Annotated in this window: 52 protein-coding genes and 3 pseudogenes (2 of these 55 running past the window's edge); 40 read left to right on the forward strand and 15 right to left on the reverse strand. The window is 37.8% G+C overall.

The window, feature by feature from the left end; translation table 11 throughout:
* The 4 genes from IGK77_RS01940 to IGK77_RS01955 form a co-directional block, all read left to right on the forward strand.
* On the forward strand, window positions 1–1,480 hold the 3' end of the coding sequence (locus IGK77_RS01940) for a WxL domain-containing protein (protein ID WP_108146380.1). 1,529 nt of this gene lie to the left of the window's left edge; the window shows 1,480 of its 3,009 coding nt (coding positions 1,530–3,009); its start codon lies beyond the left edge, outside the window; the stop codon is at window positions 1,478–1,480.
* 61 nt (window positions 1,481–1,541) lie between these two features.
* Window positions 1,542–2,825, forward strand: coding sequence for a helix-turn-helix domain-containing protein (locus IGK77_RS01945; RefSeq protein WP_438712872.1), 1,284 nt, complete (start codon window positions 1,542–1,544; stop codon window positions 2,823–2,825).
* A 49-nt stretch (window positions 2,826–2,874) separates the two neighbouring features.
* Complete coding sequence (locus tag IGK77_RS01950) at window positions 2,875–4,353, forward strand: helix-turn-helix domain-containing protein (RefSeq protein WP_115357200.1); 1,479 nt, start codon at window positions 2,875–2,877, stop codon at window positions 4,351–4,353.
* 17 nt (window positions 4,354–4,370) lie between these two features.
* Window positions 4,371–4,724, forward strand: coding sequence for a DUF7006 family protein (locus tag IGK77_RS01955; protein ID WP_438712875.1), 354 nt, complete (start codon window positions 4,371–4,373; stop codon window positions 4,722–4,724).
* A 69-nt stretch (window positions 4,725–4,793) separates the two neighbouring features.
* On the opposite strand, the pseudogene IGK77_RS01960 reads toward IGK77_RS01955, so the two are convergent.
* Window positions 4,794–5,428, reverse strand: a pseudogene (locus IGK77_RS01960) (recombinase family protein).
* 459 nt (window positions 5,429–5,887) lie between these two features.
* On the opposite strand from IGK77_RS01960, the gene IGK77_RS01965 reads away from it, so the two are divergent.
* From IGK77_RS01965 to IGK77_RS01975, 3 genes are all read left to right on the forward strand, one after another.
* Entirely contained in the window at window positions 5,888–7,225 is a 1,338-nt protein-coding gene (locus IGK77_RS01965) for a hypothetical protein (protein WP_071866562.1), read from the forward strand.
* Window positions 7,226–7,877: 652 nt separating this feature from the next.
* Entirely contained in the window at window positions 7,878–8,120 is a 243-nt protein-coding gene (locus IGK77_RS01970; RefSeq protein ID WP_438712877.1) for a hypothetical protein, read from the forward strand.
* Window positions 8,121–8,490: 370 nt separating this feature from the next.
* Window positions 8,491–8,877, forward strand: a complete 387-nt coding sequence (locus tag IGK77_RS01975) for a hypothetical protein (RefSeq protein ID WP_071866564.1) — start codon at window positions 8,491–8,493, stop codon at window positions 8,875–8,877.
* A gap of 689 nt (window positions 8,878–9,566) precedes the next feature.
* Here IGK77_RS01975 and IGK77_RS01980 read toward each other — a convergent pair.
* Together IGK77_RS01980 and IGK77_RS01985 are read right to left on the reverse strand one after the other, a co-directional pair.
* Window positions 9,567–10,523: a 1-phosphofructokinase family hexose kinase gene (locus IGK77_RS01980; protein ID WP_074800533.1), complete on the reverse strand. Its 957-nt coding sequence runs from the start codon at window positions 10,521–10,523 to the stop codon at window positions 9,567–9,569.
* On the reverse strand, window positions 10,523–11,281 hold the full coding sequence (locus tag IGK77_RS01985) for a DeoR/GlpR family DNA-binding transcription regulator (RefSeq protein ID WP_071866566.1): 759 nt from the start codon (window positions 11,279–11,281) through the stop codon (window positions 10,523–10,525). Before IGK77_RS01985 ends, IGK77_RS01980 begins: the two co-directional genes overlap by 1 nt.
* Window positions 11,282–11,561: 280 nt before the next feature.
* Here IGK77_RS01985 and IGK77_RS01990 point away from each other — a divergent pair, with 280 nt between their 5' ends.
* The 10 genes from IGK77_RS01990 to IGK77_RS02035 all read left to right on the forward strand — a co-directional run bounded on the left by IGK77_RS01990 (window position 11,562) and on the right by IGK77_RS02035 (window position 20,013).
* Window positions 11,562–12,023, forward strand: coding sequence for a PTS sugar transporter subunit IIA (locus IGK77_RS01990; protein ID WP_074800530.1), 462 nt, complete (start codon window positions 11,562–11,564; stop codon window positions 12,021–12,023).
* A 20-nt stretch (window positions 12,024–12,043) separates the two neighbouring features.
* Complete coding sequence (locus IGK77_RS01995; RefSeq protein ID WP_071866568.1) at window positions 12,044–12,343, forward strand: PTS sugar transporter subunit IIB; 300 nt, start codon at window positions 12,044–12,046, stop codon at window positions 12,341–12,343.
* Between the two features lie 37 nt (window positions 12,344–12,380).
* Window positions 12,381–13,772 (forward strand): PTS galactitol transporter subunit IIC, encoded by a 1,392-nt coding sequence (locus IGK77_RS02000; protein WP_071866605.1) that lies wholly within the window; start codon window positions 12,381–12,383, stop codon window positions 13,770–13,772.
* A 29-nt stretch (window positions 13,773–13,801) separates the two neighbouring features.
* Complete coding sequence (locus tag IGK77_RS02005) at window positions 13,802–14,047, forward strand: hypothetical protein (protein WP_074800527.1); 246 nt, start codon at window positions 13,802–13,804, stop codon at window positions 14,045–14,047.
* Between the two features lie 23 nt (window positions 14,048–14,070).
* Window positions 14,071–14,823 carry a class II aldolase/adducin family protein gene (locus tag IGK77_RS02010; protein ID WP_074800524.1) on the forward strand — a complete coding sequence of 251 codons (753 nt, stop codon included), beginning with the start codon at window positions 14,071–14,073 and terminating at the stop codon, window positions 14,821–14,823.
* Window positions 14,824–15,643: 820 nt separating this feature from the next.
* Window positions 15,644–15,898 (forward strand): hypothetical protein, encoded by a 255-nt coding sequence (locus tag IGK77_RS02015; protein WP_143073250.1) that lies wholly within the window; start codon window positions 15,644–15,646, stop codon window positions 15,896–15,898.
* A gap of 500 nt (window positions 15,899–16,398) precedes the next feature.
* Window positions 16,399–16,665, forward strand: a complete 267-nt coding sequence (locus IGK77_RS02020; protein ID WP_086335383.1) for a lactococcin 972 family bacteriocin — start codon at window positions 16,399–16,401, stop codon at window positions 16,663–16,665.
* A 98-nt stretch (window positions 16,666–16,763) separates the two neighbouring features.
* Window positions 16,764–18,932 (forward strand): hypothetical protein, encoded by a 2,169-nt coding sequence (locus IGK77_RS02025; RefSeq protein ID WP_438712881.1) that lies wholly within the window; start codon window positions 16,764–16,766, stop codon window positions 18,930–18,932.
* A gap of 5 nt (window positions 18,933–18,937) precedes the next feature.
* Window positions 18,938–19,573 carry an ABC transporter ATP-binding protein gene (locus IGK77_RS02030; protein ID WP_217809051.1) on the forward strand — a complete coding sequence of 212 codons (636 nt, stop codon included), beginning with the start codon at window positions 18,938–18,940 and terminating at the stop codon, window positions 19,571–19,573.
* A gap of 17 nt (window positions 19,574–19,590) precedes the next feature.
* A complete protein-coding gene (locus IGK77_RS02035; RefSeq protein WP_065096980.1) occupies window positions 19,591–20,013 on the forward strand; it encodes a hypothetical protein in 423 nt (140 codons plus the stop codon).
* A gap of 528 nt (window positions 20,014–20,541) precedes the next feature.
* Here IGK77_RS02035 and IGK77_RS02040 read toward each other — a convergent pair.
* Window positions 20,542–20,643: pseudogene (locus IGK77_RS02040) on the reverse strand (SOS response-associated peptidase); the annotation flags it as partial.
* Between the two features lie 331 nt (window positions 20,644–20,974).
* On the opposite strand from IGK77_RS02040, the gene IGK77_RS02045 reads away from it, so the two are divergent.
* The 6 genes and pseudogenes from IGK77_RS02045 to IGK77_RS02070 all read left to right on the forward strand — a co-directional run bounded on the left by IGK77_RS02045 (window position 20,975) and on the right by IGK77_RS02070 (window position 26,331).
* On the forward strand, window positions 20,975–22,594 hold the full coding sequence (locus tag IGK77_RS02045; protein ID WP_074800508.1) for a glycoside hydrolase family 13 protein: 1,620 nt from the start codon (window positions 20,975–20,977) through the stop codon (window positions 22,592–22,594).
* Window positions 22,594–22,867: pseudogene (locus tag IGK77_RS02050) on the forward strand (helix-turn-helix domain-containing protein). The gene IGK77_RS02045 and the pseudogene IGK77_RS02050 overlap by 1 nt, the downstream one beginning before the upstream one ends.
* 245 nt (window positions 22,868–23,112) lie before the next feature.
* On the forward strand, window positions 23,113–23,547 hold the full coding sequence (locus tag IGK77_RS02055) for a MarR family winged helix-turn-helix transcriptional regulator (RefSeq protein ID WP_010736432.1): 435 nt from the start codon (window positions 23,113–23,115) through the stop codon (window positions 23,545–23,547).
* 96 nt (window positions 23,548–23,643) lie between these two features.
* Window positions 23,644–24,750, forward strand: coding sequence for an NADH-dependent flavin oxidoreductase (locus IGK77_RS02060; protein ID WP_074800504.1), 1,107 nt, complete (start codon window positions 23,644–23,646; stop codon window positions 24,748–24,750).
* A 16-nt stretch (window positions 24,751–24,766) separates the two neighbouring features.
* Window positions 24,767–25,444 carry a type 1 glutamine amidotransferase domain-containing protein gene (locus IGK77_RS02065; RefSeq protein ID WP_019722542.1) on the forward strand — a complete coding sequence of 226 codons (678 nt, stop codon included), beginning with the start codon at window positions 24,767–24,769 and terminating at the stop codon, window positions 25,442–25,444.
* Between the two features lie 26 nt (window positions 25,445–25,470).
* A complete protein-coding gene (locus tag IGK77_RS02070) occupies window positions 25,471–26,331 on the forward strand; it encodes an aldo/keto reductase (protein ID WP_071866606.1) in 861 nt (286 codons plus the stop codon).
* A 468-nt stretch (window positions 26,332–26,799) separates the two neighbouring features.
* Here the strand turns inward: IGK77_RS02070 and IGK77_RS02075 are convergent, their stop codons facing one another.
* Window positions 26,800–27,399, reverse strand: a complete 600-nt coding sequence (locus tag IGK77_RS02075; protein ID WP_074800501.1) for a hypothetical protein — start codon at window positions 27,397–27,399, stop codon at window positions 26,800–26,802.
* Between the two features lie 664 nt (window positions 27,400–28,063).
* Here IGK77_RS02075 and IGK77_RS02080 point away from each other — a divergent pair.
* The 6 genes from IGK77_RS02080 (at window position 28,064) to IGK77_RS02105 (ending at window position 35,771) form a co-directional block, all read left to right on the forward strand.
* Complete coding sequence (locus IGK77_RS02080) at window positions 28,064–28,348, forward strand: type II toxin-antitoxin system RelB/DinJ family antitoxin (protein ID WP_074800498.1); 285 nt, start codon at window positions 28,064–28,066, stop codon at window positions 28,346–28,348.
* A gap of 504 nt (window positions 28,349–28,852) precedes the next feature.
* The gene (locus IGK77_RS02085; protein WP_074800495.1) at window positions 28,853–30,151 is read left to right on the forward strand and encodes an NAD(P)/FAD-dependent oxidoreductase; all 1,299 of its coding nucleotides are present in this window, start codon (window positions 28,853–28,855) and stop codon (window positions 30,149–30,151) included.
* Window positions 30,141–31,601 (forward strand): helix-turn-helix domain-containing protein, encoded by a 1,461-nt coding sequence (locus IGK77_RS02090; RefSeq protein ID WP_074800492.1) that lies wholly within the window; start codon window positions 30,141–30,143, stop codon window positions 31,599–31,601. The genes IGK77_RS02085 and IGK77_RS02090 overlap by 11 nt, the downstream gene beginning before the upstream one ends.
* 115 nt (window positions 31,602–31,716) lie before the next feature.
* A complete protein-coding gene (glpK, locus tag IGK77_RS02095; RefSeq protein WP_034690589.1) occupies window positions 31,717–33,213 on the forward strand; it encodes a glycerol kinase GlpK in 1,497 nt (498 codons plus the stop codon).
* Window positions 33,214–33,229: 16 nt separating this feature from the next.
* Complete coding sequence (gene glpO / locus IGK77_RS02100) at window positions 33,230–35,053, forward strand: type 1 glycerol-3-phosphate oxidase (RefSeq protein ID WP_438712885.1); 1,824 nt, start codon at window positions 33,230–33,232, stop codon at window positions 35,051–35,053.
* Between the two features lies 1 nt (window position 35,054).
* Window positions 35,055–35,771 carry an MIP/aquaporin family protein gene (locus IGK77_RS02105; RefSeq protein WP_010736418.1) on the forward strand — a complete coding sequence of 239 codons (717 nt, stop codon included), beginning with the start codon at window positions 35,055–35,057 and terminating at the stop codon, window positions 35,769–35,771.
* A gap of 118 nt (window positions 35,772–35,889) precedes the next feature.
* Here the strand turns inward: IGK77_RS02105 and fucO are convergent, their stop codons facing one another.
* The 6 genes from fucO to IGK77_RS02135 form a co-directional block, all read right to left on the reverse strand.
* Window positions 35,890–37,041: a lactaldehyde reductase gene (fucO, locus tag IGK77_RS02110; protein WP_074800486.1), complete on the reverse strand. Its 1,152-nt coding sequence runs from the start codon at window positions 37,039–37,041 to the stop codon at window positions 35,890–35,892.
* A gap of 5 nt (window positions 37,042–37,046) precedes the next feature.
* Window positions 37,047–37,688, reverse strand: a complete 642-nt coding sequence (locus tag IGK77_RS02115; protein WP_074800484.1) for a sugar O-acetyltransferase — start codon at window positions 37,686–37,688, stop codon at window positions 37,047–37,049.
* Between the two features lie 17 nt (window positions 37,689–37,705).
* Window positions 37,706–38,530: a rhamnulose-1-phosphate aldolase gene (gene rhaD / locus IGK77_RS02120; RefSeq protein WP_074800481.1), complete on the reverse strand. Its 825-nt coding sequence runs from the start codon at window positions 38,528–38,530 to the stop codon at window positions 37,706–37,708.
* A 488-nt stretch (window positions 38,531–39,018) separates the two neighbouring features.
* Window positions 39,019–40,275 (reverse strand): L-rhamnose isomerase, encoded by a 1,257-nt coding sequence (gene rhaA / locus IGK77_RS02125; RefSeq protein WP_074800478.1) that lies wholly within the window; start codon window positions 40,273–40,275, stop codon window positions 39,019–39,021.
* A gap of 15 nt (window positions 40,276–40,290) precedes the next feature.
* Window positions 40,291–41,739, reverse strand: a complete 1,449-nt coding sequence (gene rhaB / locus IGK77_RS02130; protein ID WP_074800475.1) for a rhamnulokinase — start codon at window positions 41,737–41,739, stop codon at window positions 40,291–40,293.
* 40 nt (window positions 41,740–41,779) lie between these two features.
* Entirely contained in the window at window positions 41,780–42,958 is a 1,179-nt protein-coding gene (locus tag IGK77_RS02135; protein ID WP_081355930.1) for an MFS transporter, read from the reverse strand.
* A gap of 122 nt (window positions 42,959–43,080) precedes the next feature.
* Here IGK77_RS02135 and IGK77_RS02140 point away from each other — a divergent pair, with 122 nt between their 5' ends.
* Window positions 43,081–44,061: an AraC family transcriptional regulator gene (locus IGK77_RS02140; protein ID WP_074800472.1), complete on the forward strand. Its 981-nt coding sequence runs from the start codon at window positions 43,081–43,083 to the stop codon at window positions 44,059–44,061.
* A gap of 231 nt (window positions 44,062–44,292) precedes the next feature.
* Here the strand turns inward: IGK77_RS02140 and IGK77_RS02145 are convergent, their stop codons facing one another.
* Entirely contained in the window at window positions 44,293–44,670 is a 378-nt protein-coding gene (locus tag IGK77_RS02145; protein ID WP_074800469.1) for a DUF1093 domain-containing protein, read from the reverse strand.
* A 415-nt stretch (window positions 44,671–45,085) separates the two neighbouring features.
* On the opposite strand from IGK77_RS02145, the gene IGK77_RS02150 reads away from it, so the two are divergent.
* The 3 genes from IGK77_RS02150 (at window position 45,086) to IGK77_RS02160 (ending at window position 48,421) form a co-directional block, all read left to right on the forward strand.
* Window positions 45,086–47,005 carry an endonuclease MutS2 gene (locus tag IGK77_RS02150; protein ID WP_074800466.1) on the forward strand — a complete coding sequence of 640 codons (1,920 nt, stop codon included), beginning with the start codon at window positions 45,086–45,088 and terminating at the stop codon, window positions 47,003–47,005.
* A 119-nt stretch (window positions 47,006–47,124) separates the two neighbouring features.
* Window positions 47,125–47,676 (forward strand): CDP-alcohol phosphatidyltransferase family protein, encoded by a 552-nt coding sequence (locus IGK77_RS02155; protein WP_019723866.1) that lies wholly within the window; start codon window positions 47,125–47,127, stop codon window positions 47,674–47,676.
* 373 nt (window positions 47,677–48,049) lie between these two features.
* The gene (locus IGK77_RS02160) at window positions 48,050–48,421 is read left to right on the forward strand and encodes a DUF7006 family protein (RefSeq protein WP_074800460.1); all 372 of its coding nucleotides are present in this window, start codon (window positions 48,050–48,052) and stop codon (window positions 48,419–48,421) included.
* A gap of 266 nt (window positions 48,422–48,687) precedes the next feature.
* On the opposite strand, the gene IGK77_RS02165 is transcribed toward IGK77_RS02160, so the two are convergent.
* A complete protein-coding gene (locus IGK77_RS02165) occupies window positions 48,688–49,635 on the reverse strand; it encodes a LacI family DNA-binding transcriptional regulator (protein ID WP_074800555.1) in 948 nt (315 codons plus the stop codon).
* A gap of 74 nt (window positions 49,636–49,709) precedes the next feature.
* On the opposite strand from IGK77_RS02165, the gene IGK77_RS02170 reads away from it, so the two are divergent.
* Window positions 49,710–50,525: a Cof-type HAD-IIB family hydrolase gene (locus tag IGK77_RS02170; protein WP_074800454.1), complete on the forward strand. Its 816-nt coding sequence runs from the start codon at window positions 49,710–49,712 to the stop codon at window positions 50,523–50,525.
* Between the two features lie 198 nt (window positions 50,526–50,723).
* On the opposite strand, the gene IGK77_RS02175 is transcribed toward IGK77_RS02170, so the two are convergent.
* Window positions 50,724–50,984: a metal-sensitive transcriptional regulator gene (locus IGK77_RS02175; RefSeq protein WP_010736403.1), complete on the reverse strand. Its 261-nt coding sequence runs from the start codon at window positions 50,982–50,984 to the stop codon at window positions 50,724–50,726.
* A gap of 165 nt (window positions 50,985–51,149) precedes the next feature.
* Here IGK77_RS02175 and IGK77_RS02180 point away from each other — a divergent pair, with 165 nt between their 5' ends.
* The 4 genes from IGK77_RS02180 to nagE all read left to right on the forward strand — a co-directional run bounded on the left by IGK77_RS02180 (window position 51,150) and on the right by nagE (window position 56,412).
* Window positions 51,150–51,467, forward strand: coding sequence for a rhodanese-like domain-containing protein (locus IGK77_RS02180; protein WP_176285325.1), 318 nt, complete (start codon window positions 51,150–51,152; stop codon window positions 51,465–51,467).
* 3 nt (window positions 51,468–51,470) lie between these two features.
* Window positions 51,471–53,126 (forward strand): FAD-dependent oxidoreductase, encoded by a 1,656-nt coding sequence (locus tag IGK77_RS02185; RefSeq protein ID WP_074800451.1) that lies wholly within the window; start codon window positions 51,471–51,473, stop codon window positions 53,124–53,126.
* Window positions 53,127–53,365: 239 nt separating this feature from the next.
* Window positions 53,366–54,148 (forward strand): hypothetical protein, encoded by a 783-nt coding sequence (locus IGK77_RS02190; protein ID WP_074800448.1) that lies wholly within the window; start codon window positions 53,366–53,368, stop codon window positions 54,146–54,148.
* Between the two features lie 269 nt (window positions 54,149–54,417).
* Window positions 54,418–56,412, forward strand: a complete 1,995-nt coding sequence (gene nagE / locus IGK77_RS02195; RefSeq protein ID WP_074800444.1) for an N-acetylglucosamine-specific PTS transporter subunit IIBC — start codon at window positions 54,418–54,420, stop codon at window positions 56,410–56,412.
* 74 nt (window positions 56,413–56,486) lie between these two features.
* Here the strand turns inward: nagE and IGK77_RS02200 are convergent, their stop codons facing one another.
* Window positions 56,487–56,807: a heavy metal-binding domain-containing protein gene (locus IGK77_RS02200; protein ID WP_019722737.1), complete on the reverse strand. Its 321-nt coding sequence runs from the start codon at window positions 56,805–56,807 to the stop codon at window positions 56,487–56,489.
* A gap of 193 nt (window positions 56,808–57,000) precedes the next feature.
* Between IGK77_RS02200 and dhaM the strand changes: the two genes are divergently transcribed.
* Window positions 57,001–57,399, forward strand: a complete 399-nt coding sequence (gene dhaM, locus IGK77_RS02205) for a dihydroxyacetone kinase phosphoryl donor subunit DhaM (RefSeq protein ID WP_074800441.1) — start codon at window positions 57,001–57,003, stop codon at window positions 57,397–57,399.
* A gap of 1 nt (window position 57,400) precedes the next feature.
* Window positions 57,401–57,671: the 5' portion of a dihydroxyacetone kinase subunit DhaK gene (dhaK, locus tag IGK77_RS02210; RefSeq protein WP_074800438.1), read on the forward strand. The gene runs 713 nt beyond the window's last position; only the first 271 of its 984 coding nucleotides appear in the window; its start codon is at window positions 57,401–57,403; its stop codon lies off the right edge, out of view.

Here is a 57,671-nt window from a genome sequence, read left to right on the forward strand (position 1 = left end):
CAGTTTCACAGGTAATGGAGTCAATCGTAACTTAGTTTCTATGAATGCGGGAAGTTCGCTTTTAGTGGGATCAGATGCTGAACTTAATATAAATGCTGAAGGTCGGGGAAGTGCATCTTCTAGCATCATTTATGTCGCAGGTGCTGCTAACTTTAAAATTGCTAAAGATGGATCCATGGACATAAAAAGTGACAGTAATTCAATCAATCAAAATTTACTATTTTTTGCTTCGGCAAATTCAAAATTTGAATTTTCTGATGCAAAAAAGGTTAATTTAGAACGGACAAACCAGATCTCAGGTTCTGTAACTAATGGACTGATTAATATTACAGGAAGTACAGGGCAATTGGATATTGATGTTCAATCTGTTAAGCAATGGAATAGAGATAATTTTACAGAAGAACCCGATTATTTTTGGACCCCTATTTTTAATTTAATTCTTCGTTACAATACGATAAATCCAACAATCACGAATGTTTCTTCTATCTTTCAAGAGACGATGACTAGCTTCAATGAAGCTTTCACTACACGTAACGTTCAGAGAATACTCTTTGAAAAAATACCAGATGTGGAGATAACTATTGACCCTCTAACAGAAGACGCATTGGAAGTAAATTCTTATACTATTACCGGCAAGGCTTCTCCGCACAGTGTAATACGGTTCTCTGGTGATCCAGCAATACCAGATGGTGAAATTCCATCACCAAATTTTTCGGAAACCGATAAATATCATGTGACTACTGATGAAAATGGAGACTATTTATATGAGTTACCTAAAGATTCACTATTCACTGAAGGAAACGAAGTGACGGCTTATGCCTACCTAAATGGAAAATCTGCTAATGCAAGTACGATTGTTGAAAAATCGAGAAGACCACCTAATCCTAAGGATCCGATGAATCCCGAAATTGAAGTCGATCCAGAAAATAAACCTGAGCTCGAAGAAGAACAAGGTTTATTAAGCATTGATTTTGCTTCTCAATTCACATTTGGTCAACAAGCGATCTCTACGAGAACGAAGCGGTATTATGCGCAACCGCAACGCTTGTTAAATCCTGATGGAACCGTTAATGAGGCTGAAGAGCGACCAAATTATATCCAGATCAGTGATCGACGGCCAGAAGAGGAACGTCACGGCTGGCAATTAGCAGTTACGCAAAACAGTCAATTTACGGATCTACAGGAAAATGAACTAAGAGGGGCACGTTTGTTTTTAACTAACCAACAATTGGAGTCTATGCACGGAAGTGAAGAGCCGATGTTGTATAATCAAGGCGGTGTCACCTTAATTCCAGGAGAAAAGACTGAACTTTTGACCGCGCTTGACGGCCAAGGGTTAGGTACCTGGATCTATCGGTTTGGTGACGGTGAAAGTGCAAGCGAAAGCGTGGCACTTGAAGTCCCTCCAACCGCGAATCCAAGAGCAAGCACCTATGAAACAACACTCACCTGGGAACTAAGTGTAGTTCCCGACAATTAGTCACAAGAAAGAAAAGGGCTGCGGCTCTTTTCTTTTTCTTTATAGAAAGGACAGAAAAAATATGCACATTTTATTTGATCATTTAGTCATGGCAGATAAGACGAAACGTTGGCTGCTCTTATTGGCGACGTTAGAAGAAGAGGAACATGTTACCGCACAAACCTTAGCTAAACAGACTGGGTTTGGGCGACGGACGATTATTGAGGATATAAAGGTGATCAAGGACTATTTTGGTGAGCGGATCCATTTGATCGGCGATGAGAAGGGCTATCACTTTTCCTTTCTGAACCCTAAAGGGTATTATGAGGAGAAACAAGCGTTACTAAATGAAGAGAAACTTTTTCTTTTTGTGGATCAATTGGCTGCGGGAAAGTGTTTAGACAATCAACAGTGGATGGCGTATCTTGATGTGTCGAGTGCAAGCTTCCAACGGATGAAACGGCAGCTTCAAACGTTATTAACGACCTATTATGGGATAAAAATTGAATCTAAAACCAATCAATTATGGGGAGAAGAAGCGGGGATTCGCCAATTCCTTTATGATTTTTATTTCACCTTACCATTGTATCCTAGGTTTCTTTCAGAACATATTCAGGACCTACATCAGGAGAAAGTGGCGATTCAAGACGGACCTTGGCACCTAGATCAAACCTTGTTTAATCAATGGCTGAAACTAGCTAAGCAACGAGTCGACCAAGGACATTGCTTACAAGAACAAGTGGCACATAAACAAGCCCAAACAACTCTAATCCAGGCTTTGGATCAACAGGTGAGTGTGTTTCTGCCAGGACCAGAAAAAGCCGCGTTGTTCCTCCTCTCATTAGATGAACGCCAGTTTCTGAACCCTATGACACAACAAGTATTTATCCACACATTTTCACCTGTGAGTGAGTATGAGTTACCAATGCGTGAGACCGAAGGTCTGACTTATGGTTTTTTCGAAACACTCCTCTTTTTAATGGAGGCCTTTTTCCAGTTGCCTACACTTGAAGCACCAGCACAAGTGCCGTATGCAAGCCGTGAGAAACCGTCTCCTTTAGACGTACTCATGAAACGTTTTTTAGCCGAGAAGAAAAAATATAGCCAGACGATTTATGTTTCCTATCAGCTAGTAGGCCCACGTGCTTTGACACGATGGATCAAACAGGAAGTTGAAACGATTTTAAAAAAATCTGGCTTACAGGCGGTTGAAGCTGCCCAAATGAATCCGCTCGGACTAGTACGCTATGTACAAATCGTGAATCAACCACAAGCTAGAAACGCTCGTGCAACGATTGAACTTCCCTACGTACCTAGCAAGGAGAAAATCGCTGAAGTGCTCTCTGTATTTTCTGAGTCAAGATGATTTAACGGTCAGGAAAGATAAATATTTGAAAAAGTGAGGAGGAAAAAAGTTGCGTGAGTTTCAGATGGCTTTTATTACCAGCGCAGAGGTCAAGCGATGGATGCAGGTGTTAAGTGTGATGGAACAAGAACGGCGTTTTACGATTGGAGAGCTGAGTGAACAACTAGCTATTTCACAACGTACCTTAATAAAAGATATTCAAACATTCAAAAAATATTTTGGTACAAGCATCGAATTACGTTCGAATTACAGTGGGTATCATTTTGAAGAACGAAATCGTAGTGACTACCAAGAGAAAAAAGAACAACTGTTGGAAAACGAAGTGCTATTTGAAATCGTGGGAAATGTTTTTTGTGGAAAAGATTTTACAATAGCTGACTTAGCTCACCAATACAGTTACGCAGAGAGTACTTTACGAAGGTTTTTTTTAAGAATCCGACCGGTATTAGCTGAGTATGAGTTAACATTGGCTTTTAATCCAGTCAATTTTTTAGGGGAAGAAGTCAATATCCGAAAGTTCTTTTTTGATTTTTATTATAGCAGTGAACAGACTCCGTATACAATCCGTCCGCCAGAAAGCTTACATACGTTGGTCTTGAATGAACTGTCTGGTAAATTGGGGAAGTATGAATTGGGTACAGGAATCACGATTTCAGCCTTTTATTACCATCTTTATATCGCAATGGTCCGAGTCCATCAAAACCATTTTGTGTCCTTACCTGAATGGCTAAAAGCAAGCATTTATCAAGAAAAAGATTTTCAGTTGCTTTATTCTTTACAAGAAAGGATCAAAGAGGAATATGAGATTTATCTACCAAAAGAAGAATTTGCTTGGATCCATTTATTGATTATTTCCAAACGGACGATTCATCGTGTGGACCAAGAACAAACTTTTAACCAACGATTCAGCCACTGGAAGGATCTTCAGTTTATCGTGTCAGATTACCTTTCTGACCCTTTCTTTGAACAGTGGGATACGAATACTCTAGGACAGTTTATGACCTCTTTTTTCATTTCGCGTTTGATGAATGAAGCAGTGGGTCCGGTGTTGAACAAAGAGCTAGAAGAAATCCATTGGATGGTGAAGAAAAGCGATAAACAGATTTATGAGGCCCATAAACAATTCCTCTTAAAACACGCCCAAGTACTCAGTTTTTCTGCCCAATATTTTGAAGATATCGTGGTGAGTTTTACGACATATATGAACTTATTGTTCCACTATTACCAACCGGTCAAAAAAGTTTTATTTTTATTAGAAGGTGACTACTTAATAGTTCAATCGATTCGAATGCAGGCACGTGTACTATTAGGAGAATATCATAAGCTGTTGTTTATGCAGCTTCAAGAATTGACGCCGGAACGTTTAAATGATGTGCATGTTGATTTGATTGTAACGAACTATCGACCGTATCTTTTGGATTTCGCTCTTGACACGGATCATATTCTTATGAGCAGTATTCCTACGGCGCAAGATTGGGCAAGAGTCAAGCATCAGTTGAATCCACTGATCGATCAGGAAACATTTTAAAAGAAGGAATGAAAAAAATGACGACATTTTTTACAAAAAAAGCGTATCTGGAGGGCTTTAAAAGTATCTTTGAAGAGGCTGAAAAGCGAGCAAGTGAAGACCTAAAGGTCTATTTAAACACCCAGATCCAACAATTGGAGACCTTAGTGAGTCAGATCTGTCAGGAAAATTTTTGGGAAATATTTCCGGAGATCTTAGGAATCGATGCCAAGATGAGGCTATTAACAGATTTGCTCAACTTTGATAATTTTCTAGATGTGAAAGAAATACTTAGAATCGTTGAAAGTGACTATCTCACCTACTTCAAAGAATTATGTGGGTACGATCGCAGTAAGGAACCGAATCACTCCATGATTTTCAATGTAGTATAATAGATCGATGGCCTGATTGGAGTAACTTAAATGCGTAGACTCTTATTTTGGTAAGAATTTTTTCATTGGTTAATGATTATTTGTTTTTATATAGTCATTCTTATTGTTGATTTCATGTTTAATTCTATAAACTGTTTGTCTAGTAATATTGTAGTTTTTTGAAATTGTTGAAATAGCAACACCCTTATTCAGATCCTCAACGATGCTTTTATAAACAAGGCGACGTTGAGGATCTTTTGTGTCTGCGCTGTATAGCTTAGGGCGTCCTTTATAAACACCATTCGCTTTAGCAATCTTAATTCCTTGTGCCTGACGTCATTTAGATTCTGTACGTTCCTGCTCGGCAATCATGGCAAGAATCTGAATGATTAAATCCTTAATGAACTTATCTAGGAGAGGATTACCAATTGATTCAGCCATGATAGGTAGACTAGTAATGATCAGTCGGATGTTATTATTTTTTAGGTAATTAACTGAAGCAATAATTTCATTATAATCTCTTCCTAATCGATCAATAGCCTCTCAATAAAAGTATCTTGTTCACGTACAAAATCTAAAGCTTTTTGAAAAGCTGGTCTTTCTGAAATTGTGGCTCCTGATTGTTTCTCAATAAAAATTTTTTCTGCTCCAAATTGTTTCATTTCTTCAATTTGGCGTTGTTCATTTTGATCAAGGGAAGAGACACGAATGTATGCAACTTTCAATTTTTCACCTACTTTCCCGAACTATTTAAAATACACCCTAATAATTCATCATCTACACCAATGAAAGTTTTTTCATGTGTCTATGAAAAAGAAGGATTACATTTTTCTGTGTTAGATATACTATACTTTATTGAAAGAACGAGAATATAGTAATTGGCACCCAAGGTATTAAACAAAAAAATCACAGATTAGCTGATTATTATATTAAAGGACTAAGTTAACTACCAAATAATTTAGTTGAATGAAAACAGAGAGAAAGTTTAAACATATTGATAATGAAACTTAAGTAGAAGATATGGTCAATTTAGAAACAAAATCAATAATGTATTATCTCATTTTATAAATTAAATAATTTGCTGTGTATCTATGGTTAAAATCGTTGTATTAATTTTAGATAAGTTAGTGAAGTGTTAGTATAAAATCTTCCATGCTTAAGAAGATTCGCCAGGGGGAAACATAATGATTAGTAAGAAAGAAGAAAAAAAATTAATCGCAGAAATCGATAAAAAAAGAACTGAGTACATGAAGAGTAAAAGGTATGGTAAAGATATATGTGAATTATTCCTTCAAAATTTTAATTTTAAAGGAAATACGTTAGATAAATTAGATGTTCAAAAAGAAATATTTCCACTCGTAAAACAGGTTATTGAATCTTACCCAGAAGAACTTCAACATCGTAATATTGATTTAATAAAGTCTTCTTTAGATCGAAGCTATTATGCTTCCCAAAATGCTACTCTTTTATCTCATTATACTGAACAACTTATCAATCATAATGATGATAGTTTCTTAGTAGTGCCAACTGGTTTTAGAACTGGAACTGGAGCGCATGAAGTGTCATGCATCATAAAAAAAAACGATGAAAAAATTCAAGTGGAAATATTTGACAAAGCGGGTGTTTCTCCTCCTGAACGTCTTGAAAAAGCAAATGAAATTCTCGATAATTATGGAAGAAATTATATTGTAAGCAATTATTTCTATAAAATAGATAATACTCCTGATGGAATTAATTCAATGGCTAAAGCTATTGCAAGTGGGTTTACAGATAGAGGATTTAAACCTTCTGATATAAAATATCAACCGTTACACTTTCTTAGTAAAATAGCAAAGAGCGAGCATTATGGACGCAATGTTACATCAAGCCAATATATACAAGGGAACTGTTTAATGAAAGAGGTAGTAGCTTCACTAAAAAGAGTACTCTCAGAAAAAAGTTCTCCAGGGCAGCTGATCTTTGCGACTGATAAACAAGGTAGAACGGATTCTTTAAACGGTATTCTTACAGAAGTTGCTTGTTTCCGGTTAGAAAAAATGGGGTATGGAACTGATATCAGCAACTATTTAAGAGATCAATATAAAATGTATTGTTATTTAAAAGATGATAGGAAAAACTATCCAGAAGACATTAAAGTTATGAGGAAGATAGAAAATGGTAAAATATTAAATAAACATTTCACTAATAGCATTCCAGAATTTAAAAGAGTAGCTTCTTATAAGATTGAAGTATCACTCAATGATAACAATAAAAAAAAGAGTCTTTTTAGTAGATTTAAAAAGTTTATAAAATTAGAAGGAAAGAAAGTTCGAGTCAATCATTTGACTAAGGAAGAAATATCGGTGATACGATTAAACGTTAACGATATTAGAAAAAATGTAGAAAAAGATAAAGAAAAAATAAGTAGGAATTTTAATAACATTAAAGAGAAAGCTTTAACTATGTCAATGTTTATAGAGCCAAACGTCTCCAGAGGATCAGTTAGAAATTCTTCGGTAAAAAATCATAATGTACGAGAATAATATATCAAGAGGTTGAAATAAGTCACCTTTAAATTTGTTGTACTCTATTGAGAGATCAAAAATATACCAAAATTTTTTTATGTCTCTACAAGTCCATTAAAGAATTCTCATATATTTTTTTGCCCGTTGCTTTGTATCCTCCACTTAAAAGAGAAGTAATATCTGGATCAAGAAAACATTCCAGATAATCAATTCGATCGATATTTTCAGCAATAAGAATGCCTTTTTCTATTTGGAAAAGAGTTTAGATGGTCTGAAATCTAGTTATTCAATCAAGAATTAGTGAATGAATAAGGTGTAAATTTGTGTAAATCGCAGGAAGATATTGTGTGAGTATAATTGAGTTTACTCAAAACTGAAAGTTAAAAAGTTTATAATGTTTATTGTTTACCCTTACCGTTTATTTTTGTTTCTATATTCTAGATCCTCCAAGTATTGATCCTAAAAAGCAACAGCAACAGCTTTAATATCTTTCCTATAGTGTTAAATCCTTATGATATAATTATAGTAAAATCTCATAAAATAAGTAATATTTTCAAATATTGTTATTTTTACGAAAATTGTGAGGAGTTAGTGATGAAAAAATTTTTTGTTTTTAGGTAGTGTTATTAGTGTGGTTCTATTGTCGGGTTGTGGGCAAGGGAATATCGAGATGATAGACTTTGTTGATGTCAATTTTAAGGGGTTAGATACTAGAGGAACTGCTAGTTATTTTGTTGATCATGAACGTCTTCGTAATTATTTGGTTGAGAATGATAAGGAGTTAACCTTTGAAAGTAACAACGCCTATTATGATGATAAACAACTTGAAGAAATGTTAGGTATAAATTTAGATAAAAATTCAGAGTTATCCAATGGAGATAGTGCTAAATTAACACTTGAAGTTGATTCTTAAAAAGTTAAAAATTTAGTCGGTGGGGATAAAGAAATAGTTATTAAAGGTCTTGATGAACCAAAGAAGTTAATAACAGGAGAGGTTGAAAAATATTTAGTTGTTAACTTTAACGGTGTTAGTGGACTTGGCACTGCAACAATTGATAATACTCTTCCGGACGATTTACGTTATATTCAATTTACTTTAGTTGATGATGGGAAATTTAAGAATGGGATCTAGCAAAAATTGATATATCAGAAGATTTAGAGAATCGTTTGGCAGATAGAAGTTATCTTTTAGATGATACTTTTGATCCTAGTTTTGAAGTTAAAGGATTAGATGAAGTTGCCGAAAAAGCTACTGATAATGTTAATTTAGACGATATTAACGTATGATCGATGAAGAAGTGAATAGATCATATAAAGATTGGAGCCCGGAAAAATCTTACGGATCTCGATTTGAGATAAAAGAGGAGGGCCTATCTTATCGACAATTTGCTAGAAATAGCACTGACTCACAGTTTAGTTTTCATTCTGCAACAAACAATGGAAATCTGATAAAGATTGTCAGCGTAAAGAGGTATTACGGTGGAACTGAGAACAAGTTGAATTCTGAATTTACTGCTATAATTGGCTACTCAGACTTATTTCTTGATGAAGAAAATAAAGTTAACGTTGCTGACCTAGTATCTATCACAGATACTAAGGATTCGACTTATTCCGTGGAATCTGTTATCCAACTGTATGAGGGATACGGATATAAGCGAGTTGAAGAATAATTTACTGATTTTGTCTACCGTAAGAGTTTCGGTAGACAATTTTTATTTTGAAAGAAGGCTTCTTTAAACTCGTGAGAAAATATAGAGGGATTTTAGTTATGTACGTCTCTTGTACACTACTTCAGTATTTTGTTTTATGTTATAAAATTGATAGTGATGTTTATTTAGCAAAAGAGAGAACTATTATATAAAAAACGTGTTCATACGAGCATTCTAAGGTCAGATTCACACGTTAAGAGGTATCATTGGCTAAATGAGTCATCATACCAGCTACGAATAAATATATTTTTAGGGAGGAACGAAGTAAATGAAAGAACAACAATTAGGCTATACTTTTTGGGGACGTCCATTATAAGTATTAGAACGAAGAGCGGCTGTATCGTTCGATTATGCTTGTGGTGAACTGATTCAGTTCAATATTCAAACGAAAAAATATCATTGTGAAAATTGTTACCAATTCATTGATCAAGACTTCCAATTGCTAAACAAAAAAAATAAGTAGGTTTGTTATAGTCAGACAATTGTCTGGCTTTTTTCGGCTCTATAATTTATGAATCAGAATTGATTATTCTGTTCCATAAATTATAGAGCCGAAAAACTGGAAAAATCAGTTGTACTTATCCAGGGCTTTTTTTATTTGTATCAAAGAATTTTTTGAACAGTCAAGGGAACAGAGAATATGTAGCGATTTATTCTTTGATCTTGAAAAGGTGGATCTTTTTGCTGAATTCAGCGACTTGCGCGACATCGATCGTACCGTTTGTTTTCGAGAGCGCATTAGACATGCCGCAAGCCATCGAATAGGACAATGCTTGTTCAATTGGATACTGTTTATTCAATGCTACGGCCATTCCACCAACTGTTGAATCGCCACAACCTGTTGTATTTACAATAGCAATTTTAGGAATCTCAATCTTAAAAAAAGTGGATTGGTACTTAACGATTGCCCCATCGCCACCTTGGGAAACCATAACGGTGTCGATCCCCTCGAAAAGAGTGCTCTCTAGCACAGTAAAAATTTCTTGAGATGAACATAATTTTCGTCCAATCAGCTCTTCTAATTCATGCTGATTTGGTTTAACAAAATTCGGACGAGCATTCGTTTGGGCTAAACAATTTTTTAGTTGTTCGCCAGATATATCCATTAGAATCGGTATCTGTTCACCTAATGCTTTACGGATAAATTGAAGCAATTGAGCGTGAAAGTGACCATTCGCAGAGTTTACTGAGCCAGAAATACAGACGACGGTAATCGGATGTTGCTCAATTAACATGGAGAGATGATGATAAAAAAGTTTCTCATCTTCATCAGATAAGTAAAGTCCTTTTTCTACCAGCTCTGTATGGGTGTTTCCGTCGTGCATGATCGTAATCGCATTGCGAGAATTTCCATTGATAGTGAGAAAATCTAATAAATAATGTTCTTCAGCTAGTAAAGAATCAAGAATCGATTTGCCAACATTTCCTCCCAAAATACCGGTTAATAAAACTTCTTCTCCTAACTGTGCGATGACTCTGCCAGCGTTGATGCCTTTTCCCCCAATTGATATATGCGGGTTATCCACCCGATTCACTTGATCCAATTGTAGTGAGGGCACAAGATAGGTGTAGTCCATCGAAGGGTTCATTGTAATCGTTAAAATCATTATTTTTCCTCCTTAAGGATTTCCGTAAAGGAACGATAATGCTCATAAGTAGTCTCAGAAAGTTTATTATCAGTAATTAAATAGTCGACATCAGATAGGGAGTAAAAGGTGTAAACGTCGGAACGATTAAATTTAGAGCTATCTGCAACGATGCATTTTTTGCGGGAATGTTCGAAAGCAACTTGTTGGATCGAACCTTCAACAAGATTCGCAGTGGTGATATTGTTTTCGAAGATCCCATTTGTAGCAGCAAAAGCGAAATCGATATTTAAATTTTCAAAACTTTTTTCTGCGGTTTCTCCATAAAATTCTTCCGTTGTGCGGGAAAATTCCCCACCTGTCAACAGTACACGATAATTTGTATTGTAAATTAAGTAATTAAAGGCGAGCAAACTATTTGTGATCACGAATAAGTTTGCTTTTTTTAGTTCAGGTAAAGCATGGAGCGTCGTTGTTCCGGCACCAATATAAATAGTGTCGTTATCTGAAATGATACTGTTCATGACTTTTCCGATGAATTTTTTTTGAAGAACATTTGTATCGATTTTTTCTTGGGTAGAAAGCTCATGCTCGATTTTTTCTAGTTTTTGCGCGCCACCATAAATTTTTACCAATAAAGATTGATCCGCTAACTCTGTAATATCTCTACGAATAGTCATACCGGAAACGTCTAATGTTTTAGCTATTTCTGCAATGGATAAGTAGTCATGCTGATTCACTAACGCTAAAATTTTTTCTTGCCGTTCTTTCTTTAACATAGTTTCACCTCGGGTTGGATTAACGATCTTTCAAGTTAATTTTTTCAACTTTCTTTATACATTAATTAATAGCATTTACACTCAGAAAAAGCAAGGATAAATGTTTGGATGTGTTAAAGTTTGTTAATTTTATTTGCAGAAAAGAGCCGACATTTAGAAAAATTGACAAAAAAGAAAGCGTTGACAACGAATAAATACTATTGTATATTTACATTGTGAAACACATCTTAACAAACATTAACATTTTTTATCATGTAAGTTGAACGAGGAGGAAGAATAGGTGGACTACACGAGTATGTTTGATGAAAGGCTGATTTTTCTCGATTTGGAAGGAGACAATTTGGAAGATCTATTTGGAGAAGTAGCGAAACGACTACAGAAAGAAGCTTTTGTTAATGAGAATTATTTAAAGGGATTAATAGCAAGAGAACAAGTTTTTCCAACTGGGCTGATTACGCAGTATTTAAACATTGGCTTACCTCATTCAGAACAAGCGTATGTCGAAAAGCCTTTTATTGCTATTGTACGTCTAAGTACTGAGGTGAAGATAAAGCAAATGGGAGATAGTCAAGAAATGCTGGTAAGGAATCTCTTTTTTTTAGGAATCAAAGAACCAAAAGAACAAGTCGGCTTATTACAATCATTAATGGCATTGTTTATGGATGGAAAATTTGTAAAGGCATTCATTGAAGCGCGAGAGGCACAAGTAATTTATCAATTGGTAACGCAGAATATAAAATGAATTTTGGGGAGGATTTTAAGATGAAAAAAAGATTAATCGTAGCATGTGGGAGTGGCGTTGCAACAAGTCAAACGATCGCAAGTAAAATCGCTGGGATGCTTGAAGACGATGGGATCGATTTCCCCGTTGAAGCAGTGGATTATAAGTCTATCCAAAATGAATTGCCATTGACAGGGATTTATGTTTACGTTGCACAGCCAGATGATGAAGTATTGGAAAAAGCAGAAGAGTTAGGAGTACATGTTTTTGCCGGAATTCCGTTTCTGACGGGCATGGGTATGGATGCTATTTATGATGAGATCAAGGAATTGATTGCCTAGCACAAAAAAATCTTATCAAAAGAAAGAAGTGAAAAAAATGCAACTATTTCAAGATGTTATCAATTATATTCTAGATTTGGGTTCCGCCATTTTTGTACCACTAATCATTTTGCTCCTAGGTTTGATTGCGGGTATGAAATTCAAAAAAGCATTTATGTCCGCGATTACGTTAGGCATTGCTTTTACAGGGATGTCGATGGTCATTGGTTTTATGTCAAACGCAGTTAGTCCAGCATCTGAAGCATTGGCAAAAAATACGGGATTGAATTTGCCGGCGCTAGATCTAGGATGGACTGGAGCTGCGAGTATCACCTGGTCATGGTCCTATGCATTTATTTTCTTCGCAGTTGTTCTCGGTGTGAATTTTATTATGTTGATTTTTAACTGGACAAAGACGCTCAATGTCGATATGTGGAATGTGTGGGGCAAAGCACTAACGGCCTATCTTGTCTACTTTGTCAGTGGTAGTTTACTGGCTGGGTTTGTTACTGCCATCATCCAGGTCATATTGGAACTTAAGATGGGGGATATGTTCCAACGCCATATTGAGGATTTGACAGGTATCCCTTTAGTAACCGTAACACACTTAATGAATATTTCAGCAGTACTCTTATTACCAATCAATGTGATCATGGATAAAATTTCTTTCTTTAACCGGCGCGCCGATACAAAAGCATTAAAAAAGAAAATCGGTATCTTCTCTGAAAACTCGGTGATGGGATTTCTCATCGGCTTGGGTTTAGGGTTGGCCGCAGCTTATGGGGTTTCGGGTTCATTAAATTTAGCTATTCAAATCGCTACAGCAATGGCTTTATTCCCAATGATCTCAAAAATGTTTATGCAGTCTCTTTCACCACTTGCCGATGCAATGTCGGAAATGATGAAAAAACGGTTTAAAGACCGGGAAATTTATATTGGGTTAGATTGGCCTATCTTAGCTGGTCGCACTGAGATTTGGGTCGCCGCGATCTTATTAGTACCAGTCTTTATTGGTTATGCAATCGTTTTACCGGGAAATGCTGTTTTACCTTTAGCGGGAATTATCAACTATTCGATCGCAGTAGGTGGTTTATTACTCACAGGCGGAAATTTGGTTCGTATGCTGATCATGGGGGTCATTTCGATGCCAATTTATCTGTATGCAGCCACTTATTTAACTCCAATCTTAACGGGCTTAGCAGATCGAACCGGTGCAGTTGAAGGAATACAAAAAGGCCAACAAATTACCTGGTCTTCGATCGAAGGACCGGAATTTCGAATCTTGTTTGCAGAAGCGTTTAAAGGAAATATCTTGGGTATCATCGGGTCAGTTCTGTTTATCGCAATGTTTGTTTGGTTGTATAAATATATGAGCAAGGTAAAGGTGCCAAGTCAAAGATACGAAGAACAAGGTACACAATCTACGCAAGTACGTGCGACGAATGGCTAAAATTTTCAAAAAGTAAAGGGGCGGCAAAAATGGGAAAGAGCGAAAAAATAAAATGGCAACTGCTTCTTTTACTAGCAATTGGCTGCTATCTCTTAGCTTTGGTGACACAACAGTACCTATTTAATGTCGTAGCTATTGGTCTAGCAGTCTGTGTATATAAATATGGCAATCCAGTACTTTTCAAAGAATACGATGAACGGAAAAAGAAACAGGATGAAGAAGCATCTAAAATAAGAGCAGCTGTACAAACAATCATACGTAACAAAACGCTTTAAAAATAAAAAAGGTGGTCTTGAATATGTCAGATGGACGGATGATTTTTGAAAGAGAGCGGGAAGATTTAGCACGAATCGTAAAATTGATCTTTACAAGGAAGAATACGAATGTGGCAGGCGGTAATTTCTCTTTTAAAACAACTGATGAAGTAGGGAAAGAATACATTATTATGACACCGACTATGATGTCAGAAGCTTATTTAGGGGAAGTCTCACCAGCACAAATCTTAGTCGTTGAGCCTCATACAAGAAAAGTGATTGATGGGGTAGGTCAACTTACACGAGAAATCAACTTACACGAAGCGGTTTATGATACGAATCCAGCGATAAAAGCGGTTTTACATGCCCATTCGCCACACTCGATGTTTTGGGCAACCGCCGGCTTGGATATGCCTAATTTAACGGAAGCGACCCAAAAAATCGGCTATATTCCTGTGTTAGACTTTGAACCTAATTGCTCGCCAGAATTAGCAGAATTAGTTTCTGATTACATGAAAAAAGAACAAGTAGCCTTACCAAATATGTTGCTACTCAACAGTCATGGAGTGTTGATCAGTGCGCCAGGAGCATCGGGCATTGAAGCGATCCATAAAGCTTTACAGATTCTAGATACTACGGAATGGAATGCCGAAATTGCATATAAGCAGACGATATTCCAATCCTTAGGTTTATTAGATGGTTTTTATTCTAAAGGTAGACAGGTAGGAACCCTTGAAGATTTGAAAAATCATACGCCGATTTATAATAAAGAAGAAATTTTTGCTGGTGGTGATTAACTATCAGTTAATCATCTATTACGATTGAAAAAAATCCAAGAACATTCGTTTACGAGTTCTTGGATTTTTTTCTTATGATGGGGATTTTGTTACTGAACTTCAAATAAAAATTTAAGTACGCTTAATGTAAATATTATTAAAAATTACTTATTCTTGAGAACATTCCACAAATCGAACCGCTGAAAAATAAGGACTAGAATATGACGACATGAAATTAATCGATCTATACGATAATAATCGTTTAAAATATATGTGGTCTTTTGAATACACGGATAAAAACTTTGTTAATTACTTAGCAGCAATCCCACAGTCCAAGTTTATACGATTAGTGGAATTATCTAGCGATGAGGTAGTTCTAACGACGATTGGAAATTTTCTTGACTATGTACCTGACCAAAATTAGTTAGAAAAAATTTGTCCTAGCTTGATTGCTAAATAAATGCAAGAAGAGGTAGTAAATAAAGTGACGATATTTAATAGATACAAAGATACGAGATTTATCTAGTTCATCAGATATATGAAGAGACAAGATCGTTAAATTTAGAAAGTACATAATGAAAAGGACTCAATGCCTAAAAACGTGTCGAGTATTTTTTATGGTTTTGATAATTTTTGCATAATGTTATAACCAACGATCAAAGGTTATTGAACAGTTATGATGTTAAAACAATAATTTATGAAAAATTGGCATCATTTAAAAATAGCATGATATATTGAAGTAGGGAGTATGATGTTCAATTAATTTAAGGAGATGAAATAATGAAAAAAAGTGATACTAAAAGGCTTAATTTTAACTACGTTTATGTTAATGGCGTGTTCAATGATTATCCCAGATGAAGTTGCTTTTGCCAGTGAAGAAACTATTTCTGGCAGTGAAGAAGTTATAGATGAATCTAGCAATAATATGCAGGTGGATATGTCAGGATTAGTGATACATAGGAGCGTTGGTACCCTCAATTTTTCTGAGTATGTTTATATGCAAAATAAACCACATGGATCAAGTCGTTGGCTTCCAACCTTGACAAAAATTTGGCAGGTTAAATATAAAGACGAAAAAAATACCAAGGTTATGTGAATTGGACAGGTAAGTATAAAAAGGGTACGCAAATTGGTGCATATTATCAATACACTGACGTGTTAACTAGAGCATAATTTTTATAGGAAAGATAAAGTTATGATCCTTGGATAAACGAAAGGTGACAGTATATTGAAATTAAAAACGATTCGTTCTATTAGAGTAGTAAAAATAATACAGTTCTTACTTAATTTCTCGTCTGTCTACTTACTAATAAAAGGACCTAAATATGTATTTTTAATACCACTATTATTTGGTTTTCTCTTGGAACTAATCCTTCCAAAAGAGTATGGTGGGGGAATATTCAAAAATAAAAAGAATGTATTTATACATTCAGATAAAATTTGGACTGAACCACTTATTGGAATTATACTTTTGATTATATTTATTATTTTTTCAACTATTTAATTATGGCGAATTTTATAATGAACTTAGCCACCTAAGGCATAAAAAACGCCATCGTTTAATTTTAAAATCAGAAGGAGGATATTTATGAAATAATAGTTGTTTGTACATTATCTTTAATTGTCTTGGCTACTGGTGGTATCGCTGCCTCAGCAGCAACGGAATACCCTGATGGTGGTACATGGAATTATGGTGTCGGTATCACAGGTTCATATTCTGATTATTTCCACGGTACTAAACGCCACAGCGCTACTGTAAAAAAAGGTTCAGACGAATCTTATCAAGCTCAAGGGGCTGGCGTGTGGGCTAAGGCTCGTCTTGGCGCATATTCAGGATGTAATTTCTATTATAATTATTGGTAGAATGGCTTTGAGAGAGTATACATATTCTCTCAACTATAATAGGAACGGAGCGTATGTATTTTACGTTCCGTTTTTCTTTAAAATTTGGGGGAACTACTTTGAAAAAAACAATGATTTTATTCCTATCTATAATAACAATCCTAATAAGTGTTGCATTTGCACTAAATAAAAAATCAGAAGAAGATAAATATTATGATAATATTGAGTTAACTAGTCATTCCACTCATTTTTTCATAAAAGATTCGGATATATCAATTGATGATCAGTTATCAGAGTTTGCTTCTTTATCAAAAAAATACAACGCTACATTTATTCGTTCTGATATTTTAACAGAAAATGGAAAAACATATATTTATAAGTCAGGTATATATTCTACTAATTATTTTGATCAATTGGGTATCAAGCTAGCAAGTGGAAAAATTCCTGCTTCTAATAATGAGTTTCTTGCAAATTATAATACTGAAGATAACAATCAAAGTGGCCGTATTTCGAATATGTTTTCTGATAAGAAGTTGATTTTTGGAACATTGCAGGATTTTTATACTAAAAATAAAATGAGTGTAAATGGCAGCTATACACTTATATCAGAATCAAAAGATCCAGCTGATATTTTAAATCAGATTTCTACAGTTTTTAAAATACCTAAAGATGAACTGTTAAAAGCTACGTATGAGCAAGCATATGGCCAAGGAACGATATACTTGTTAGTGTTAGTGTTATCAATCATTATCATGGCAATATTCTGTCTGATGAGTGCATTTTATCCAATTGCTAAGTTAAAAGAAATCGGTGTGATGAAATTGCTTGGCTTTAAAGATATAGATATTTGGATAAAGCTTAATAAAATTATATTATTAATCCCTGCGCTTTTCTATATATGTACACTGCCTATTCAATTCTTTATTATTCCAGATAGCAATCTACCTTATTTCTTGGAATTAACGTTAGTTGAATTAGTTGTTTTTGTATTAGCTTGGGTATTTTCTTTAGTAATGTTAATCATTATTAGACGCTATAATCTCTCGGATATTTTAAAAAATTTCTTTAATTTAAAATTTTCACTTTATTTCAGTTATCTATTGAAGTTTTTCGTTTTCGTTGCCGTTGTTGCCGTTATTCCTTTGTTAGTAACAGAATTAAATACTCTACATAAGGACTTAAAAGCAAAAGATTTGTATGAACAGCAGAAACATTATCTTACACTATCAAAGTTTAACTACGTTGATGATGAATTCCAAGAGTCTCTCCAAGGGAAAGGAAAATTAGATTCTAAATTAATTAATCTGTATAAAGAGTTAGATACTTCAGCTGATATTCAATATGTTTCAGTAAGTAATATAAATGCTACCGTATTTAACGGAGCTAAAATAAATACAAGCAAATTTAAAAATATAGAATTTGATGATTCGGACGATTACCTAATTATGAGTGCTAATGAGAACTATCTGAAAAGAATTCAATTCAAGTTACCAACACCTTCATCAAAAATATTTTCTGAAACAGAAATGACTTACCTAGTTCCTGAATATTTGAAAAAAGATTTTGAAAAAACAGAATTTTTTGTAAGAATTCAACTCGCATCTCTTCTATCGGATAACTCGTGTGAAAATATTGAAGATATCCCAATTAGGTTTATCTTTTATCCAAACAATGAAAACGAAATATTCTCTGAAAATATAGAAATGATAGGGAATAATAAGACGTTTATAAAAAATCCGATTATTTTTTGCATAAATAACAATACAATAAACACAAGTAGTATGTTCTTGAAAAATAGTCCTTTAAGTAATCCACTTAGAATTGAGAATACTAAAGAAAATAAACTTGCAATAAGTGAGGCGATAATAAATAACAGCCTTGAGAATAATTCTATACAATTTGAAAATATTCTTTCCACAGGCTTTGCACAAGAATTGCTTATTTCACAATCTAGTGTAGGGATTTGGATTACTATCCTATGTCTAACGATTTCAGTTAGTGTATTAGCTTCTTATTACATTATATTGATTATTTTGGCTTCCAAGAGAAAAGAAATGATTGTATCAAGACTTTTAGGCTATACTTTCTATGATAGGTATCGCAATGAAATTTTCTATTTCTTTTCCATCTATATTTTTGGACTCATAGAAATAGTCATTTTGAATAGGCAACTACTGTCAATTCTTGCTTACTTGTTACTAGTATCAATAGATATTTTTATTATTTTCTTAATGGTTACTCGATATGAAAAAGGAACACTGAGTGCAGGTTTGAAGGGGGACGTATGATGAGTATTATTAATATCAAAAACTTCAATAAAAGTTTCGGTGATAAAGTCGTTTTTGAAGATTTTAATTTAGAAATCAATGATGGCGATATGGTTGCAATAACCGGTCCTAGTGGGTGTGGAAAAACAACTTTGCTTAATACTATTGGCTTGATTGAGCCAGTGGAACAAGGTGAATACCATATTTTTCAGAAAGCAGCACCAAAAATAAATTCGAAGCAAGCCAATAAAATGATTAGAGAAAACATTTCATATTTGTTCCAAAATTTCGCATTAGTCGACAATTTTACTATAAAAGAAAATTTACTGATGGCGTTAAGGTATGTGAAACAAACAAAAAAAGAAAAAGAAGAGTCAATAGATAATGCACTAAGAATGGTTGGATTAGAAAATTATCAAAAATTAAAAGTATTTGAAATTTCAGGTGGAGAACAACAGCGAGTTGCTATTGCTCGTTGCCTCTTAAAACCAAGTAAAGTTATTCTCGCAGATGAACCAACTGGATCACTGGATACAAAAAATAGAGATGAAATTTTAGCAATCTTGAACCAGTTAAATGCAAGTGGGAAAACTATTATCATAGTAACACATGATAACAAAGTAGCAGAGAGTTGTCATCATACTATTGGACTCGGTGTATAAAAAAGAAGGAGCTACAAATGAAATTACAAAATAGAACACTTAAGAAACTATCGATTTTGATTCTTTTGGTAGTTGGTGTTATTTCTTCCTTTTTATATGTAACATCACGATTTGATTCGCTAAATAAATTTAATCCTCTAGTAAAAATGCAAGTTGGATACGCAATTGTACCTGAAAAAGTGACATACAATGGTGGAAAAGAATATGCGGATGATGGAAAGCGTCAAATACCAGATGATTATGAGAATATTGAAGTAATAAATTCAACTACTATGAAAATTGAAAAATTAACATTTAAAGGTGGGCAAGCTCCAGAAAATCATAATTATGTTAAAGTTCGTTATAAAGGGAGCTATGTATACAAAATAACGTTTATAACAGATGATTCAGTCCCTAGCGATGTGATGAAAGTAATAAGAAAAAATAAAACCGCTGAATAACAAAAATTGGCAAAAAACTAAATTCAGAAATTAAACTAAGACATACAAAAAGGAATCCGTTTCGGTGGCGAAGCCAAACAGAAACGAATTCCTTTTTTTGATGACATATAGCCCCATATTCTAACAGGGGGCTAACAAGTAACAGGGAACTGTCTCAACTACTCTATTGAGGCTGATATATCAACGTTCTTGTTGTCACATTCCATTAGGAATGGTCACACGATTCTTCCCTATTTTTCTGGGTATTCTTTATTGAGTAAATGATTCTTTTCAACCTCTTCGACGAATGGCCGATATAACTGTCCATTAAAAATTTCAAAGTTCCTTTCTTTGAACGCCTATGTTCTCATCTATTTACTATAAGATATAAATATCCTTTTTATCTATATCAGAAAAATATTCACTCTGTAAACCTGAATTTGATCTACAATGCTCTAAATAAAATTCCATATTTCCCTAATTGACTTTGCTTTTCTTTGGATTGTTCCTGGGCTAATTGTTTATTAGTTTCATGGAGTTCTGCTTCTAAATGATAAGCGGCATACGATCATGGACAGGTGAAGCCGATTCGTTGGGTTTTGTGGTTATAATAATTGATTCCATTTCAAATCCTGCACCGGTCTTATGTGTCATTTTTCTAGATAAATAGAATAAATTTTCAGCGATAAGTGACAAATAATTAGAAAAAATTGTGCCAATTAACCATAAAAATTACAAATGATATACTAGTGTCTATCTAGAGTACACTCTAAACGCTCATGTTGATAGCAATCTATACTTATTTCAATCAACAGTTTCTGTTTTAAGGCGCTAATCCATTGATTGAAACTTTCCCCTCGCTCTTTTTTATTTCAAAAATCCCGGATTTTATTGTTATCGGTAACATGTTTGTACCTGTTTACTCTTGTTTTTGTAAGCGTTACAATTCTTTAAGAATAGGACAAAACAAATGGAGGATCATATGGAGAAAAAATGGTGGCATCAATCAGTTGTATATCAAGTGTATCCACGTAGTTTTCAAGATACAAATGGAGATGGAATCGGTGATTTAAGAGGGATTATTTCAAGATTAGATTATTTAACCTATCTAGGGATCGATACGATCTGGCTTTCCCCAGTCTATGAATCACCAAATGATGACAATGGCTATGACATCAGCGATTATGAAGCAATCATGGCTGAATTTGGGACGATGGCTGAAATGGACGAACTGATTGAGGAAGCGAAGAAATTAGGCATCAAAATCATTTTAGATCTAGTCGTCAATCACACTTCTGATGAACATCCATGGTTTATCGAATCACGAAAAAGCAAAGACAATCCATATCGAGATTATTATATCTGGCGTGATCCAGTAAATGGTGACGTGCCTAATTCACTACGTTCGATCTTTAGTGGACCGGCTTGGGAATTTGATGAAACGACAGGTCAATATTATTTGCATCTATATAGCAAGAAACAACCTGATTTGAATTGGGAGAACGAGCTGGTCAGACAAGAAGTTTATGATATGATGAATTTTTGGATCGACAAAGGAATTGGTGGATTCCGTATGGACGTCATCGATACGATCGGCAAATTACCGGATCAAGAAATTACCAATAATGGTCCTCGACTCCATGAATATTTACAAGAAATGAATCAAGCAACTTTCGGAGATAAAGATTTGATGACGGTAGGAGAAACTTGGGGGGCAACGACAGAAATCGCGAAGCTTTATTCTGACCCCAAACGAAATGAGCTATCCATGATCTTCCAATTTGAACATATGACTTTGGACCAGCAAGCAGGCAAGGATAAATGGGATCTAAAAGCTTTAGATGTCTCTGAACTGAAACAAGTCTTGTCCAAATGGCAGACAGCATTAGGTGATGAAGGTTGGAATAGCTTATTTTGGAATAACCACGATTTACCGAGAATCGTTTCACGTTGGGGAAATGATCAAGAATACCGCGTGGAAAGTGCAAAGATGTTTGCCATTTTACTCCACATGATGAAGGGGACTCCTTACATTTATCAAGGAGAAGAACTAGGTATGACGAATGCTCCGATCCAGGACATTTCAGAAGCAAAAGACATCGAAACGATCAATATGTATCACGAGCGTCTTGCATCTGGCTATCGTAAAGAAGAGATCTTGCAGTCTATCAATGCCAAAGGGCGTGACAATGCGCGTACCCCAATGCAGTGGGATGAAACAGCACATGGTGGATTTACGACAGGAACGCCTTGGCTATCCGTCAATCCAAACTACAAAACCATCAATGCGAAACAAGCAGTCGCAGATTCCTCTTCGATTTTCCATACGTACAAACGCTTGATCGAGTTACGCAAACACAATGAGATCATCGTTTGGGGAGAATATGAATTGTTGAAAGAAACGCCAGCTGAGGTCTTTGCTTATTATCGTACACTAAATGAAGAACGTTGGTTGATTGTCTGTAACTTATCCGAGCAAACACATGAATTGACTATTCCGCAAGAAGCGACGGAACTGATCATTGCCAACTATGATCGAGAAGTACCTGTAGGAGAAATCGAATTACGTCCTTATGAAGCATTTGTGGTGAAAATTGGGTAATGGCAACAGTTAAATTTGATGGTTATCTAGAAAAAATTGAAAGAACCAGTATTCAAAAACAATTTTGAAACAGAGAATGCTAAGTTATCAAGCGCAATTGCTTTGATGAATGCCAGAGAAGTTGCCGGATTAACACAACGTGAATTAGCAGATTTGGCTTCTTTACCTCAATCGACAGTAGCGCGTATTGAGTGAGTAAACAATACAAGTTTCGATACGTTATCAAAACTTGCTCATGTTCTAGGAAAAGAGTTAAAAGTCGAGTTTGCATAGAGGATAGATGGTAATAGTGAGGTCGGGACAGAAGTGTTTAGCCTTATTTCCGAAGAGGTCACTTCTGCTCCCGCCGTTTATTCGGTTTTAGGTGGTGAGAGGACTAATGTCCCACTTCCATTTTTTTAGGTGAAGGACTTCATTGGAAATAGTATCAGAGGTATGGTGCAAAACGATCAATGTTCTCCTCTTTGACAAAACAACTAAATCATACTATGATATGTACGCTAACAGGAGGTGTAAAAATGGGGAAATCAATTGAACGTTCGTTAGAAGAATGTCTTTTTTTTAGTGTGAAGAAGCTCGATCGAGTATTGAATAAATTAGCTGATGAAGCCTTCAAGAAAACGGGGCTTGCACCTACTTATGGATTTATCTTACTGATTTTGAAAGAAAAAAACGGTATTCCTCAAAAAGATATCGCGCAGATGTTGTATTCAGCGCCTTCAACGATTGCACGTTTCGTAGAAAAATTAGAATATAAAGGCTATGTCAAAACGGTCACAGAAGGACGGTTATCTTTGGTATTTTTAACTGATGAAGGTCGTGAATTTGTCAAAGAGATCGACAGTAGTTGGGATGAGTTGCACCACGCATATAAAGTTGTTTTAGGTGCTGCCGAGAGTGAGCGTCTTTCACAAGAGCTGAATGAGGCGACCAATAAATTACAAAAAAAATAAAATTTTTTAAACATAACAGTTGCATGTACAACTAATCGTATGGTTAAATAAATACGAGAAAAAATAAGTGACATTCGTCATATTGGAGGAATAAGAATGGCAAAATTCAATGAATCAATCACATTTCCATCAGGTAGTGAGCTGAAAAATCGGTTGATGCTATCACCAATGACTACAGAACTTAGCTTTTTTAATGGGGTAATCACAAAAGACGAGATCGAATACTATGCACAACGCTCAAAAGGATTAGGCGCCGTGATCACTGGTGCGGCAAATGTGCAAGACATCGGTAAAGGTTGGCCAGGTGAATTGAGTATCGCCCATGATGAAATGCTTCCTCGTCTAAGCGAGTTAGCACAAGCCATTCAAGGCGAAGGTGCCAAAGCAATCGTGCAGATCTTCCATGGCGGCCGTATGACAAGTCGTGCGACATTATCAGGAGAACAAATCGTATCTGCTAGTGCGATTCCGGCAGAACGTCCAGATGCTGAGACGCCACGGGCATTAAGTGATGAAGAAGTTAGCGAAACGATCCAAGCATTTGGAGAAGCAACACGCAGAGCCATTGAAGCAGGATTTGACGGAGTAGAATTACATGGTGCGAATACTTACTTGATCCAACAATTCTTTTCTCCTCATTCGAACCGTAGAGAAGATCAATGGGGTGGTTCTTTAGAGAAACGTTATCACTTTATTGAAGAATTATTGAAATCTGTCTTCCAAGCAGTTGAAACACACGCAACTAAACCATTTATTGTTGGTTATCGTTTTTCACCAGAAGAATTTGAAACACCAGGTATCCGTTTTGAAGAAACGATTTGGTTGATGGAGCAATTACGCGAAACGAAATTAGACTATCTGCATGTTTCATTGAACACATATGATCGTGTGGCTCGTTCTGAAACCTATAACGAAAAATCAATTCTTGAATATGTCCACGAAGCGATTCAAGGGAAAATCCCATTAGTAGGTGTCGGGAATGTCCGTAACCGCAAAGATGTCGAGTCTGTGTTAGCTCATGCTGAACTCGTAGCAGTAGGTCAACAAATGTTGGTAGATCCTGAATGGGCGGTCAAATTATTAGAAGATCGAGATGCTGAATTTGTGACGAAACCTTTTTCTGAAGCATACAAAGACTTGTATTTACCAAGTCCGTTGTATAATTTTCTTGATCAACGCTATGGATCAACCATCAATATCTAAGAAAGAAGCTGAAAAAATGAAAGTTTTGATTGTTTTGACAAATGTAGAAAAATACGACAATATCGAGCGTCCAACAGGTTTATGGTTAAGTGAATTGACTCATTTTTATGATGTATTAGTCAAAAACAAAATCGAAGCTGATTTTGTTAGCCCAAATGGTGGATATGTCCCATTGGAACCAAAAAGTATATTAGATATGGACCAAGTGGATTGGACCTATTACCAAGATGAAGACTTTCGTAATCGTGCGTTAGGGCAAACGTTACGTCCGGATGAAGTGGACCCAACAGAGTATACAGCGATTTATTATGCCGGTGGTCATGGAACGATGTGGGATTTCCCTGGCTCAGAAAAATTAGCAGAGATTGGTTCTGCGATCTACAAAAATAATGGGATCGTATCAGCTGTTTGTCATGGTGTCGTAGGCTTGTTGCCTGTCGTTGATGAAAACGGACAGTCCATTTTAGCTGGACGTAAAGTGACTGGCTTTAGTAATGAAGAAGAGGAATTAAACGGAACAACGAATAACGTACCATTCCTGACCGAAGATTCATTGAAGGAAAAAGGGGCCGATTATCAGGCAGGGAAAGCTTTTACTGAAGTTGTTCATGCAGATGGGCGTTTATTAACAGGACAAAACCCACAGTCTGCACATTTATTAGGAGAAAAAGTCGTTGCTGAATTGACGAAATAACGTGGAGTTTGGAGAGAAAATCAATGATGGAAACACGGACCTTGAACAACGGATTGACAATTCCTGTACTTGGATTTGGTGTCTTTCAAATCTGGGATCAAGAAGAATGTGAGCAAGTCGTTTTAGAAGCGCTGAATGCTGGCTATCGCCTGATTGATACTGCGGCTGTTTATTACAATGAAGAAGCCGTTGGTCGGGCAATCAAAAAAAGTGGGATTCCAAGAGAAGAGATCACTATTACAACCAAGTTATGGGTCACTGATGCTTCTTACGAGGGCGCATACAAAGCGTATGAACGTTCTTTACAAAAATTAGGGGTAGACTATATTGATATTTTCTTGATCCATCAACCTTACAATGATTATTATGGTGCATGGCGTGCCATGGAAGAACTCTATGATGCAGGCAAAGTAAAGGCGATCGGAGTCTCCAATTTTTCAACAGGTCGTTTGACTGATTTGATTTTGAATCATCGGATCAAGCCAGTGATCAACCAAATCGAACAACATCCATACCGTCAACAAAAACAACAAAGAGAAACAGCCACGCATTTTGATGTCGTGACTGAAGCATGGAGTCCCTTTAACCAAGGAAAAGATGGGATCTTTGATGAACCAGTTTTAAAAGAATTAGCTGAAAAATATCATAAAACTGTCCCACAAATCATCCTACGTTGGCAAACACAACTAGGGATCATCACGATCCCTAAGTCTGTCCATGTGGATCGTATGAAGCAAAATATCGCCATTTTTGATTTCCGATTAACAGAAGAAGAATTAAATTTGATTGAACAGCTCGATCAAGCACCAGAGTCAACCGGACCTCGTGAACATCGAACCTTAGTTGAAAATCTGCATAATATCTCCATTGATCAAGCAAAACAGTAAATGATATGCTGATTCAATTTAATCAATATATAGATCGATGGATAACACAGTTCTGGCAAGGTTTATTATCCATTCTTCCTTCCAATGATTTAGATCGAATGGCATTCACATTGAATCTGATGCGTTATTATCAAGCAAAGAACCCATCGAGGAAGAAAAGGCATTTGTGCGTATGCTAGGCACACTACCGTTACCAAAAGAAAGAAAACTCGAATTACCTGCACCTATTCAAGAAAGTAAAAATTTATGTTGCGAGTATGTATCGAGTTAAAGATCATTTGAGCAAGCCAGATGTAGAAAGAGAATAAAGATGTGAATACAGACTTGTAGTAATCCAAAAGAGTTTTTGGCCTTACTACAGGTCTTTGTTTATTCACAATAAATAGAGGCAACCAACTTTGATTTGTATAAGTGTGATATTCATAGAATAGGAGGATAGATTACCTTGCACGATAAAAAAGATTTTCATTAGTGTGGATCTAGTAACGTAGATTTTAGAAAAGTTTCCACCAATTTTTGAATTTCTCTTTGTCTGAAAAAAGGAATTTCTAAGTACAGCACCCTATTATCTAAACACCACTGCCTTTTTATCTCCATATTTCTTAGTATGTTTTGAAAACGTTTAGTAGTAGCTCTTTTCTTGAAGTAGTGATGAACACCATGATATTCAATAAAGTACCATTGATTATTTTGTTGAAATGAAAGATCAATTCGTAAAGGACGATTCTCGACTGTAGTAAGATTTTTGAACGTTCGCTCTCGATAATACTGAATATTCTTAGAGTTAAGTATTTGAGCAATAAGTTGTATCTGCCAGCTAGGTTGTGAGTGTAATAGTGGAAATTGTTTATACATTTTTTGTGCATCAGGATGATAAGACATACCCACAATAAAAACTTTTTTCTTTTGACCATTGATATGAATAGAGGAATTCGTATGGATATGGAGCCTATCCTGATAATAATAAGGGAGGTACCAATCATAAATTTTTTTCATGACTTTCCCATTTTTTACAAAAGCAACGGTTACGATGTTGAAATTTTCTTTGATATAAACTAGTTCATTCATAAGCAATCAACTCCTTCTTATACATATATTTGTGGATTTCTCTGCTAAAAGTAGTGATCTGTAATAGGAGGTACTTATGGAATCCTTAAGGCGGAGAGAACAAACTAATGCCATAGCTCCTCAACAGATGAAATTTATTTCTATGTAAACATGCAATCGTTTTTTCTATTTTGCTTCGTCAAAAAAATGTCTTTTTTTGTATATATTATATATACGCAAAACAAACTAAAATTAATTTTTCACTTTATTGTTCAAGTAAAAGTACTATTTTTACAAGTTAGACAAACGCTATTATAAAAGTAACTTCTGAGGGAAATAAGTCGGAATATTAGAAATTACCGGAGCGGATTTTTTGCAAGTCTAAGCTCTTTTCTAAAATCTCCAACTCCAAGAAGTAATTTTAGTTAAATAGTGGATAGATCAAAAAAGTTGTTAAAAATTAATCACAAAAAACTATTGAATTTAGAAATAAACATGTCACCTAAAATATAATTAGAAAAACTCAACAAATTACATCTGAAAAAATAAGATAGACAGCTAAGAAGTAGTTAAGAAAATCAACTACTGATTTTTGCATCATTTCTCTTTTATGAGTTTGATATAATCAAATATATGATGATATTGAAATATTTTGAGTTTGTTTCACTCAATAGGAGGAGATAATGTGAAAACAAAAGAGAAAGCAAAAAAAGGAAGAATACAAGTCGGAATTGATAAAGAGCTAAAAGAAAACGCAGAACAAATATTAGAAGAACTTGGTTTGAATGCGACAACAGCAATTACCATTTTATATAAACAAGTTGTATCAAGAGGTGAGTTTCCAATAGAAATAAAATTGAATGAAGAAGAAAGACAAGCAATCAAGTTGCGCCAATTAACACAGAGTATGCCAGTTAAATTGCTTGATACAGATGAAAAGCTAAATGAGTGGCTAAATGAATACGAATGAAATAGTAACAGTTTATGTGGCTTACACTGACAAATAAGGTGGAACGAAAAGACCTATATTGGTTGTACAAGATAAAAATACTATATTGAATTTTTTAGTATCACTAGTCAATATGAACATAAGTCAAAAAAGATAAAACAAGTATATTTTCCTATCAAAGATTGGAAAAAGTCAGTTCTACATAAGGCTTCATGGATAGACGCTGGTATATTAAGAGCAATACCTAAAGGAAATGAAAAAATAAAATACGCCAAGGTAGGTACGCTAACGAAAGAAGATGGCGCTCGATTGATTGAATTCATCAAAAACTTACAACAAAACGAGAAGTTGTGACAAAAGTGTTCAACTCCGAAAATTGTTCTTCAAATTGTTGGTTTTTCACGCTTATTTCTGTAAGAGCTACTTCTGGAACACCGTTTATCACCACGATTCCCTTTACTGATTGAAACGTTTTCTAAGAAATGATACTCTAAGGATAACAGATGAAAAAGAGGAGAATAACATATGAGGATCGTAATCGTCGGTGGCTCATTTGCGGGCATTCAGACAGCTATTTCTTTGCGCAACGACTGTCCAGAAAGTGAGATAATCATTATTGAGAAGCAAGCGCGGATAGGCTTTATTCCGAATAGTGTCAATTTGATCTTAAAAGGGGAATTTCATGAAGAAGCGCATCATTATTGGATGACGAAAGAGCAATTGACTCAAGAACATCAGATAGCAGTACGGGTAGAAACAGAAGTGACTGCGCTAAACAGCGATAAAAACCAAATCCAATTAAATGATGGGGAAATATTGTCTTTCGATTTTCTTGTGATTGCGACAGGCTCACAACAACGCTTCCGTTTTAGTACACAAGAAAACGACACGATTTGGACAATCAAAGATCCTAAAACTTCGCAACAATTTCAACAACGTATTGGAAATGCAAAAAAAATCGCAGTGATCGGTGCAGGGCAAGTTGGCTTGGAACTCATCGAAGGATTAGCGAACTTGGGAAAAGAACTTCATCTGTATGAAAGCCAATCGACAGTTTTATTTCGATATTTTGATCCAGAGATGATCAAGCCGTTGTATCGCGAGCTGAACAATCGAGGTATTCGCTATTTCTTAAATGAACAAGTACAAGAAATCATTGAAGCAGAACAAACAAAGATCTTCACGGAAAAAAGAAGTGAGACGTATGATTTAGTCTTGTTAGCAAATTACACACGACCAGATAATCAATTATGGGAAGAATCCTTGCAATTGAATGATGATGGGACGATCAGGGTAAATGACTACCTGCAAACATCCCAGGAAAATATTTATGCGATCGGCGATGCCATCCAAGTAACCTATCGACCAACGCAAGAAAAGATGTACGTGTCTTTAGTCAACAATGCGATTCGAACAGCGAAGATCGCCAGTAAAAATATCAGTGGGCAACAAAAGAAGGATTTAGGTACGTATCGTCCCATCGGTAATCACTGGTTCGGACATTATTTTGGGAGTGTCGGTTTAACAGAAAGCGAAAGTATCTTTTATGCTGGGGAAATCAACACACAATATTTAACCACCAGAGCTTCTGCTGCGAATCAGGAGTTAATCCAAATAAAAGTGCTATTGACGGAAGAAGGAAAACTGATTGGCGCGCAATGTCATAGCCAAGCAGTGATTTTCTATCTTTTAGACCGACTGACTTTAGCAGTTGAGGAAGGATGGACACTCGCAGACCTGGAAACGCGCGAATTCTTCTTTCAACCAGAGTATCGAGCGCCAACAGCTCTTGTAAAGGTGGTTGATTCTTTCGATGAAGATTGAAGAATTTTTAGAAAAAAAAGAGCAAACCCAAATTGAGATTTTACGAATGCTTGTATTAGAAGGTGGTTCCGCTTCAATCAATGAGTTGCGATCCTCTGTGAAATTATCAAAATCTGCCTTCGACCAATATATCGAAGACCTTGAATTGATCGGTCGTATGATGAAAACAAAGATTTCTGTCCGAAAAAATGAATTTCAAGTCGTCCTTGAATTAGATGAGCATACGAGTTTAGAAAAAATCATGCTTTTTTTGGTACAACAAAGCGTGAAATATCAGATCTTGACGTATCTTCTTGAACACCAACAAGCTTCAAGTGTTCGTTTGGCAACAGCTTTTACGATCAGTGAATCCTCTGTCTTTAGAAAAACCAAAGAATTGAATCAGCTATTGAAAGAGTTCTCTCTACAGATAAAGAATGGACAAATCCAAGGAGAAGAGCTCCAGATCCGTTATTTTTATTATTCCTTATTTCAATTTTTCCCAGAGGCACAAAGACCACAGTATTTACAAGATACTCCAGATAAGCGTCCGTTGATAGTAGGATTGGCGCATGTGTTGAATACAACTTTTTCCCCACAATCATCGACAAAAATTGCGACATGGATCGGTATTACACGGAAAAGGTTACTTTCAGATAAGATGAAGTTTTCTGGTACAAAAGAGAAAAAAGAAATATATCAAGAAGATCAACTGTACCAGACCATCCATCCGGTGATTTCTTTATATCTTAGTCGAACAGCAGCTGATGTTACGGCGTATGAGTCGATGATGTTTTATAGTTTTCTCGTTACTTTCTCGGTACTGGAGGAAGAGACGTTTTATCAATACGAGTTGACTCGTAGCAAAAAGTTACCTACAGCGGTGTTGGATACGTATATTCGAGAAACCATGCTGTGGCATTATCGACCAAGGCGTCTAAAAATCAAGGAAGAGAAAACAATTGGGTATCACTTGGCACAAATCAATAATGATTTATACTTTTTTTCTGGCTATTTAACCATCTATGATCCGCCACACTTACTCATCCAACAACAACGCATGTTGGGTGATTCGTTGACTCAATTACTTGAACGATTGAAAAAAACGACAGTCGAACAGCTTCCTATGAAAAAATTGACCAATCAAGTTTTGGATAATCTGATGAGTCAATACGCGAATATTTTGATGATGATCGATTTCTATATTGAAAAATCTGTGGTTATTGGCATCGATCTACAATCCTTACCGATCTATCGGGTTGCTTTCCAACAGTTCTTGATTCGAGAGTTAAAGGGGATTAGCGGGATCGTGATCGAAGAAGTCCAACCAGAAAAAAGTTATGATTTTGTGATCACCTTCAATCAGGATAAAAAAGGTCAAGAGTACTATTATCTATCGGAGTTTGCTTCAAGTTATGATATTTTAAGGTTAAAGCAAAAAATCGAGCAAGAAAAAAAAGCTAAAAATTAAAAAAACTGTCAAAAAAAAGTTAAATTGCTATTTTTTTGGCAGTTTCTATTCCATAAATGGGTGTACCATAAAAGTAGTTAAAGAAAGCGTTTGCAGAAAAATGGAGGAGATCATAATGACAGAATCTACGTATATCATGGCGATTGACCAAGGGACAACAAGCTCACGAGCGATTATCTTTGATAAAAAAGGAAGACACATCGGTAGTTCGCAAAAGGAATTCACACAATATTTTCCCCGGGAAAGCTGGGTAGAACATGATGCGAATGAAATCTGGAACTCCGTACAATCAGTTATCGCAGGTGCATTCATTGAATCTGGTATCAAGCCAACACAAATCGCCGGTATTGGTATCACGAATCAACGTGAAACAACAGTGATTTGGGAAAAAGATACAGGACGTCCGATTTATCATGCTGTAGTTTGGCAATCGCGTCAATCAGCTGGTATTGCTAACAAATTAAAAGAAGACGGACACCAAGAGTTTTTCCATGAAAAAACTGGTTTAGTCATTGATGCGTATTTCTCTGCTACTAAGATTCGCTGGATCTTAGACCATGTAGAAGGTGCACAAGAGCGAGCAGAAAAAGGCGAATTGATGTTTGGAACGATCGATTCTTGGCTTGTTTGGAAATTGACAGATGGGCAAGCACATGTAACCGATTACTCGAATGCGAGTCGTACAATGTTGTTCAATATCCATGAATTGGATTGGGATCAAGAAATCTTAGATCTACTGAATATTCCACGAGTGATGTTACCGAAAGTAACCTCAAATTCAGAGGTTTACGGTTATACACAAGGGTATCACTTCTATGGTAGTGAAGCACCGATTTCTGGGATGGCAGGAGACCAACAAGCAGCCTTATTCGGTCAAATGGCTTTTGAGCCAGGAATGGTCAAAAATACGTATGGTACAGGTTCATTTATTGTGATGAACACAGGTGAAAAACCACAATTATCTAAAAACAATCTGTTGACGACGATTGGTTACGGAATAAATGGAAAGGTTTACTATGCGCTAGAAGGGAGTATCTTCGTTGCCGGTTCTTCCATCCAATGGTTGCGTGACGGTCTGCAAATGCTACAAAAAGCGAGTGATTCAGAAGATGCAGCGAAGCGTTCAACTAGTGATGACGAAGTTTACGTTGTACCTGCTTTTGTTGGACTTGGCGCTCCTTACTGGGATCAAGCAGCACGTGGTTCTATGTTTGGTCTTACTCGAGGAACAACGAAAGAGGATATCATTAAGGCGACATTACAATCCATTGCCTACCAAGTTCGAGATATCATCGATACGATGCAAGATGATACCGGCATCCAGATTCCTGTGTTAAAAGTCGATGGAGGTGCAGCCAATAATGAATACTTGATGCAGTTCCAAACCGATATCTTGAATGTACCGATCCAACGTGCCGGTAACTTGGAGACCACTGCATTAGGTGCTGCCTTTCTTGCAGGATTAGCAGTTGGTTATTGGAAAGATACGGATGAAATTCGTGAGTTTTATGAAGCTGGTAAAATCTTCGAGGCGGAAATGCCAGAAGAGCGTAGAGAAAAACTTTACACTGGTTGGAAAAAAGCAGTGAAAGCAACTCAAGCATTTGAGTAAAGGGAGGGAACACAAGATGTTTTCAAAAAAAACAAGACAAGATAACATTGACCACATGAAACAAGAAGAATTAGATCTTTTGATTATTGGGGGCGGAATCACTGGTGCAGGTGTAGCAATCCAAGCAGCTGCTTCAGGTATTAAAACCGGTTTGATCGAAATGCAGGATTTTGCAGAAGGAACTTCTTCACGCTCAACCAAGTTAGTTCATGGGGGGATTCGTTACCTAAAAACGTTTGACGTTGAAGTGGTCGCAGATACAGTAGGCGAACGTGCAGTGGTACAACAAGTGGCACCGCATATTCCTAAACCAGATCCAATGTTATTGCCGATTTATGAAGGAGAAGGCGCAACGACATTCAATATGTTTTCTGTAAAAGTAGCGATGGATCTTTATGATAAATTAGCAAAAGTAACTGGAACGAAGTATGAAAACTATACGTTGACACCTGAAGAAGTTCTTGAACGTGAGCCGTTTCTTAAAAAAGATGGGTTAACAGGTGCTGGTGTTTACTTGGATTTCCGGAATAATGATTCCCGTTTAGTGATCGATAATATCAAAAAAGCGGCAGAAGACGGAGCGTATTTGGTCAGCAAAATGAAAGCCACTGGTTTTATCTATGATGGTGACCAGATCATCGGTGTCAAAGCGCGTGACTTGTTAAGTGATGAAGTCATTGAGATCCGAGCAAAAATCGTGATCAACACAAGTGGACCATGGGTGGACAAGATCCGTAACCTGAACTTCAAGCGTGCGATCTCACCAAAAATGCGTCCGACAAAAGGCGTCCATTTAGTAGTCGATGCGAAGAAATTGCCTGTGCCACAGCCTACTTATTTCGATACAGGAAAACAAGATGGTCGGATGGTCTTTGCGATCCCTCGTGAAAACAAAACGTATTTTGGGACAACAGATACCGATTACCAAGGCGATTTTACAGACCCTCAAGTAACACAGGAAGATGTGGATTACTTACTAGACGTGATCAATCATCGTTATCCAGAAGCAAATATCACTTTGGCTGATATCGAATCAAGTTGGGCAGGATTACGCCCGTTATTGATCGGCAATGCTGGTTCTGACTACAACGGTGGTGACAACGGTTCGATCTCTGATAAAAGTTTCCGTAAAGTCGTTGATACGGTGACGGATTACAAAGAAAGTAAGGTATCACGAGTAGAAGTCGAAGATGTGTTGAATCATTTAGAAAGTAGTCGTGATGAAAAAGCACCATCCACTGTTTCTCGCGGTAGTTCATTAGAACGTGAACCAGATGGACTAGTTACTTTATCTGGTGGTAAAATCACCGATTATCGCAAAATGGCAGAAGGTGCGATGAAATTGATCCGTCAACTGTTACAAGAAGAGTATGGTGTAACTGTAAAAGAGATTGATTCCAAGACTTATTCGATCTCAGGCGGCGATTTTGATCCGACGAAACAAGAAGAAATGGTCGAAGAATATACAAAAATCGGTGTGGAAGCAGGTCTTGATGAAAAAGATGCTGCATATATCGCAGATTTCTACGGAACAAATGCGAAACACATCTTTGAATTAGCGAAAGAAATGAGTCCTTATCCAGGATTGACTTTGGCAGAATCTGCACGTTTGCGTTACGGTTTAGAAAACGAAATGGTCTTAGTTCCAGGTGACTATTTGATTCGCCGTACCAACCATCTACTTTTTGAAAGAGATCAGTTAGATGCCATCAAACAACCGATCATTGATGCGATTGCTGCATACTTTGAATGGACAGATGAAGAAAAAGAACGTGAAACGCAACATTTAGAGCAACTGATCGCTGAGTCAGACTTACGTGACCTGAAAGGAGAAAAATAAAATGAATGCAGACATGACCCAAATCATGGGAGAATTTATTGGAACGATGATTTTGATCCTTTTAGGGGACGGCGTATGTGCGGCAGTTAATTTAAACAAAAGTAAAGCGCAAGCCTCCGGTTGGATCGTCATTGCATTTGGTTGGGCAATGGCTGTTACGATGGCAGTATTTATTTCAGGATTCATGGGACCCGCTCATTTAAATCCTGCGGTAACACTTGGGATGGCAATGACAGGGGCAATCGGTTGGAATTTGGTTTTCCCATTCATCATCGCGCAATTACTAGGTGCGATTGTTGGTGCGGTACTTGTTTGGTTATCTTATTTGCCACATTGGTCAGCAACAAAGGATCAAGGGGCAATCTTAGGAACCTTTGCGACTGGACCAGCCATCCGCAACTATCCTGCTAACTTTATTACAGAGTTGATCGGTACGTTCGTTTTAGTCTTAGGACTATTGGCATTTGGCCAAACAGAATTTGCGGGTGGAACAAATGTCTTTGCTGTTGGAGGATTGATTTTAGCTATCGGGTTATCACTAGGTGGTTCCACAGGATATGCGATCAATCCAGCTCGTGACTTAGGTCCACGTATCGCTCATGCGATTTTACCAATCGCTAATAAAGGTGGTTCTGACTGGGGTTATTCATGGGTACCGATTGCAGGACCAATGGTTGGGGCAATCGTCGCAGTAGGTATGTACACGTTGATGGTTTAATAAAGTAGATTTTGTATATAAAAATAAAATAAATGGTTCTCTTGGTCGTTGTTCACAAACCAGGAGAACCGTTTTTTATTTTATAAGTCAAAGTGTAATAACAAGAGATACAACAAAGTTACATCAAGCTTTGATAGATAGCGATGATTTCTGCTACGTTCGTTTCTCTTGGATTTCCTGGGGTACAGACATCATTGAGCGCATCTTCAGCAATTTTTGCAATATCCGCTTCTTTGACACCTAGTTCGGAGATCGTCGCAGGAATACCAACTTTCTTCGACAAAGCGTCAATCGCTTCACAAGCGGCATCACGAATGTCCTCGATGGAACGAGATTCTGCGTCTTTGATGTTCAACGCCTTCGCGATTTCTCGATATTTATTGCCTGTAAACTCTTTATTGTATTTCATGACTGTTGGTAATAAGGCAGCGCAAGCGACGCCGTGGGGGATGTCATACCATGCGGATAATGGATGCGCCATTCCATGCACAAGGCCTAACCCGACATTTGAAAAACCCATTCCTGCCAGGTACTGTCCTAAAGCCATATCTTCTCGGCCTTTTGGATCACCATTCACGGAATCGGCTAAACTACGACCGATGATCTCAATGGCTTTGAGATGGAACATGTCACTCATTTCCCATGCGCCTTTCGTGATCAATCCCTCGATAGCATGAGTCATCGCATCCATTCCAGTTGCCGCACACAAGGCTTTCGGCATGCCCATCATCAAATCACTGTCAATAAAGGCAACGATTGGAATATCATGAGGATCAACACATACAAATTTACGAGAACGCTCTTTGTCAGTGATCACATAGTTGATCGTGACTTCAGCGGCCGTACCAGAAGTAGTCGGAACAGCTAAGATCGGCAAGCTTGGATGTTTTGTATCTGCCACGCCTTCTAGACTACGGACATCAGAAAACTCTGGATTTGTTACGATGATTCCAATGGCTTTGGCTGTGTCGATCGGCGAACCTCCGCCAATTGCTAGAATCACATCCGCTTTCGCTGCTTGAACGAAAGCCACACCCTGTTTTACATTCTCAATCGTTGGATTAGGTACGATACCATCGTAAATTTCATAAGCAATCTCTGCCTCATCTAATAAGGTGGTGACTTTTGCTACAACACCGATTTTATGCAACTCTTTATCAGTGATCACAACCGCTTTTTTGAAATTTCTGGCATGAAATTCTGTTGGGATAGCTGCAATAGCCCCTTTTCCATGATAGGATGTTTCATTTAAAATCATTCGATTTGCCATTTGGTTTACTCTCCTTTAGGTAGGTCGGTTTCAGAAATTATATATTCTGGTGGATAACGCAGTTTTTTGAAATAATAGGTGCGATCTTTTTTATTGAATGTCCGCACCACACGACAAGGATTTCCTACTGCTAAAGAATTAGCTGGAATATCCTTCGTGACGACACTTCCTGCCCCAATCACTACATGATCACCGATCGTCACCCCGGGAAGTACGGATGTATTTGCACCGATCCAAACATTGTCGCCGATCGTAACAGGCGCCCCAAATTCTGCTTGGTACTCTTGGCGTAAAACTGGATCTAAGGCATGACCGGCTGTGTAGATCCCAACATTTGGAGCAAGTAAGACATCCTTACCAATCGTGATCGGAGCAACATCAAGTAACGTGCAATTATTATTGGCTAAAAAGTTTTCTCCGACAGTGATATTGATACCATAGTCACAGTGAAAGGGTTGCTCAACAAAAAGTTCATCACCTGTTTTCTTGAACATTTTTTTGATCAATAGCTGACGTTCAGATAATTTTCGAGGATGGATATGATTGAATTCATAAAGGAGATCTCTCGTGACCAAACGAAGCTGCAATAATTCTTCATCTTGACGATAGACCTCACCAGCAATCATTTTTTCGACATTGGATTTCATTTTGCACCTCATGATTGCTAATCGTTCAAATAACCAGCACGGGGGACGACCCCAAACGCATCAGCCAGTAATTTCAAATTGTCATCTTCTAACGTTTGTTTGATGCCACCTTGGGCCATAACGATCGTATAGACTTGTGCGGCTTTTTCAGCTGTTTCAATCAAACCAAATGTTTCATCCATGTCTTTTCCAGAACCATAGATCCCATGTTGTGGCCAAACGACTAAACGGGTTTCTTTCATTTTTGCAGCAGTTGCTTCGCCGATTTCATTCGAACCAGGAACTAACCATGGAATGACCGAAATGCCTTCTGGGAAGACAACTAGGCACTCTGTACACATTTGCCATAATGTACGAGTCAATTCGCGTTCAGAAAGTGGATGGCTAAAAGTCATGGCTAACAAGTGTGTTGCGTGACAATGCATGACGATGCGGTTATCTGGATCGACACTCAATCGAGCGATATGGCTCATAAAATGACTTGGCAATTCAGAAGTGGGAACAGCGTCAGGGGCTAATCCCCACAAAATATCGATTGCGTGACCATCTCCGGTCACACGGATCAATCCAAGATTTTCTTCTGGTGCTGCCTGTACATTTTTAAAATATTTTCCAGACCCTGTCACTAAGAAATATCTTCCGGCTAATTGTTGGGCATCAAATGGCAACGGCAGTGTTCGTAAAACTTTCACAGGGTCGATAAAAGGTAAGACTTGCGCTTCTTCTAATAAATAGGTGATATTCCCACCATTACGTTCATCCCATCCTAGGCGGTACATATTGGTTGTTGCTTGAATCATCTCTTGTACAAATGGAGCAGTGAGCATCGCTAATTTTTTCACGAGTGAGACCTCTTTTCTTTTTCTGATGAATAGAAGGAACATGTAGTATGGTTATTTTGTAAATAAACAGAAAGAACCTCAAAATCAGTTAGACGGATTCTCGAAGGCTTCTGTTGATAGGTGAGGGGCTTTTTTACAACTTGATAGATAGTGTTCATGAAGCAACACTTCGGTCATAAGCCAGAAAAATCAAAAATGAAACAGCCATTTTCGCTTTTCCTGGCTTATGCCTTAGTGCTGAACGCTTCTTTCACGACCTAATAAACGGTGTTCGAAAGCCAGCTCCTTCAATATTAAGTCAAAAATCGAAAAATATGAGGAACTATTTTCTCGATTTCCGTCTTAATATTCGGAGCTGAACGGCTTTCTCACAACCTCTGATAAACGGTGTTCAAGAAGCTGACCTTCAACATTAAGCTAAAAAATCATAAAATATGAGGAGCTATTTTTTGATTTTCTACCTTACTGCTTAGGTCAGAACGCTTCTTTCACGACCTCTTACTTTGTACGTCTTTTTCGTATTGTAGGACTTCTTGGTACCAGTCCATACCTACTGGGACGTTGTTGATTTCACAGAAGTAATTCCAAACGTCGGCGTATGGGAAGTCTTTTAATTCTTCAGTGAAGGCTAAGCGTTTGGTGAAGTCGAAGTTTAGTTCGGCTTCTTTTAATTCTTCGATTGGTTCAAGCATGGCTTTTAACAATGCTTTTTGGGTGTTTCTTGTACCGATTGCCCATGCGGCGATCCGGTTGATGGTTGCGTCAAAGAAATCGAGACCGATCGCTGTTTTTTCAAGTAAGTGATTGCGGACTAATTCTTTGCCTATTTCTTGTAATTCGTCATCCATGATCACAACATGGTCTGAATCCCAGCGTACAGGACGAGAGACGTGAAGCATGATCCCTTTAGAGAATAAGGCGAGAGACGAAAGTTTGTTGGAGATGACCTCGGTTGGATGGAAGTGTCCTGCGTCTAGGCAGATCAATTTGTTCCGCGTCAAGCCATAGCCCATATAAAATTCGTGTGAACCTACTGTGTAAGCTTCGGCACCCAGTCCGAATAGTTTGGATTCCACAGCATCTTGCGTATATTCTTCGTTGAGTTCTTCTGAGAAAATCTCATCTAAAGATTCCATCAATCGTTGACGTGGAGATAGGCGATCGATTGGATTGTCTTTCATTCCATCAGGCATCCAAAAATTATCGATACAGGTTTGTCCGATTTCTTTCCCCATATACTCAGCGATTTTACGAGCGCGTTTCCCATGTTCGATCCAGTAATCCCGTACTTCTTTGTCTGGATGAGCAAGTGTCAAGCCATCTTTCATCATTGGATGAGAGAAGAAGGTCGGGTTGAAATCAAGACCGATACCTTGTTCTTTTGCCCATGCGACCCATTTCTCGAAATGTTTTGGTTCGATCTCATTTAAATCGACTGGTTCATCTGTATCTAGATACATGGCATGTAAATTCAATTTATGATTCCCAGGGATCAATGAGAAGGCTTTTTCTAAATCTTGGCGTAATTGATCCGGCGTATGTGCGGCTCCAGGATAGTTCCCTGTAGCCATGATGCCACCAGTCAGTTCTCCATCTGGTGTCAAGAATCCTTTGACATCATCGCCTTGCCAACAATGCATTGAAATCTTCACTTCTGCGAGTTTCTGCAAGACTTCCTCGGTATCAACACCGATACTCGCATATTTTGCTTTGGCTTCTTCGTAACGTTCTTTGACATTCATCATATTGAATCTCTCCTTTTATATTAAAAATTCTTTGTATCTAGCAAGTGCTTGTGTCATTTCCTCGGTATGTCGAGGGTGAAAAGTGGCTAATGAAACGGAATCTCTGATTGCTTCACGCGCCAGTTGCAACGTACCGTAGCCATTCGTCGCAATCATTTGGACCATTAGATTCCCAATAGCGGTCGCTTCATCTGGTCCTGCTTCGACTTCGATATTGCAAATATCGGCTGTCAGCTGATTAAGGAAGGTATTGTTTGAACCCCCACCGACGATGTGTAAATGATGAAATTCTTTTCCGGTGATCCGTGCTAAGTTCTCTAGTTCGACAGCGTAGCATAGAGCTAAATTGTCATAGATACAGCGAGCCAGCTGACCAGGGGTTTGAGGGATAGATTGGTTTGTTTCTTTACAATAATCTTGTAATTCTTGAATCATATTTTTGGGATTCAAGAAACGTGGGTCGTTGACATTGATCAGTTGTTGGAAAGGCGCTTCTTGTGCGGCCATTTCTGCCAATTCAGCAAAACTGTAGGCACCCTCTTGCAAACGAGCAACTTCTTGGATCAACCACATCCCCATGATATTTTTTAAGAAGCGAATGGTTCCTTGAACGCCCCATTCATTTGTAAAATTAGCATCAAAAGCTTCTTTTGTAGAAATCCCTTCAGGAATCTCCACGCCCATCAATGACCAAGTGCCAGAACTGATGTATGCCCAATCTTTGCCAGTCGCGGGTGTGCCGACGACTGCTGAAGCAGTGTCGTGAGAAGCAATCGTGATGAAGGTCGCTTTTGGCAGATCATAGGTCGGGAATTGGGTGGTTTGTAATTCGCCTAGAATCTGTCCGGGTTCGGTGATTCGTGGAAAAAGGGTCGCGTCGATGCCTAGAACAGCTAAAATATCAGGGTCCCATTTCCGAGTTTCTAAGTTCAGAAGTTGCATAGTAGATGCATTAGTCTTTTCAGTGACTGCTTCTCCAGTGAAGAGGTAACCGAGTAAATCAGGCATCAATAATAAGCGATGGGCATTTGCTAAAGTTTCTTTTTTTTCAGCAAGTAATTGAAACACCGTGTTGAAAGGTTGCAGTTGGATACCTGTTTTTTGGTAAAGTTCATCTAGTGGCATGCTTTGTTCAAATTGTGAGATGGCATCTTTCGTGCGTTCATCACGATAGCTCGTCGGGGCGTCGATCAAATGACCATCAGCATCAAGCAAGCCATAATCGACACCCCACGTATCGATGCCGACATAACATTCTGTGATGCCTTGTTGCTTTGCTTTTTCCAAACCTTTTAAGATTTCAGTGACTAGATGTGTGAGCGGCCACTTTGCGACACCAGCGATTTTTTCAAACCCATTTTTGAAGCGATGGACTTCCTGTAAGTCAAAACGGCCTAATTCATTAAGATTGGCATGAATCAAACGACCACTTGAAGCGCCAATGTCGATAGCAAGATAATTCATCAAAATTCCTCCAATTTGTTTTTGCTTGTATCAATGAAAACTAGACTTCATTTGGGAGTGGCTTCTTTTTAAAAGTAAGGAGAAGAAAAAGAATACCTAAAATGGTCATCAAAATGCAGCCATTGATAAAAATATTTTGTAAAGCATCAGAACCGATACCGAATCTTTCCAAAAGCTGATGTCCGTAGGGTGAAACAAAATTACCGATGTTTGCTAGAACGAGAATAAAGGAAGTGGTACTTGCTTTTGCTGCCTGTGGGACTGAACGAGTGGCATCATTAAAGATGTAAGGAACGAACAAAGCGAAGGCGATACCGTTCAGTGCAGCCCCTATACCGATCATAAATAAATGATTGGCTGTCAAGATGAGGAACAAGCTTGCTGCCATGATGAAAAAAGAAATAGGCAACGTCCAGCGTTTCAATCCTTTGTAAATCAACCCGAATAAGAAACCAGCAACCATGTTAGCAATCTGCATAAAAGAAAGAAGCGTTCCGGCATCTGATTCTGTTCCTAGATTTTCAGTCACGATGAAAGTCGAAAGCTTGACGACAACGATCATGTAGAAAATGCAGAGAAAGAAAATCAAAATGCCATACATGACAGTGGTAGGACGGAGTGTCCCTTTTGTTGATACTTCTTTTTTAGAAGTGGTATTCTCTTTTTTCTTGGGTGGTTCAGGGACGAAAGCCATAAATAAGAAGATGATTGGAATGGTGATCAAGTAAACTAAGAATGCTTTTTGCCAGCCAAAAGTGAGGAGACGTCCGGCAGTGAAGGTCATGACTGCAGCCCCTAAACCTTGAAAGGCGGATTGAAAGCCAATCAATGTGGCTGCTTCTTCACCTTCAAAAAATTCGCTGATCATACTAACTGCCAAAGAATTGAAGAGACCAAAGCCGGCGCCTAATGCAGCGCGGGAGATCATCAGCAAATAGAAATTGGCGGTGAAGACGGGTAACACGCCAGCAACTCCAGCCAGCAATAATCCAAGTAAGACAGTTTTTTTCTGTCCGATGGTTTTTGCGATCAAACTGCTCAAAGCAATGAAAATAACGACAGTCAGTTGAGGGATGGTCATCAGTAGCTCGACGGATGAAGCGGATTGATCATTGAAGTAGCCTAACATCATCGGTAAAGCGGATGCAATAGCAGTATTTGACGTTAAAACTAAAGAAATGGATAACAGCGACAGTTTCATCAACCAAGTCTTTCTCATAGCTTGTTCCTCCAGATGAAGATGTATTTGTTGCACTCATCATATCTTGTAACCCTTTTCACAACAATGTCAGTATGTTACTATATTGGTGTCAAATTTACATATCAAGGGGGAGTAAAGCTATGAATCCGTTTGTACAAAAGATCTTTCTGCCGTATACACCCGAAGAGTTAGAACAGCGAAAGACGGGGCAATGGATCAAGGAATTTGAAGGAGAAAACTTAGACGAACAAGACCAGCAATTCAAATTAGACGATCACCATCTTTTTCAAGAAAATAATATTTTGATTCGCCAACATCGCCGCTTCGCTCATTATCCACTACATTCCCACCATTTTTTAGAATTCAATTATATGTATTGCGGTACTTCAGAACAGATCGTCAACGGTCTGCCAATCACTTTGAAAGAAGGACAATTATTACTTTTAGATACAAATAGTCGCCATGAATTAATGCCTTTGGGTGAAAAAGATATTTTGTTGAATTTCTTATTCAAAACAAATGATATCAACATCAATCTTCTGAAAAAAATCGATAATCGCAGTGGGGGATTGACCTATAATTTTTTAATGAATGCCATTTTAGAACCCGGTTATAATGAAACACATCTTTTGTTACACTTAGCAAAAGAACCAGAGATCCAAGTCACGTTGGATCAGATGATCCTCGAATACTTTTCAAAAAAACATCTAGGGAATGAAATCATGAACGCTTTTTCACAAGTATTATTTTTACAGCTTTCTAGAGTCTATCACTCACAATTAGCAAAAATATACAAAAAAGATGGACAAAGCAACTTGATGATCAAAATTCTGCAACGGATCGAAAGTGATTATCGAACATTGAACCTAAAAACATTGGCAGATGAGTTAGGGTATAATCCGAATTATCTATCTAATTTAATCAAGCAGCAGACAGGGAAATCCTTCAAACAATTGATTACGAACCAACGATTACATGAAGCACATGATTTGATTTTATCTACTCGCTTTTCGATCGAGGAGATTGCAACCAGTGTAGGGTTTTCCAATAAGACCCATTTTTATAAAAAGTATCGAGAATACTTTGGGGATACGCCGATCGCCGTTCGCAAACGACGCTGAAATAGTTATTTATACATACAAAGCCAACTGCGAAGAGGCCGGGGCTGAATCATTTTTCCTCGAGAAATAAGGCCCATCCACGAAAATTGTTTTTCAAATTTTTGTGGATGGCGCCTTATTTTCCGAAGAGATTCCTTCTGTTCTCGCCGATTATTTGGTTTTGGGTGGTACGAGAGGATTAAGGTCCCGCTCTTAGATTGCGTTTGACTTTTTTCATTTGCTAGAAGCTACTTATTTCAACTTAGTTAAAACATCTTCTGGAACTTGGTTTTCATCGATCGCCGTGGGTCCAGAGGTCACTCGTTTTTGACTTACTTCTGCTTTGACATAACTATTTGGTTCGAATGGCGTTGGATTTTCTGAGGAGATCGTGTAACCTAACTGGATCGTTTTGCCATCTTTAGTCACAAAGTTCAAGTCATAGTCATACGACTTCAACCCCCGAACTTTTTCACCGCTGCCATCCAGTGTATCAGTCAATGGTGGCACTGCTTCTGGTACTTTTGCATAAGCTACTTGACTTTTGTAGGTCTGATCGTAATATTCATACCCTTTGTAGCCACCAAACAATAACAGTAAAAGAGCAATAGCTCCAACCAATTTTTTCATCTTATCCATCCTTTTCTATTTACTTGATTATCAAGATTATCGCCGATTTACTCATCGTTTGAAAATCGAAAAACGTGACAATTTTGAAATGTTGTGCAAAAGAGCACAATTCAGGTGGTTTAGTATTCGTTTGACATTCTGGCAACCGCTTGCTATAGTAAAAAGGAAAAATAAATAAAACCTAGATGAACGAGGTATTTTGATGAGTGTAGTAGGTATCTAATCGAGTAAGTTGAATAACCAATAAAGCAGTAGGCTTATTTGGTGTGCTTATAGATGGTACCTGTCTGAAACATTTCTTGTAATCAAATCAAGGGGAGGACATGTCTTATTTTAGCTGTGTCCTGCCCTTTTATTCTATTTTAGGTCTTTATTTATTTTGGGGACAGGTATCTCTTCAAGAAAAGGAGAGAATATGAATCATACAATCAAACAATTACAATTTGAACAAATCAGAAAAGAAGTGATTGCCCGAGCAATCGGAGATCATACGAAAGAACGTCTGGCAGAAATGTCGATCCCGACAAATCTTCAGACCGTAAAAACAAGACAAACAGAAACGAAAGAAGCCCGTACGATTTTAGAAAGTAGCCAGCACGTGCCCTTTATGGGGCTGACAAGAATTGTGGCATTAACTGACCAAGTGAAAAAAGGCTTGATCTTAACCCCCGCTGAATTGATGGAATACGCCGATTTTTTAAGAAGCAGTCGAATGATCACTCGCTTCTTTGAAAAAAACCAATATCAAACGCCATTACTGTATGCGTACAGTAAAAATCTACCGGATCTGCAAGCGGTGGAGGACTTAGTTTACGAACAAATCAAGAACCAACAAGTCGCAGATGACGCATCGAAAAATCTGCGTAAAGTACGCAAACAGATCCAAACGGTAGAAAAAGAGATTCAAGATCGTTTGCTAAAATTCTTGCGACATCCTGGGAATAAAGAGATGATCCAAGAAGCGATGATCGTTCAAAAGGGTGAACATGCAACGATCCCAATCAAAGCGAGTTATAAAAATAAAGTAGCCGGAACGATCATTGAGCAGTCGAATAAAGGCACGACGGTATTTATCGAACCAACAGCAGTTGCTAAAGCAAGTGCACAACATCAATTATTAAAAGCAGAGGAAATTGCTGAAGAATATCAGATTTTAGCTAGCTTGACTGGCGCATTAGCTGAAAATGAACAGGCAATCGATCAAATCATCGAGACGGTCACCGTTTTTGATATTATTTTCGCACGTGGGAAATACAGTAGAGAGATCAATGGCATCACACCTATCGTCAATAAATCAGAACGCATCCATCTGAAACAAGCGAGACATCCACTGTTATCAGAAAAAGCTGTTCCCTTAGATTTTGATTTGGGTGTAGAATATCGTGGATTAGTGATCACAGGTGCAAATGCGGGTGGGAAAACAGTTGTTTTGAAAACAATCGGATTGCTGACGTTGATGGCCATGTTTGGTCTGCAAGTACCAGCAAAAGATGGGACAGAGCTTGCCGTATTCGACGAAGTCTTTGTCGATGTCGGTGACCAACAAGATTTAGCGAATGCATTGAGTACTTTTTCTGGGCATATGCAAAATATCGCACAGATTTTGAATAAAGTGGGTAGAAATACCCTAGTTTTACTTGATGAGATCGGTAGTGGGACAGAACCAACAGAAGGGGCAGCTTTAGCAATTGCCATCATGTCTGCGATGTACGAAAAAGGGGCGTTGATGGTGGCGACGACCCATTACGGAGAAATTAAAGAGTTTGCGGAACGACATGAAGATTTCGTGCCAGCAGCGATGGCCTTTGACCGAGAAGCCTTACAACCAAAGTATCAATTACAGGTAGGGAAAACAGGGGAAAGCCAAGCATTGTGGATCGCTAAAAAAATGCAAATGTCAGAGGACTTGATCCAACAAGCTCAGCAGTATCTTTCTACGAAAGACTATTCAAGTGAAAAACGCTTATTCAAACAACAAGTGAAGAAGCAAGAGGTCAAGAATGAAGAAAAGGTTTTATTTTCAAAAGGGGACCGGGTATATGCCACCCAATACAAAAAAGAAGCATTAGTCTTTGAAGATACTGGAGAAGAGACGATCGTGATTTTTGTCGATAACCAAAAAGAAACCGTCCTTCGACAGCGTGTCCTTTTAAAAATGAGAGCAGAAGAACTTTATCCTGTAGGCTATGAGATCGATCATCTATTTACAGATTTTAAAACGAGAAAATGGGAACGAGATATCGAACGAGGCTCAAAAAAAGCCCACAAAAAATTATTGAAAGAAACCCGTCAGCGTCAGGCTGCGCGAAATGAAAACGCCGAAAAAAAAGAATAACAGATTAACAATGGCATACGAAGGATTGGAAGAGCTCGCAATAAAAACCGACAATTAATTGGTTCCACGTGGAAAGTACGGTAAAATAGATGAAATGACATTTTGGGAGTTGTTAAGTAATGAATGGAGCATCTGATTGGCGAAAAGAAATTCGCACGATTCCGAATCTACTATCGATTATAAGAATTCTTTTATTGCCTTTTTATTTGTATTTTATGAGTAAGCAAGCTTTCTATCTGGCTGGATCGATCATCCTCTTTTCAGGAGTCACAGACTTTTTAGATGGATACATCGCCCGAAGATTCAATCAGATCACCGAACTTGGAAAAGTTCTTGATCCAATCGGTGATAAGTTGACCCAATTGGTCTTGATCATCTCCATGGCATGGGAACGTCCGTATATCTGGCTCGTTTTAGCTTTATTTATTGTGAAAGAAGCATTTATGCTGATTGCTGGGATCGTTGCTTTGCGTAAACAGGTCAAATTAGATGGAGCAAAGTGGTATGGTAAATGGGCGACAGCTGTGATTTATGTAGGGATGATCCTGCTGTTACTTTTCCCGGCGATTCCTGAAGGATGGGTCATGGTGATATTTGCAATCATTACCTACAGTCTGGCTCAGTCCTTTGTTTTATATGCTTTGGAGTATCGTAAACTACTGAAGCGCTAGGTAGATTGGTGTATCTTATTGTTGTCACAGCGAATGAGAAGAGCACCGTTGCAATTTATGTGAAGAATTTATCGAAAATCAATCGAAGTCAAAACTGGCTGAGATTGATTTTTTTTAGTTTAAGATAGAAAAAGCGAACTTAATGCAAAAAAATAGCTGGTAATAGGCCAAAGCATAGACGTAGCAATGATTCAAGAGTAAATATTTCAAGGAGTTAGGCAATATGTGAAGTTGAAATTACACAGAGAAGACTATATGATTTTATTATAATCTATTCGAGAAGCAGGTAGTTCACAAAAAATAAGGTCGATTCAATCAGTCGCAAGTACATATTTTAGGTTTTACTATCAATAATCAGAAGGAGAGGTAATTTATGAATCTATCGAATATTCAATCTAGCGAAGAATACTTAAAACATTATAGAGAATTTATGGAAGACTGTTTTTCCATCAACTATCCACTTTTAGCTTCTTTTTACAAAGAACTTCATCATCGTTTTTTAGAGGTCGTCTCTCAAAAGGACGGACCAGTGTTTGAGCAATTACAAGAGCTGTTAGGGATCGATGCGCAGTTACAGATACTTTACGAAATGGCGGAATGTATCGAATCGTTGAAATTAGAAATGAATGAAGAGAAAATCATTGAAATGATCAAGAGAGATAGCTTCTCTTTTTATAGAGAACGGATTGGGTTAACGAAGAAAGATCCTATTCCACGCGGATTGATCTATCTGAGTGAAAAATAGCTAGTCAATTTTACAGCTATTTCTCTATCAAGGGAAAAGGTTCGACATAGTTTTTAATACATATGATCAGCGACTGTTTGTCTAGTAGAACATCTCTTTTGTCCTATTCTTGTGATAATTATCATGTATTCTAGTATGGATTAGATTTTAATATACAGAAAAGCTGTGACCTAAGTGTTCATCTCTGAGAAATAAGCGTGAAACCCAGAAAATTCCTCTTGGAATTTTTGAGGTCTCACGCTTATTTCTGAAGGAGCTACTTCACATTATCGCCAAATAATTACTGGATCTTCTGCTTGCACGATCCTGTCACTCTGGGATAAGAGAAAATCTACTGCGGAGGCGCCGATTTTTTTAGGGGAGAAATCAATAGTCGAAAAGGCTAATATCTCACTATATGGTAGATTTCCTTCACCTATGACAGTGAAATCTTTTTTATGAATGAATCCTGCCTGTTTCATTCCTGAAATTACACCGGCTGCTGTATCATCGCCATTGACATAGATTACCTCTGGAATAGAGGCGTGAGTTGTAATCTCTATTGCGAACGCATAGCCATCTGCATAGGTTTCGATACCAGTGAAATAGTTTTTTCCTTCAATCGCCTTTCCAAAATACGTTTCATAAGCAGTTAATTTGTTTTTTGTGGTCTGGCTTTGTGAGGCACTGCGTTTAGTGGTAAAGATGACCCTGGAAATACCACGAGCATGCAGGGTAAGGAACAATTGATCATACGCTTTTTTTCGATCTGGATAAATCATGGCAAGGTCGTCATTGTCCATCTTTTCAGTTGAAACGATTTTTCCTTTGAAGCGAAGAGGTTCAAGTAGCTCATCATTTTTTGTTCGTGACGTTAGAATAAGACCGTCGATCATTTTTTGCTCTAGTAGTGTGTAATAGTGATTCTCCGTCTCCTTTTCATAATAAGTAGGGAGTAATAATACTTGATACCCTTTACTTTTTGCCTGATACAAGATACTGTCCACCAATTGATTATAACAAGAACTGTTGTTAGGCAAGGTAACACCTAAAGTATAGGTTTCTCCTTTACTCAATTTTACAGCATTACCGTTCACCACATAGTTCGTCTCTTCAATAACGGATTGAACTTTTTTTCGTAAAGCATCGGACACGTAACGATCGTTATTTATCACTCTGGAAACGGTAGATTTGGATACTCCTGACATTTTTGCGATCTCTCGAATCGTAACGATGGGATTTTCCTCCTTTTCTCTTGACTTGGGACGCGTCCCAGTAGGTATACTTTCTTTTGAAAGGTGGTAATGGAATGACAATCAAAATGATCGCTGTAGATATGGATGGTACATTTTTGAATGATCAAAAGAAATACAATGAGGAACGCTTTAAGAAACTTTTTGACTTACTACAGGAAAAAGGAATAAAGTTTGTTGTAGCAAGTGGAAATCAATATTTCCAGTTGCGTTCATTCTTCCCTGATCTTTATAAAAGTATAGCATTCGTAGCAGAAAATGGGGCAAATATTTTAATTGGTGAAGACCATGTGTACAATGCAGAATTACGTCCTGAAAAAATCGTTCAGACATTAGATGTATTGGAAGAGTTAGCGCCCATGAACTTGATCTTATGTGGGAAACAGAGTGCCTATCTCTCTAATACGGTTTCTAAGGAGTTGTTTGAACGTGCAAGTTTTTATTACCCTAAGCTTGAAAAGGTAGAAGACCTGTATACGTTAGCTAAGGGAGAAGAAACGATTTTCAAGTTTGCTTTATCCTTCGATGAGCAAGAAGCGGTAGAAAAACTAACAGCCTTAAAAAATTCTTTAGGAGAGGGATTGATACCGGTCTCTAGTGGTCATGGAGATATCGATTTGATCATCCCTGGTGTTCACAAATTAAACGGGTTACGATTGTTAGGCAAAAAATGGGGGATCAGTGATGATGAGATTGCTACGTTTGGCGATAGCGGGAATGACTTTGAAATGATCCAACAGATCAAGCACAGTTTTGCTATGGAAAATGGACAGCCCAAGATCAAAGAAGCAGCTACGACGATTATAGGATCAAATAATACAGAGGCTGTACTCGATACGATCCAAGCAATTGTAGAAGAGAAATATACGTAACTTAGTGGTGATAAATTACCGAAACATTGAGCTATAAGAAATAAGGCGTCATCCACGAAAATTGTTTTTTAAATTTTTGTGGATGACGCCTTATTTTTTGAAGAGGTTACTTTTGTTCCAGCCGTTGATTTGGTTTTAGGTGGTGCAAGAGGGTTATTGTTCCAGACACTTGTGGTACTGATTTTTTAAGGTCTGTGTTTATTTTTTGATGATCATATTGATGGCTTGTTCCATTTTTTTTGCTTGTTCCTCCACACTGTTTTCTGGATGCTCCAAGCAGTTTTTTAAATTTTCGGCAACGATCATCCCCATGACACGATCAATACTTGAACGAACAGCGCTTAATTGCGTAATGATATCCATGCACTCTTTTTCCTCGTCAATCATTTTTTGGATACCACGAATTTGTCCTTCTGTACGTCTCAAGCGATTTAGAATTGTTTTGTTGTCAATAGTCATCATAGAACCTCCCACTCTTTTTTTGCAAATAATACCCTATATAGGTATTATTTGCAAATGAAAACTGCAACTTTTTGAAATTAAAAGTTTTAATGGTTGACATAATCACATTTATCGTGTTGAATATACCCCAGCAGGTATATTTTTCTAAAAAAAGAGGAGAGAATGAACATGGGATTATTTCAACTTAGTCAATCAATAACAGTAAAGGATTTGCAAGATAAATTAAAAGAAAACATCCAATTGATCGATGTTAGAACACCAGCTGAATACCGAGGCGGGCATATTAAGCAAGCGGAAAATATTCCTTTACACCGTATTAGTACGTATAATGGGGATAAACAAGCACCAGTATACGTTATTTGTCAGTCAGGAATGCGTAGTAAGCAAGCAACGAAAGAATTAAAAAATCTTGGTTATCAGGCGATCAATATCCGTGGCGGGATGAATCAATGGTTTGGGGAAAAGATTGGAGGGAGATAAAAAATGAAATTTGTGATAATTGGCGGTGTTGCTGGAGGGATGTCTGCGGCCACTCGTTTAAGACGACTGCAAGAAGATGCAGAAATCATTGTTTTTGAAAAAGGGCCCAATGTTTCTTTTGCTAATTGTGGCCTCCCTTACTATCTTTCTGGTGAAATCGATGAAAGAGAAAAGCTCTTGATCCAAACACCTGAAAGTTTAGCTGCACGCTTTCGTTTGGACGTTCGAGTGGAGCATGAAGTCACAGCGATTTTTCCAGAAACAAAAGAAGTGGAAGTTTCTCATGGAGGGGAATCTCGCAAAGAAACGTATGATGCCCTTTTGCTTTCTCCAGGAGCTAAACCCTTTATACCTGAGATCACAGGCTTGTCTGAGGCAAAAAATGTATTTACTGTGAGAAATGTTCCAGATGTTGATGCTATCATGGAAAAATTAGAGGAACAACCTCGTAAAGCAGTAGTTATTGGCGCCGGTTTTATTGGGATCGAAGTAGCAGAAAATCTAAAAAAACGTGGATTGGATGTAACGATCGTCGAACGGACTCCGCAAGTCGTACCGACGTTGGATGAAGAGATGGCTTCTTTTATACAAAAAGAATTAGAAAATAATGATGTTCAAGTTTTAACAAATTGTGCTGTTACTAGTTTTGAAGAACAAGGAAACATGCTTCGTCTAGAAAATGGCGAAATGTTAGAGTCAGATTTGACGATTCTTTCGGTGGGGGTCCAACCAGATAGTCGCTTAGCTGAGATGGCAGGTTTAACGTTGGGATTACGTGGCGGTATCGTTGTGGATGAGCATTATCAAACGAGTGATCCGGTCATCTTTGCAGTAGGAGATGCGATTGTCGTGAAACATCAAATCACGAAGGAACCTGCATTGATTTCTTTAGCTTCGCCTGCGAATCGACAAGGACGACAAGCTGCTGATAACATGGCTGGGCGGCCACGCCTGAATCAAGGCAGCCTTGGAACGGCTATTGTTCGAGCATTTGGTCAGACAGCTGCCTCCACAGGTATCACAGAACGACAAGCAAAAAAAGCAGGTTTATCTTTTCAAGTCCTCCATGCTTCAGGTAAAGATCATGCTGGCTATTACCCTGGTGCAACGGACTTGTTGTTGAAATTGATCTTCCATCCGGAAACTGGGGAAATCTATGGAGCTCAAGGAATCGGTCAAAAAGGAGTAGATAAACGAATCGATATTCTTGCGACAGCCATTAAAGGGCATTTGACAGTCTTCGACCTGCCAGAGTTAGAACTGACTTATGCACCGCCTTTTGGTTCAGCGAAAGATCCAGTAAATATGCTAGGTTATATTGCGATGAATGTCATCGAAGGATTGAGTGAGATGATACAGTGGCATGAATTGCCAGAAGAATTAGCACATGGGAAACAATTGCTTGATGTTCGGAATAAGGAAGAATTGCAAAAAGGTTATTTCCCAAAAGCTAGCCATATCCCTTTATCTGAATTGCGTCAACGATTGGACGAATTGGATAAAGAACAAGAATATATCGTCAGTTGTCATAGTGGATTACGTAGCTACTTAGCAGAAAGAATCTTGAAACAAGCGGGATTCACTGTGAAAAATTTAGATGGCGCTTTTTCTTTGTACCAAGCCGTCAGACCAGATGAATTATGCTATCCTCAAGGGTAGAACTTGAGGATGTAACCGATTAGATTTGTAAGGGAAGTAGTAAGCTTGGATGATCGTTTTTCTATTTTTAGAACTTGGGGCGCTTTTTTAGGCTGTTTTTTGAAGGATAGGAGCTGACGAATGTCAAAACTCCAACCTTTCATCGATACAACTAGACAGAATACGTCAATTGTTTATAGGCGATTCCTCAGTTTTTTTCTATAATGAACAACTAGTGAAAATGAAAGGGGATGGCAGAGATGCACAAAATAAAAAAAGTACTTTTTGCTGCACTGATCGCCAGCAGTTTCTTTCTTTGTCAGACAGTCCGGGCAGATTCAAGTCAACCAGCATCAGAAACCAGTGAGTCACAGATCCAGGAGAGTCAGGAGCCACTAGAGTCGTCACATACACCTCTTAACGAAACTGATCCATCAGATTCGACTCGCTGGGAGAAGTTGGAGCAACAACGTAAAGAAGTGGAAGATACGTTGGAACAAGCGAAACAACAACTTATCGAAAAACAAAGGGAAATCGATCAAACAATGAACGATTTAGCAAATCAAGCAGCGAGTGATCGCGATGAGTTAGCTGAGAAAATAGCTGAAGAGCGAGAAAAAGCCGAATTAGCAAAACAAAAAATAGCATCTGCGACCCAACGGGCAACCGAAGTACAAACGGAATTGCAAGATTTAGCAACGTCTACTGTTGCGTCAGTGGATCAGACACAAGCGGATATTCAAGCAGCTCGTACGGAAATCCATGAAAAAGCAGCAGAAGCTCAAGCGGCAATGGCCGATTTCGAAGCAAGAAAAGCAGATTTGTCTGCCAGTATCGAAAGAATCAAGGCGACCTTACATTCCGTTGGAAAACGGTCGGTAGAAGCGGGGACAGTTACTGAAACAGAAACAAAAGTAGTGGCAGAACAACCCACGAAGACATTACCAAAAACGACCGATCGTCGGTCAATTTATTTGTCAGTGATCGGTAGCTTGTGCTTGCTGGTTGTTTTTGTCGGTGCTGTGTATCAAAAAAGAGTTTGAGAGTGACATCTCAAACTCTTTTTTGTTGTTTGAAAACAACGGATTGATTATTGGTCTATATTTATTTTGAAAAATAAATAGTCGAATAATAGATTTTTTCGTTCGTTTTCGTTGTTTTTACTGGTTTTTTGAATGTATTCAATCAATGCTTCCTATTTTTTTGGATAAATGGTATACTCGTTTTATTGTTTTTAGATATTTTCTAGAAAATTTACAAAAATAACGATAAACGCTCTTTCACGAGCGGAGAGAAAATAGGAGTGGAAAGAATGAAAGCATATATGCAACGAATGGGTCGCTCATTGATGTTGCCAGTAGCAGTCTTACCAGCGGCTTCTTTACTGGTTGGTCTTGCGAATTGGTTCGTAGGAGTAGGCATCAGTAATGCGGGAACGACCTTCTTAATGAATGCGGGGCTAGCGATTCTTAACCATCTTGCCTTATTGTTTGCGGTGGGTTTGGCATTGGGAATGTCAAAAGACAAAGATGGATCAGCTGCTTTGGCAGGATTGGTCGCTTACTTGATCCCTCAAACCGTTTTATCTGCGGATTCAGTACAAGGATTATTGCATCTGGGAGATCTCACTGAAGTCAATCCGGCTTTCAATACAATGGATAACAATGTATTTGTTGGAATCGTGGCAGGATTAGTCGCTGCTGCGATGTATAATCGGTTTAGCCAAGTGAAATTACCTATGGCCTTATCATTTTTTAGTGGGAAACGCTTAGTTCCGATCATGTCTGCCTTGAGCATGTTGGTTATTTCTGCGATATTATTATTTATTTGGCCAACTGTTTATGATGTGCTGGTTTCCTTTGGGAAGGGGATTTCTCAATTAGGGTTTGTCGGTGCAGGGCTATACGGTTTCTTTAATCGTTTATTGATTCCAACAGGCTTACATCATGCATTGAATTCTGTTTTTTGGTTCGATGTGGCAGGTATCAATGATATTGGGAACTTTTTAGCTGGACAACAAGCGTTAGATAGTGGAAAAGCAATAATTGGACAAACCGGTATGTATCAAGCTGGTTTTTTCCCAGTCATGATGTTCGGTTTACCTGCTGGGGCCTTTGCTATTTATCAAAGTGCACGTCCAGAAAAGAAAAAACAAGTCGCTTCCTTGATGCTAGCAGCTGGTTTTGCTGCGTTCTTTACAGGTGTGACTGAACCATTAGAATTTTCATTTATGTTTGTGGCGTGGCCGTTGTATGTTATCCATGCCATTTTTACAGGAATTTCATTAGCAATCAGTGCCTTTTTCCATTGGACAGCTGGTTTTGCTTTTAGCGCTGGTTTTGTGGATTACTTTTTGTCGTTGCAGAATCCAGTCGCCAATCAACCATTGATGTTGCTTGTTCAAGGAGTATTTTTTGCAGCTATCTATTATTTTGGCTTCCGCTTTGCCATCAACAAGTTCAATTTGATGACGCCAGGAAGAGAAACAGAAATTGGCGAAGAGACACCTGATATTGCTACGGGAACTAATGAATTTAGCCAACTAGCTGCGGTGATCTATGATGCACTAGGTGGAAAAGAAAATGTAAAAGCAATCGATAATTGTACGACACGTTTGCGTCTACAGGTAAAAGACACAGCAAAAGTAAATCAAGAAGCGATTAAACAAACTGGCGTCCCAGGGGTAAAAGTAATTGATCAAACAAATATCCAAGTCATTGTAGGTACACAGGTCCAATTTGTGGCAGACGAAATGACGAAACTCCAACAAGGTAGTAAGGGAGAGCGAGAGACCGCTCAATCAATTCCTCACCCAGATGTGCCGGTTTCTGCTTCAAAGACAAGTAAGGAAACAGTTGAACTCTATGCACCGGCGCTCGGTAAAATCATTCCGATCACTGAAGTCGGTGATCCTGTTTTTGCAGAAAAAATGATGGGTGATGGCTATGCAGTCCTGCCGGAAGCAAAAGAAATATTTGCACCAATCAGTGGAACGATCACTAGTATTTTTCCGACGAAACATGCACTGGGGATCGAAACAGACAATGGGCTTGAAGTGTTGGTGCATATGGGAATCAACACCGTTGATTTACAAGGAGAACCCTTCACTCTTTATGTCAAACAAGCACAACGAGTGGAACGAGGTCAATTATTGGCAGTTGTTGACTTAGCGATGCTAGAAAAAGCAGGCAAACAAACAGATATGATCGTTGTATTTACAAATAGTGAGAAAGTTGAAAGTCTAACCATAGAAAAAAGAGCGATGGTTGAGGCAAATGAGGTGATTGGACAAGTCCAGTCATTGTGAAGCGTATGTGAAAAAAACGAGTGGAGACCCTAGAAATATGGCAGGTCTTCACTCGTTTTTTTGTTTCGTTTTTGTTAAATCAATCGAACAGCCGTCCCGCTACAAGTGACCATCAACATCCCATTATCTGAACCTAAGACTTCATAATCCATCTTCATCCCGATGATCGCATTTGCGCCAAGTGCTTCTGCGCGTTGCGCCATTTCAGCTAATGCTTCTTCTCTTGCTGTTAATAATTCCCCTTCATAACTTTTTGAGCGTCCACCAAAAACGTTACGAATCCCTGCACCCAAATCTTTTAAGACGTTGATCCCCGTAATGACTTCACCAAAAACAATTCCCTCATAAGACTCAATGACTTGATGTTCTACGCTATTTGTTGTTGTAATGATCATTTTGATCACTCCTTTCTTTAAGGAAAGTATAGCAAATATCTCTTTTTAGTCCTATCTTTATCTTCACGTGAATAAAAAAACTATCGTTCGGTATATCGCATTATTTCCATTACCCATAGGAGTTGATATATACTTAATACAGAATCAAGAAAACCCTTACAAAAAGGGTGCTAAACTGAAGGAGGGGAATTCGTTGAAGAAAAGTATCTTATTGCTTTCTCATAGTAAGAAGGTCACAGACGGCATCAAAGAGATGATTGAACAAATGCAACAGACGGATGACGTAGAAGTATTATCACTTGGCGGAATCGAAGACGGAGAACTCGGTTCTGATCCGATGAAGATCGTTGATGCCGTCAATCAATCAGCCGATTCATCTGCTTATTTTGTCTTTGCTGATCTTGGTAGCGCAGTGATGAATTCAGAATTGGCAAAAGATTTATTGGAGGAAGCCCAAAAAAAAAACTACTACTTGGTGGACGCCCCCTTAGTAGAAGGAGCCTTTGCGGCTGCTATTACAGCAGGAACAACCGACAATATCGAACAAATCATAGAAGAAGCGCAACAAGCAGGGAAGAAAGGGTGGCTGTAAATTGAAAAAAATCATGAATGAACCAGGGAATATCGTAGAAGAAATGCTAGAAGGAATCGTAAAGAGTTATCCAGAGCTAGTACATCGTGTAGCAGATTCTCGTGTAATTGCTAAAAATCAGTTGAACGAACAAGTCGGGTTAGTTTCTGGAGGTGGTAGTGGACATGAACCAGCTCACGCAGGTTTTGTCGGAGATGGCATGTTAAGTGCAGCAGTTTTGGGGGATGTTTTTACCTCACCGACACCTGATCAAATCCAACTAGCGATCAAAG

The organism is Enterococcus sp. DIV0806c (genome assembly GCF_051710905.1).
GTDB lineage: Bacteria > Bacillota > Bacilli > Lactobacillales > Enterococcaceae > Enterococcus_B > Enterococcus_B mundtii.

What these genes read in the sequence shown, in the direction of transcription:
- IGK77_RS01945 (WP_438712872.1), top strand. Translation starts at nt 1,542, where the DNA reads ATGCACATTTTATTTGATCATTTAGTCATGGCAGATAAGACGAAACGT.
- IGK77_RS01955 (WP_438712875.1), top strand. Translation starts at nt 4,371, where the DNA reads ATGACGACATTTTTTACAAAAAAAGCGTATCTGGAGGGCTTTAAAAGT.
- IGK77_RS01965 (WP_071866562.1), top strand. Translation starts at nt 5,888, where the DNA reads ATGATTAGTAAGAAAGAAGAAAAAAAATTAATCGCAGAAATCGATAAA.
- IGK77_RS01970 (WP_438712877.1), top strand. Translation starts at nt 7,878, where the DNA reads ATGATAGACTTTGTTGATGTCAATTTTAAGGGGTTAGATACTAGAGGA.
- IGK77_RS01975 (WP_071866564.1), top strand. Translation starts at nt 8,491, where the DNA reads ATGATCGATGAAGAAGTGAATAGATCATATAAAGATTGGAGCCCGGAA.
- IGK77_RS01980 (WP_074800533.1), bottom strand. Translation starts at nt 10,523, where the DNA reads ATGATTTTAACGATTACAATGAACCCTTCGATGGACTACACCTATCTT.
- IGK77_RS01985 (WP_071866566.1), bottom strand. Translation starts at nt 11,281, where the DNA reads ATGTTAAAGAAAGAACGGCAAGAAAAAATTTTAGCGTTAGTGAATCAG.
- IGK77_RS01995 (WP_071866568.1), top strand. Translation starts at nt 12,044, where the DNA reads ATGAAAAAAAGATTAATCGTAGCATGTGGGAGTGGCGTTGCAACAAGT.
- IGK77_RS02000 (WP_071866605.1), top strand. Translation starts at nt 12,381, where the DNA reads ATGCAACTATTTCAAGATGTTATCAATTATATTCTAGATTTGGGTTCC.
- IGK77_RS02005 (WP_074800527.1), top strand. Translation starts at nt 13,802, where the DNA reads ATGGGAAAGAGCGAAAAAATAAAATGGCAACTGCTTCTTTTACTAGCA.
- IGK77_RS02010 (WP_074800524.1), top strand. Translation starts at nt 14,071, where the DNA reads ATGTCAGATGGACGGATGATTTTTGAAAGAGAGCGGGAAGATTTAGCA.
- IGK77_RS02015 (WP_143073250.1), top strand. Translation starts at nt 15,644, where the DNA reads ATGATTATCCCAGATGAAGTTGCTTTTGCCAGTGAAGAAACTATTTCT.
- IGK77_RS02035 (WP_065096980.1), top strand. Translation starts at nt 19,591, where the DNA reads ATGAAATTACAAAATAGAACACTTAAGAAACTATCGATTTTGATTCTT.
- IGK77_RS02045 (WP_074800508.1), top strand. Translation starts at nt 20,975, where the DNA reads ATGGAGAAAAAATGGTGGCATCAATCAGTTGTATATCAAGTGTATCCA.
- IGK77_RS02055 (WP_010736432.1), top strand. Translation starts at nt 23,113, where the DNA reads ATGGGGAAATCAATTGAACGTTCGTTAGAAGAATGTCTTTTTTTTAGT.
- IGK77_RS02060 (WP_074800504.1), top strand. Translation starts at nt 23,644, where the DNA reads ATGGCAAAATTCAATGAATCAATCACATTTCCATCAGGTAGTGAGCTG.
- IGK77_RS02065 (WP_019722542.1), top strand. Translation starts at nt 24,767, where the DNA reads ATGAAAGTTTTGATTGTTTTGACAAATGTAGAAAAATACGACAATATC.
- IGK77_RS02070 (WP_071866606.1), top strand. Translation starts at nt 25,471, where the DNA reads ATGGAAACACGGACCTTGAACAACGGATTGACAATTCCTGTACTTGGA.
- IGK77_RS02075 (WP_074800501.1), bottom strand. Translation starts at nt 27,399, where the DNA reads ATGAATGAACTAGTTTATATCAAAGAAAATTTCAACATCGTAACCGTT.
- IGK77_RS02085 (WP_074800495.1), top strand. Translation starts at nt 28,853, where the DNA reads ATGAGGATCGTAATCGTCGGTGGCTCATTTGCGGGCATTCAGACAGCT.
- IGK77_RS02090 (WP_074800492.1), top strand. Translation starts at nt 30,141, where the DNA reads ATGAAGATTGAAGAATTTTTAGAAAAAAAAGAGCAAACCCAAATTGAG.
- glpK (WP_034690589.1), top strand. Translation starts at nt 31,717, where the DNA reads ATGACAGAATCTACGTATATCATGGCGATTGACCAAGGGACAACAAGC.
- glpO (WP_438712885.1), top strand. Translation starts at nt 33,230, where the DNA reads ATGTTTTCAAAAAAAACAAGACAAGATAACATTGACCACATGAAACAA.
- IGK77_RS02105 (WP_010736418.1), top strand. Translation starts at nt 35,055, where the DNA reads ATGAATGCAGACATGACCCAAATCATGGGAGAATTTATTGGAACGATG.
- fucO (WP_074800486.1), bottom strand. Translation starts at nt 37,041, where the DNA reads ATGGCAAATCGAATGATTTTAAATGAAACATCCTATCATGGAAAAGGG.
- IGK77_RS02115 (WP_074800484.1), bottom strand. Translation starts at nt 37,688, where the DNA reads ATGAAATCCAATGTCGAAAAAATGATTGCTGGTGAGGTCTATCGTCAA.
- rhaA (WP_074800478.1), bottom strand. Translation starts at nt 40,275, where the DNA reads ATGATGAATGTCAAAGAACGTTACGAAGAAGCCAAAGCAAAATATGCG.
- rhaB (WP_074800475.1), bottom strand. Translation starts at nt 41,739, where the DNA reads ATGAATTATCTTGCTATCGACATTGGCGCTTCAAGTGGTCGTTTGATT.
- IGK77_RS02135 (WP_081355930.1), bottom strand. Translation starts at nt 42,958, where the DNA reads ATGAGAAAGACTTGGTTGATGAAACTGTCGCTGTTATCCATTTCTTTA.
- IGK77_RS02140 (WP_074800472.1), top strand. Translation starts at nt 43,081, where the DNA reads ATGAATCCGTTTGTACAAAAGATCTTTCTGCCGTATACACCCGAAGAG.
- IGK77_RS02145 (WP_074800469.1), bottom strand. Translation starts at nt 44,670, where the DNA reads ATGAAAAAATTGGTTGGAGCTATTGCTCTTTTACTGTTATTGTTTGGT.
- IGK77_RS02150 (WP_074800466.1), top strand. Translation starts at nt 45,086, where the DNA reads ATGAATCATACAATCAAACAATTACAATTTGAACAAATCAGAAAAGAA.
- IGK77_RS02155 (WP_019723866.1), top strand. Translation starts at nt 47,125, where the DNA reads ATGAATGGAGCATCTGATTGGCGAAAAGAAATTCGCACGATTCCGAAT.
- IGK77_RS02160 (WP_074800460.1), top strand. Translation starts at nt 48,050, where the DNA reads ATGAATCTATCGAATATTCAATCTAGCGAAGAATACTTAAAACATTAT.
- IGK77_RS02170 (WP_074800454.1), top strand. Translation starts at nt 49,710, where the DNA reads ATGACAATCAAAATGATCGCTGTAGATATGGATGGTACATTTTTGAAT.
- IGK77_RS02175 (WP_010736403.1), bottom strand. Translation starts at nt 50,984, where the DNA reads ATGACTATTGACAACAAAACAATTCTAAATCGCTTGAGACGTACAGAA.
- IGK77_RS02180 (WP_176285325.1), top strand. Translation starts at nt 51,150, where the DNA reads ATGAACATGGGATTATTTCAACTTAGTCAATCAATAACAGTAAAGGAT.
- IGK77_RS02185 (WP_074800451.1), top strand. Translation starts at nt 51,471, where the DNA reads ATGAAATTTGTGATAATTGGCGGTGTTGCTGGAGGGATGTCTGCGGCC.
- IGK77_RS02190 (WP_074800448.1), top strand. Translation starts at nt 53,366, where the DNA reads ATGCACAAAATAAAAAAAGTACTTTTTGCTGCACTGATCGCCAGCAGT.
- nagE (WP_074800444.1), top strand. Translation starts at nt 54,418, where the DNA reads ATGAAAGCATATATGCAACGAATGGGTCGCTCATTGATGTTGCCAGTA.
- IGK77_RS02200 (WP_019722737.1), bottom strand. Translation starts at nt 56,807, where the DNA reads ATGATCATTACAACAACAAATAGCGTAGAACATCAAGTCATTGAGTCT.